Annotated in this window: 56 protein-coding genes, 3 tRNA genes and 1 pseudogene (2 of these 60 cut by a window edge); 36 read left to right on the top strand and 24 right to left on the bottom strand. The window is 72.0% G+C overall.

Annotation, left to right across the window (positions count from 1 at the left end; all coding sequences use genetic code 11):
- The 4 genes from ACY3FI_RS00525 to ACY3FI_RS00540 form a co-directional block, all read left to right on the top strand.
- Window positions 1–620, top strand: partial view of a hypothetical protein gene (locus ACY3FI_RS00525; protein ID WP_462548770.1) — the 3' portion only. 829 nt of this gene lie to the left of the window's left edge; the window shows 620 of its 1,449 coding nt (coding positions 830–1,449); its start codon lies beyond the left edge, outside the window; it ends in the stop codon at window positions 618–620.
- A gap of 4 nt (window positions 621–624) precedes the next feature.
- Window positions 625–2,589, top strand: a complete 1,965-nt coding sequence (locus ACY3FI_RS00530; RefSeq protein ID WP_462548771.1) for a M13 family metallopeptidase — start codon at window positions 625–627, stop codon at window positions 2,587–2,589.
- A complete protein-coding gene (locus ACY3FI_RS00535) occupies window positions 2,589–3,527 on the top strand; it encodes a serine hydrolase (protein ID WP_462548772.1) in 939 nt (312 codons plus the stop codon). Before ACY3FI_RS00530 ends, ACY3FI_RS00535 begins: the two co-directional genes overlap by 1 nt.
- Window positions 3,528–3,694: 167 nt before the next feature.
- Window positions 3,695–3,973, top strand: a complete 279-nt coding sequence (locus ACY3FI_RS00540; RefSeq protein ID WP_462548773.1) for a hypothetical protein — start codon at window positions 3,695–3,697, stop codon at window positions 3,971–3,973.
- 49 nt (window positions 3,974–4,022) lie between these two features.
- Here ACY3FI_RS00540 and ACY3FI_RS00545 read toward each other — a convergent pair whose 3' ends face one another.
- Both ACY3FI_RS00545 and ACY3FI_RS00550 read right to left on the bottom strand, forming a co-directional pair.
- Window positions 4,023–4,463 carry an NUDIX hydrolase gene (locus ACY3FI_RS00545; RefSeq protein ID WP_462550380.1) on the bottom strand — a complete coding sequence of 147 codons (441 nt, stop codon included), beginning with the start codon at window positions 4,461–4,463 and terminating at the stop codon, window positions 4,023–4,025.
- Window positions 4,460–5,779 (bottom strand): glutamyl-tRNA reductase, encoded by a 1,320-nt coding sequence (locus ACY3FI_RS00550; RefSeq protein WP_462548774.1) that lies wholly within the window; start codon window positions 5,777–5,779, stop codon window positions 4,460–4,462. The genes ACY3FI_RS00545 and ACY3FI_RS00550 overlap by 4 nt, the downstream gene beginning before the upstream one ends.
- Before the next feature lie 104 nt (window positions 5,780–5,883).
- Here ACY3FI_RS00550 and hemE point away from each other — a divergent pair, with 104 nt between their 5' ends.
- The 11 genes from hemE to hemL all read left to right on the top strand — a co-directional run bounded on the left by hemE (window position 5,884) and on the right by hemL (window position 15,839).
- A complete protein-coding gene (gene hemE, locus ACY3FI_RS00555; protein WP_462548775.1) occupies window positions 5,884–7,002 on the top strand; it encodes a uroporphyrinogen decarboxylase in 1,119 nt (372 codons plus the stop codon).
- Window positions 6,999–8,366, top strand: a complete 1,368-nt coding sequence (locus ACY3FI_RS00560; protein WP_462548776.1) for a protoporphyrinogen/coproporphyrinogen oxidase — start codon at window positions 6,999–7,001, stop codon at window positions 8,364–8,366. The genes hemE and ACY3FI_RS00560 overlap by 4 nt, the downstream gene beginning before the upstream one ends.
- A gap of 107 nt (window positions 8,367–8,473) precedes the next feature.
- Window positions 8,474–8,728 (top strand): hypothetical protein, encoded by a 255-nt coding sequence (locus ACY3FI_RS00565; RefSeq protein WP_462548777.1) that lies wholly within the window; start codon window positions 8,474–8,476, stop codon window positions 8,726–8,728.
- The gene (locus tag ACY3FI_RS00570) at window positions 8,725–9,183 is read left to right on the top strand and encodes a phage holin family protein (RefSeq protein ID WP_462548778.1); all 459 of its coding nucleotides are present in this window, start codon (window positions 8,725–8,727) and stop codon (window positions 9,181–9,183) included. Before ACY3FI_RS00565 ends, ACY3FI_RS00570 begins: the two co-directional genes overlap by 4 nt.
- A 33-nt stretch (window positions 9,184–9,216) precedes the next feature.
- Complete coding sequence (locus ACY3FI_RS00575; protein WP_462548779.1) at window positions 9,217–9,447, top strand: DUF3618 domain-containing protein; 231 nt, start codon at window positions 9,217–9,219, stop codon at window positions 9,445–9,447.
- Between the two features lie 70 nt (window positions 9,448–9,517).
- On the top strand, window positions 9,518–10,258 hold the full coding sequence (hemQ, locus tag ACY3FI_RS00580; RefSeq protein WP_462548780.1) for a hydrogen peroxide-dependent heme synthase: 741 nt from the start codon (window positions 9,518–9,520) through the stop codon (window positions 10,256–10,258).
- The gene (locus tag ACY3FI_RS00585) at window positions 10,255–11,493 is read left to right on the top strand and encodes a ferrochelatase (RefSeq protein ID WP_462548781.1); all 1,239 of its coding nucleotides are present in this window, start codon (window positions 10,255–10,257) and stop codon (window positions 11,491–11,493) included. Before hemQ ends, ACY3FI_RS00585 begins: the two co-directional genes overlap by 4 nt.
- Window positions 11,490–12,611, top strand: coding sequence for a hydroxymethylbilane synthase (hemC, locus tag ACY3FI_RS00590; protein ID WP_462548782.1), 1,122 nt, complete (start codon window positions 11,490–11,492; stop codon window positions 12,609–12,611). Before ACY3FI_RS00585 ends, hemC begins: the two co-directional genes overlap by 4 nt.
- 5 nt (window positions 12,612–12,616) lie before the next feature.
- The gene (locus tag ACY3FI_RS00595) at window positions 12,617–13,453 is read left to right on the top strand and encodes a uroporphyrinogen-III synthase (RefSeq protein WP_462550381.1); all 837 of its coding nucleotides are present in this window, start codon (window positions 12,617–12,619) and stop codon (window positions 13,451–13,453) included.
- Window positions 13,450–14,505: a porphobilinogen synthase gene (gene hemB / locus ACY3FI_RS00600; RefSeq protein ID WP_462548783.1), complete on the top strand. Its 1,056-nt coding sequence runs from the start codon at window positions 13,450–13,452 to the stop codon at window positions 14,503–14,505. Before ACY3FI_RS00595 ends, hemB begins: the two co-directional genes overlap by 4 nt.
- Window positions 14,502–15,839 (top strand): glutamate-1-semialdehyde 2,1-aminomutase, encoded by a 1,338-nt coding sequence (hemL, locus tag ACY3FI_RS00605; RefSeq protein ID WP_462548784.1) that lies wholly within the window; start codon window positions 14,502–14,504, stop codon window positions 15,837–15,839. Before hemB ends, hemL begins: the two co-directional genes overlap by 4 nt.
- Before the next feature lie 87 nt (window positions 15,840–15,926).
- Here hemL and ACY3FI_RS00610 read toward each other — a convergent pair whose 3' ends face one another.
- The 4 genes from ACY3FI_RS00610 to ACY3FI_RS00625 form a co-directional block, all read right to left on the bottom strand.
- On the bottom strand, window positions 15,927–16,712 hold the full coding sequence (locus ACY3FI_RS00610; protein ID WP_462548785.1) for an ABC transporter ATP-binding protein: 786 nt from the start codon (window positions 16,710–16,712) through the stop codon (window positions 15,927–15,929).
- A 35-nt stretch (window positions 16,713–16,747) separates the two neighbouring features.
- Entirely contained in the window at window positions 16,748–17,419 is a 672-nt protein-coding gene (locus tag ACY3FI_RS00615; protein WP_462548786.1) for a GntR family transcriptional regulator, read from the bottom strand.
- Window positions 17,420–17,509: 90 nt separating this feature from the next.
- Window positions 17,510–18,487: an acrylyl-CoA reductase family protein gene (locus ACY3FI_RS00620; RefSeq protein WP_462548787.1), complete on the bottom strand. Its 978-nt coding sequence runs from the start codon at window positions 18,485–18,487 to the stop codon at window positions 17,510–17,512.
- Window positions 18,488–18,553: 66 nt separating this feature from the next.
- Window positions 18,554–19,582, bottom strand: coding sequence for a 6-phosphofructokinase (locus tag ACY3FI_RS00625; RefSeq protein WP_462548788.1), 1,029 nt, complete (start codon window positions 19,580–19,582; stop codon window positions 18,554–18,556).
- A 78-nt stretch (window positions 19,583–19,660) separates the two neighbouring features.
- Here ACY3FI_RS00625 and ACY3FI_RS00630 point away from each other — a divergent pair, with 78 nt between their 5' ends.
- Complete coding sequence (locus ACY3FI_RS00630) at window positions 19,661–20,620, top strand: DNA-3-methyladenine glycosylase family protein (RefSeq protein ID WP_462550382.1); 960 nt, start codon at window positions 19,661–19,663, stop codon at window positions 20,618–20,620.
- Window positions 20,621–20,642: 22 nt separating this feature from the next.
- Window positions 20,643–21,170: pseudogene (locus ACY3FI_RS00635) on the top strand (MFS transporter); the annotation flags it as partial.
- A gap of 70 nt (window positions 21,171–21,240) precedes the next feature.
- Here the strand turns inward: ACY3FI_RS00635 and ACY3FI_RS00640 are convergent.
- Window positions 21,241–22,095 carry a Rossmann-fold NAD(P)-binding domain-containing protein gene (locus tag ACY3FI_RS00640; protein ID WP_462548789.1) on the bottom strand — a complete coding sequence of 285 codons (855 nt, stop codon included), beginning with the start codon at window positions 22,093–22,095 and terminating at the stop codon, window positions 21,241–21,243.
- A 263-nt stretch (window positions 22,096–22,358) separates the two neighbouring features.
- Here ACY3FI_RS00640 and ACY3FI_RS00645 point away from each other — a divergent pair, with 263 nt between their 5' ends.
- From ACY3FI_RS00645 to ACY3FI_RS00660, 4 genes are all read left to right on the top strand, one after another.
- Window positions 22,359–23,039: a hypothetical protein gene (locus ACY3FI_RS00645; protein WP_462548790.1), complete on the top strand. Its 681-nt coding sequence runs from the start codon at window positions 22,359–22,361 to the stop codon at window positions 23,037–23,039.
- A 134-nt stretch (window positions 23,040–23,173) separates the two neighbouring features.
- A complete protein-coding gene (locus tag ACY3FI_RS00650; protein ID WP_462548791.1) occupies window positions 23,174–23,908 on the top strand; it encodes a YceI family protein in 735 nt (244 codons plus the stop codon).
- Window positions 23,909–23,910: 2 nt separating this feature from the next.
- Window positions 23,911–24,420, top strand: coding sequence for a sigma-70 family RNA polymerase sigma factor (locus ACY3FI_RS00655; protein ID WP_462548792.1), 510 nt, complete (start codon window positions 23,911–23,913; stop codon window positions 24,418–24,420).
- Entirely contained in the window at window positions 24,417–25,127 is a 711-nt protein-coding gene (locus tag ACY3FI_RS00660; RefSeq protein ID WP_462548793.1) for an anti-sigma factor, read from the top strand. The genes ACY3FI_RS00655 and ACY3FI_RS00660 overlap by 4 nt, the downstream gene beginning before the upstream one ends.
- A gap of 19 nt (window positions 25,128–25,146) precedes the next feature.
- On the opposite strand, the gene ACY3FI_RS00665 is transcribed toward ACY3FI_RS00660, so the two are convergent.
- Complete coding sequence (locus ACY3FI_RS00665; protein WP_462548794.1) at window positions 25,147–25,632, bottom strand: MarR family winged helix-turn-helix transcriptional regulator; 486 nt, start codon at window positions 25,630–25,632, stop codon at window positions 25,147–25,149.
- Window positions 25,633–25,750: 118 nt separating this feature from the next.
- Here ACY3FI_RS00665 and ACY3FI_RS00670 point away from each other — a divergent pair, with 118 nt between their 5' ends.
- Together ACY3FI_RS00670 and ACY3FI_RS00675 are read left to right on the top strand one after the other, a co-directional pair.
- Window positions 25,751–29,326, top strand: a complete 3,576-nt coding sequence (locus ACY3FI_RS00670) for a proline dehydrogenase family protein (protein ID WP_462548795.1) — start codon at window positions 25,751–25,753, stop codon at window positions 29,324–29,326.
- Window positions 29,319–30,026, top strand: coding sequence for a tyrosine-protein phosphatase (locus tag ACY3FI_RS00675; RefSeq protein ID WP_462548796.1), 708 nt, complete (start codon window positions 29,319–29,321; stop codon window positions 30,024–30,026). The genes ACY3FI_RS00670 and ACY3FI_RS00675 overlap by 8 nt, the downstream gene beginning before the upstream one ends.
- Before the next feature lie 322 nt (window positions 30,027–30,348).
- On the opposite strand, the gene ACY3FI_RS00680 is transcribed toward ACY3FI_RS00675, so the two are convergent.
- From ACY3FI_RS00680 to ACY3FI_RS00725, 10 genes are all read right to left on the bottom strand, one after another.
- A complete protein-coding gene (locus ACY3FI_RS00680; RefSeq protein ID WP_462548797.1) occupies window positions 30,349–30,723 on the bottom strand; it encodes a hypothetical protein in 375 nt (124 codons plus the stop codon).
- Window positions 30,720–33,737 (bottom strand): cutinase family protein, encoded by a 3,018-nt coding sequence (locus tag ACY3FI_RS00685; RefSeq protein WP_462548798.1) that lies wholly within the window; start codon window positions 33,735–33,737, stop codon window positions 30,720–30,722. Before ACY3FI_RS00685 ends, ACY3FI_RS00680 begins: the two co-directional genes overlap by 4 nt.
- Before the next feature lie 739 nt (window positions 33,738–34,476).
- Window positions 34,477–34,674, bottom strand: coding sequence for a hypothetical protein (locus tag ACY3FI_RS00690; RefSeq protein WP_462548799.1), 198 nt, complete (start codon window positions 34,672–34,674; stop codon window positions 34,477–34,479).
- Between the two features lie 70 nt (window positions 34,675–34,744).
- Window positions 34,745–35,095: a hypothetical protein gene (locus ACY3FI_RS00695; RefSeq protein WP_462548800.1), complete on the bottom strand. Its 351-nt coding sequence runs from the start codon at window positions 35,093–35,095 to the stop codon at window positions 34,745–34,747.
- Window positions 35,092–36,093, bottom strand: coding sequence for an SDR family oxidoreductase (locus tag ACY3FI_RS00700; RefSeq protein ID WP_462548801.1), 1,002 nt, complete (start codon window positions 36,091–36,093; stop codon window positions 35,092–35,094). The genes ACY3FI_RS00695 and ACY3FI_RS00700 overlap by 4 nt, the downstream gene beginning before the upstream one ends.
- A gap of 77 nt (window positions 36,094–36,170) precedes the next feature.
- Window positions 36,171–37,442 (bottom strand): phosphatidylserine decarboxylase family protein, encoded by a 1,272-nt coding sequence (locus ACY3FI_RS00705; protein ID WP_462548803.1) that lies wholly within the window; start codon window positions 37,440–37,442, stop codon window positions 36,171–36,173.
- A 67-nt stretch (window positions 37,443–37,509) separates the two neighbouring features.
- The gene (locus ACY3FI_RS00710) at window positions 37,510–38,274 is read right to left on the bottom strand and encodes a YqjF family protein (RefSeq protein WP_462550383.1); all 765 of its coding nucleotides are present in this window, start codon (window positions 38,272–38,274) and stop codon (window positions 37,510–37,512) included.
- A 5-nt stretch (window positions 38,275–38,279) separates the two neighbouring features.
- The gene (locus tag ACY3FI_RS00715; RefSeq protein ID WP_462548804.1) at window positions 38,280–39,110 is read right to left on the bottom strand and encodes a nitroreductase family protein; all 831 of its coding nucleotides are present in this window, start codon (window positions 39,108–39,110) and stop codon (window positions 38,280–38,282) included.
- A gap of 17 nt (window positions 39,111–39,127) precedes the next feature.
- Window positions 39,128–39,469, bottom strand: a complete 342-nt coding sequence (locus ACY3FI_RS00720) for a hypothetical protein (RefSeq protein WP_462548805.1) — start codon at window positions 39,467–39,469, stop codon at window positions 39,128–39,130.
- Window positions 39,470–39,509: 40 nt separating this feature from the next.
- Complete coding sequence (locus ACY3FI_RS00725; RefSeq protein WP_462548806.1) at window positions 39,510–39,947, bottom strand: Lrp/AsnC family transcriptional regulator; 438 nt, start codon at window positions 39,945–39,947, stop codon at window positions 39,510–39,512.
- A 213-nt stretch (window positions 39,948–40,160) separates the two neighbouring features.
- Between ACY3FI_RS00725 and ddaH the strand changes: the two genes are divergently transcribed.
- A complete protein-coding gene (gene ddaH, locus ACY3FI_RS00730; protein ID WP_462548807.1) occupies window positions 40,161–41,045 on the top strand; it encodes a dimethylargininase in 885 nt (294 codons plus the stop codon).
- Between the two features lie 2 nt (window positions 41,046–41,047).
- A complete protein-coding gene (rocD, locus tag ACY3FI_RS00735) occupies window positions 41,048–42,319 on the top strand; it encodes an ornithine--oxo-acid transaminase (RefSeq protein ID WP_462548808.1) in 1,272 nt (423 codons plus the stop codon).
- A gap of 72 nt (window positions 42,320–42,391) precedes the next feature.
- Here rocD and ACY3FI_RS00740 read toward each other — a convergent pair whose 3' ends face one another.
- Together ACY3FI_RS00740 and ACY3FI_RS00745 are read right to left on the bottom strand one after the other, a co-directional pair.
- Window positions 42,392–43,384 carry an NAD-dependent epimerase/dehydratase family protein gene (locus ACY3FI_RS00740; protein ID WP_462548809.1) on the bottom strand — a complete coding sequence of 331 codons (993 nt, stop codon included), beginning with the start codon at window positions 43,382–43,384 and terminating at the stop codon, window positions 42,392–42,394.
- Complete coding sequence (locus ACY3FI_RS00745; protein ID WP_462548810.1) at window positions 43,381–44,088, bottom strand: hypothetical protein; 708 nt, start codon at window positions 44,086–44,088, stop codon at window positions 43,381–43,383. The genes ACY3FI_RS00740 and ACY3FI_RS00745 overlap by 4 nt, the downstream gene beginning before the upstream one ends.
- A 199-nt stretch (window positions 44,089–44,287) precedes the next feature.
- Between ACY3FI_RS00745 and ACY3FI_RS00750 the strand changes: the two genes are divergently transcribed.
- A complete protein-coding gene (locus ACY3FI_RS00750) occupies window positions 44,288–45,298 on the top strand; it encodes an aldo/keto reductase family protein (protein ID WP_462548811.1) in 1,011 nt (336 codons plus the stop codon).
- Window positions 45,299–45,352: 54 nt separating this feature from the next.
- Here ACY3FI_RS00750 and ACY3FI_RS00755 read toward each other — a convergent pair.
- The 3 genes from ACY3FI_RS00755 to ACY3FI_RS00765 form a co-directional block, all read right to left on the bottom strand.
- Window positions 45,353–45,425 (bottom strand) — tRNA-Phe (locus ACY3FI_RS00755).
- A 1-nt stretch (window position 45,426) separates the two neighbouring features.
- Window positions 45,427–45,503, bottom strand: a tRNA-Asp gene (locus ACY3FI_RS00760).
- A 64-nt stretch (window positions 45,504–45,567) separates the two neighbouring features.
- Window positions 45,568–45,640, bottom strand: a tRNA-Glu gene (locus tag ACY3FI_RS00765).
- A 256-nt stretch (window positions 45,641–45,896) separates the two neighbouring features.
- Here ACY3FI_RS00765 and ACY3FI_RS00770 point away from each other — a divergent pair.
- Both ACY3FI_RS00770 and ACY3FI_RS00775 read left to right on the top strand, forming a co-directional pair.
- Window positions 45,897–47,174, top strand: a complete 1,278-nt coding sequence (locus tag ACY3FI_RS00770) for a M23 family metallopeptidase (RefSeq protein ID WP_462548812.1) — start codon at window positions 45,897–45,899, stop codon at window positions 47,172–47,174.
- Between the two features lie 34 nt (window positions 47,175–47,208).
- A complete protein-coding gene (locus ACY3FI_RS00775) occupies window positions 47,209–48,741 on the top strand; it encodes a C40 family peptidase (RefSeq protein WP_462548813.1) in 1,533 nt (510 codons plus the stop codon).
- Between the two features lie 91 nt (window positions 48,742–48,832).
- On the opposite strand, the gene ACY3FI_RS00780 is transcribed toward ACY3FI_RS00775, so the two are convergent.
- Window positions 48,833–49,324 carry an inorganic diphosphatase gene (locus tag ACY3FI_RS00780; protein ID WP_462548815.1) on the bottom strand — a complete coding sequence of 164 codons (492 nt, stop codon included), beginning with the start codon at window positions 49,322–49,324 and terminating at the stop codon, window positions 48,833–48,835.
- A 51-nt stretch (window positions 49,325–49,375) separates the two neighbouring features.
- On the opposite strand from ACY3FI_RS00780, the gene tilS reads away from it, so the two are divergent.
- From tilS to ACY3FI_RS00820, 8 genes are all read left to right on the top strand, one after another.
- Window positions 49,376–50,398, top strand: a complete 1,023-nt coding sequence (tilS, locus tag ACY3FI_RS00785; RefSeq protein ID WP_462548816.1) for a tRNA lysidine(34) synthetase TilS — start codon at window positions 49,376–49,378, stop codon at window positions 50,396–50,398.
- 16 nt (window positions 50,399–50,414) lie between these two features.
- Entirely contained in the window at window positions 50,415–50,966 is a 552-nt protein-coding gene (gene hpt / locus ACY3FI_RS00790; RefSeq protein ID WP_031272831.1) for a hypoxanthine phosphoribosyltransferase, read from the top strand.
- 143 nt (window positions 50,967–51,109) lie between these two features.
- Entirely contained in the window at window positions 51,110–53,095 is a 1,986-nt protein-coding gene (ftsH, locus tag ACY3FI_RS00795; RefSeq protein WP_462548817.1) for an ATP-dependent zinc metalloprotease FtsH, read from the top strand.
- Between the two features lie 6 nt (window positions 53,096–53,101).
- Complete coding sequence (gene folP / locus ACY3FI_RS00800; RefSeq protein WP_462548818.1) at window positions 53,102–54,067, top strand: dihydropteroate synthase; 966 nt, start codon at window positions 53,102–53,104, stop codon at window positions 54,065–54,067.
- Window positions 54,064–54,453, top strand: a complete 390-nt coding sequence (folB, locus tag ACY3FI_RS00805; protein WP_462548819.1) for a dihydroneopterin aldolase — start codon at window positions 54,064–54,066, stop codon at window positions 54,451–54,453. Before folP ends, folB begins: the two co-directional genes overlap by 4 nt.
- Window positions 54,450–55,061, top strand: coding sequence for a 2-amino-4-hydroxy-6-hydroxymethyldihydropteridine diphosphokinase (folK, locus tag ACY3FI_RS00810; protein ID WP_462548820.1), 612 nt, complete (start codon window positions 54,450–54,452; stop codon window positions 55,059–55,061). The genes folB and folK overlap by 4 nt, the downstream gene beginning before the upstream one ends.
- Complete coding sequence (locus ACY3FI_RS00815) at window positions 55,058–55,549, top strand: DUF3180 domain-containing protein (protein WP_462548821.1); 492 nt, start codon at window positions 55,058–55,060, stop codon at window positions 55,547–55,549. Before folK ends, ACY3FI_RS00815 begins: the two co-directional genes overlap by 4 nt.
- Before the next feature lie 75 nt (window positions 55,550–55,624).
- Window positions 55,625–56,127: the 5' portion of a PH domain-containing protein gene (locus ACY3FI_RS00820; RefSeq protein ID WP_462548822.1), read on the top strand. The gene runs 19 nt beyond the window's last position; 503 of the gene's 522 nt are visible here — the first part of the coding sequence; its start codon is at window positions 55,625–55,627; its stop codon lies beyond the right edge, outside the window.

The following is a 56,127-nucleotide window of genomic DNA, read 5'->3' on the forward strand; positions in this document are numbered from 1 at the left end:
CCCGGTTCGAGCGGATCGTCGTGACGGGACACGACGGGGACGACCTCCTCGGTTCGACCACCGCCGCGGTCACGGTGCCGATCGCACTCACCGGCTCGGTGCACGAACTCCCCGACGGGTCGGTCGAGCTCGCCGGCACGGGGGAGTCCGGCGGCGTCGTCGCCCTCGAGACGGAGACCGGAGCGGCCGTCGCCGCCGCGGACGGCACCCCGATCGTCACGACCATCGCGAAGGGGTGGCGACTCGTCGTCCCGCGCGACGTGCTGCCCGCCGACGTCGTGGTCGTCCGGCAGCGCGTGGACGGCGTCGAGCAGGGCGCGCTCCGGCTCGTCCTGCCGACGCAGCCGGGACGCCCGGCACCAGGACCGCGCCCCGAGCAGTCCGGTCACGTGACCAGCGGCACGCACCACGACAGCGCTGCACCGGCTGGCGGCCGGATCACCGCGCGGTCGACGAGCAGGCTGGCGTACACCGGTGCCGAGCCCGTCGGGCCCCTCGGCGCGGCCGCGGCGCTGCTCCTCGCCGGTCTGGCCGTCCTGGGCGCGTCGCGGCTGCGCAGCCGTCGTCGTGCAGATCGCGCCCGACCCCCTTTCGGACACGGTGACGATGGCTATCGTTGAGCGCATGACCGACGTCGCAAGCACCTCAGGGATCCACACCGACGAGCTCGACGCCACGGTCCGCCCGCAGGACGACCTGTACCGCCACGTCAACGGCTCGTGGATCGCGTCCACGCCGATCCCCGACGACAAGGCCCGGTACGGTTCGTTCACGGTGCTGGCCGAGGCCGCAGAGGTCGCCGTGCGGGACATCATCGAGCGCTCCCAGCAGGCAGCACCGGGCACCGAGGAGCGGAAGGTCGGCGATCTCTTCACGTCCTTCACGGACGAGGAACGCCTGGAGCGGCTCGGCACCGGCCCGATCGAGCCGCTGCTCGCCGAGGTCGACGCGGTCGCCTCGACGGCGGACGTCCTGCGCCTCGTCGGACGCTTCGAGCGCCTCGGCCTGCCGAGCTTCCTCCAGCTCTTCGTCGACAACGACCCGGGCGACCCGGAGTCCTACGTCGTGTTCCTCGAGCAGTCCGGCCTCGGTCTGCCCGACGAGTCGTACTACCGCGAGGAACGCTTCGCCGACATCCGCACGAAGTACCGCGAGTTCGTCGCCGCGATGTTCCCGCTCGCCGGGTTCGCCGACGCCGGTGAGCAGTCCGCCGCGGTGATCGCCCTCGAGACCGCCCTCGCCGCCGTGCACTGGGACAACGTCACCACCCGCGACAGCCAGAAGACCTACAACAAGCTGCCGTGGTCCGAGGTCGCGGCGCTCGCCGAGGGCGTCGACCTCGAGCTGTGGTGGCGCGCGATCGACGCGCCGGCCGGCGCCTTCGAGACCGTGGTCGTCCGCGAGCCGTCCTACGTGACCGGGCTCGCCGCGCTCCTGCGCGACCAGCCACTCGAGGCGTGGAAGGCCTGGCTGCGCTGGCAGGTCGTCCGCGGCTCGGCGGCCTACCTGACGAGCGCGTTCTCGGCCACGAACTTCTCGTTCTACGGCACCGCCCTCACCGGCGCCCCGAAGCAGCGCGAGCGCTGGAAGCGCGGTGTCTCGCTCGTCGAGGGCGCGATGGGCGAGGCCGTCGGGCGCATCTACGTGCAGGAGCACTTCGACGAGACCTCGAAGGCACTCATGGACGACCTCGTCGCGAACCTCGTCGAGGCGTACCGGCAGAGCATCACGGCGCTCGACTGGATGACGGACGAGACCCGTGCGCGGGCCCTCGACAAGCTCGACAAGTTCACCCCGAAGATCGGGTACCCGGTCAAGTGGCGCGACTACTCCGCGCTACCCGTCGACCCGACCGACCTCCTCGCCAACGTCCGCGCGGTCGCGAGCTTCCACGTCGACCGCGAGCTCGGCAAGATCGGGAAGCCGATCGACCGCGACGAGTGGTTCATGACCCCGCAGACGATCAACGCGTACTACAACCCGGGCTTCAACGAGATCGTGTTCCCGGCCGCCATCCTGCAGTTCCCGTTCTTCGACGCCGCCCGCGACGCCGCCGCCAACTACGGCGCGATCGGTGCCGTCATAGGGCACGAGATCGGGCACGGCTTCGACGACCAGGGCTCGCAGTACGACGGCGACGGCCGCCTCGAGAACTGGTGGACCGAGGCGGACCGCGCGGCGTTCGAGGAGCGTACGAAGGCCCTCATCGCGCAGTACGACGCGCTCGTGCCGACCGAGGTGCCGGACGGGCACGTCAACGGCGCGCTGACCATCGGCGAGAACATCGGCGACCTCGGCGGGCTGTCGATCGCGTGGAAGGCGTACCTGCTGTCCCTCGACGGCGAGCAGCCGCCGGTGGTCGACGGGCTCTCCGGTGCCGAGCGGTTCTTCCTGAGCTGGGCGCAGGCCTGGCGCATGGCGATCCGGCCGGAGGAGGCCGCCCGTCTGCTCAGCATCGACCCGCACTCGCCGACGGAGTTCCGGTGCAACCAGGTGGTGCGCAACATCGACGGCTTCTACGACGCCTTCGGCGTGACCGAGCGGGACGCGATGTACCTCGACCCCGCCGAGCGCGTCGCGATCTGGTGATGGCGGAGCCGGACGCGGCTCCGGGTTCCCGGCGGCGACGACACGACGGTCATGCCGCCGGGGGCTCCCGCGCGCGTGGCCGGCACCGCGGTGGCTCCGAGGACCGCTTCTCCGCCACGGTCGAGGCGCTGGGCGGGCTCGCGGTCGAGGGTGCCGGGGTGAGCGCCTCGGTCATCGACACCTCGACGGGCAAGGCGCTGCTCGCCGTCGACGACACCCTCGTCCAGCCCGTCGCGAGCCTCGGCCGCGTGCTGCTCCTCGTCGAGGTCGCCGCACGGCTCGAGGAAGGCGGGCTGCACGGGGACCGACTGCAGCGGATGGCCCGCGACACCGCCACGGGCGCCGGGCTGTGGCAGTTCCTGCAGGAGCCGACGATGCAGGTGTCCGACCTGGCGACCCTGGTCGGGGCGAACGCGGACGCCTGGGCGATGAACGCGCTCCTCTCCACCGTCGGCATCGATGCGGTCCGTGAACGGGCCGAGTCGCTCGGGGTCGAGCGGACGGCGCTCATCGATCGCGTCCGTGACCGCCGTGGCCCGGACGACGCCCCGGACGCCTCGGTCGCGCCGACCGGTGAGCTGAGCTGGCTGATGCGTGGGCTCGCGCTCGGCGAGGTCGTCGACGAGGCGGTGTCGAACCGGGTGCTCGGCTGGCTGTCCCTCGCGAGCGACCTCAGCCTCGTCGCAGGCTCGTTCGGCCTCGACCCGCTCGCGCACCGCGCCCTCGACCACGGGCTGCAGGCGGTCGCGGTCACCGGGTCGAGCACGGGGGTCCGCGCCGAGGCGGGCATCCTCCGTGGCCCGGGCTCGTCGGTCAGCTACGCCGTGACGGTGACGTTCGACGACGCGACGCTGCACCGGCGCCTGGCGGTCGTCGAGGCGCTGCGCACGATGGGCACCGAGGTGCTCGAGGCCGTGCACACCCCCTCCTACCGCTGAGCGCGGACGCGGTGCCGCCCGCCGCGGCCGGTCGGTCCGCGAGCCAGCCCGCAGGCACGAGTGCCCGCACCGCTACACCCGGCACTCCGGCGTGTCACGGGCAGCGTCCAGCCGTCCTGGGCACACTCGGGTCCACAGCCAGGCAGACGAGCGACGGAGGTCGGAACATGGCAGGCAAGCACGAGCAGGCACGCGGCGACGAGGGCCGGGCGGACGGCGTCGAGCCCCGCGCCGGTGCCTTCACGGACAGCGAGATCCCGGGCGAGGAGCACGTCGAGTCCCACGAGCCCACGGGAGAGTTCGTCTCCAGCGACATCCCGGGCGAGACGCGCCCCGACGGTGCCGGCGGCGCGGACGAGGGCGAGTACGTCGAGTCCGACATCCCCGGCGAGGTGGAGCCCACTCCGGACGGCCAGAGCGGGCACTACGTCGACAAGGACGAATGAGCCGACCGGACGCCGATCCGGCCTGACGGCGTCCTCGGGTGCGCTGGCCTCAGTCGACGAGACCGGCGGCCACGAGCCGACGGAGCGTCTCGACGCCCGCCGGTGGGCACCGGTCGGCGTCCGCGGACGTGACCCACGCCAGCTCGTCGACCTCTGCGGAGGCGACGGGCGTGGCGGAGTCTGCCGTGCCTCCAGGTCGGGCGAGGAACAGCGCCATCGCGACCATCGTGCCCTCGCCCTGGCCGTATGCGGCCTCGAGGACGGTGCCGAACGGCTCCAGGTCGACCTCGGTCAGCAGCAGCCCAGTCTCCTCGCGGGCCTCGCGGATCGCTGCCTCGACGTCGGTCTCGTGCGGCTCCGCCTTCCCGCCTGGGAGGTAGAGCACGTCGCGTGCGCGGGCACGCACCATGAGGACGCGGCGGTCGCGCACGAGCAGCAGCGCACTGACGCGCAGCGTCCTGGGCCCGGCAGGCCCGGCCTGGAGGCTCAGCTCGCGTCCGCCTCGTCGGCGCGGTCCGCCACGGCCCGCTCGGGCGCGGTGCGCTCCGCGAGCGGCACGACGGGGGACGGCAGCTCCGCCTCGGGCTCCGGGCGTACGCCGAACAGGGCGTCGAGCGCGCCGACGAACTCCTCGCCGCGACCGGCACGACCGAGCTCGCGGGCGCGGACCGACGGACGGTGGAGCAGGACGCCGACGAGGTGCCGGAGCGCGCGCTCGGTCTGCTCGACGGACTCTGCGTCGGCGTCACGACGCTTCGCGCGGTCGATCTCGTCGTCGAGGATGTCGAAGACGTGCTTCCGGAACGCGACGAGGGCCGGCGTGGTCGACTGCTCGAGCGCCTGGGCGCGGAAGCGCGACACGGCATCGTCGACCATCTGACGGGCCTCGGACTCGGCATTCAGCTCGGCGACCGGCGCGTGGATGCTGATGGTCTCGAGGTCGAGCAGCTCGACGCCGTCGACGTCGGCCGCGTCGGGGTCCACGTTGCGGGGGAGTCCGAGGTCGATGACGATGCGACGGACGCCGTCGTCGAGGTCGGCGGGCTCCACGACCGGCACCTCGCTCGACGTGCAGGTGATGACGACGTCGCTCGTGGCGATCGCCTGGCGCAGGTCACGGGCGGCGACGAGGTCGTGCTTCGCGGCGAACCACGCGGCGCGGCCGGAGGGGGAGAAGACCTGGATGGTGGTGGCGCCGCGGTCGCGGAGGGCGGCGATCGTCGTCGCGGCGTAGCTGCCGGTGCCCACGAGGAGGACACGGGCCCGGCCCCAGTCGGTGATGCGCGAGGACGCGAGCTCGAGGCCGAGGCGCACGAGGGACCGACCGGCGGCACCGATGCGGGTGCGCGTCTTCACGCCGCGGGAGGTGTGTGCGGCCTCCTGGAAGAGGCGCTCGAGGTCCGAGGTGGTGGTGCCGTTGGCGCGGGCGTCCTCGAGCGAGCGACGGACCTGGCCGGAGATCTCGGTCTCGCCGACGACGACGGACTCGAGCCCGCTCGACACGGCGAAGAGGTGCTGCACGACGTCGCCGCCGCCGAGGACGTTCACGGAGTCGAGGACCTCGGTTGGGTCGAGGTCGCTCGCGGTGGCGACGGCGTCGACGGTGGCCGAGACGGCGGAGTCGCGGTCGTCGCCGGCGATGTCGAGGTAGGCCTCGAAGCGGTTGCACGTGGCGAGGACGACGGCCCCGTCCAGCACGTCGGAGTCCGTGACGAGACGGCTCGCGGCGGTCGGTGCGCCGATGCTCAGTCGCTCCAGGAGGTCGAAGCTGGCGTTGCGGTGCGACGCCGTGAGACAGATGAGCACGTGTTCCATCGTAACTCGCGCTCGGTCGACCGGCTGTTCGCCCTCCGCGTGCACGGGACACCCCCAGGCAGCGCGTGCTCCGGCGGCGGTGCGAGAATCGTCCGGTGACCGACGTCTCCCCCGCCGCCCTGCCCGACACGCACCCGCTCGCGACCGGCCGGACCTCGGGGTCACCGCTGGTGCGCGCGCTCCGCGGGGACCGGCCGGAGACCCTCCCGGTGTGGTTCATGCGCCAGGCGGGGCGTTCGCTGCCGGAGTACCGCGACCTGCGCGTCGGCACCGCCATGCTCGACGCGTGCCTCGACCCGGCGATGGCGTCGGAGATCACCCTCCAGCCGGTCCGTCGGCACGGGGTGGACGCCGGCATCTTCTTCAGCGACATCGTCGTGCCGATCAAGCTCGCCGGCGTGGACGTCGAGATCGTCCCCGGCCGCGGGCCGGTGCTCGGCTCGCCGATCCGCACGGCCGCCGACGTGGACGCCCTCGCGCCGCTCGACCCGGCCGCACTCGCCCCGATCACCGAGGCCGTGCAGCGCACCGTGGCGGAGCTCGGCGACACCCCGCTCATCGGCTTCGCCGGTGCACCGTTCACCCTCGCCGCGTACCTCGTCGAGGGCGGGCCGTCGAAGGACCACATCCGCGCGCGCACGCTCATGCACGCCGACCCGGAGACCTGGGCCCGGCTGCTCGACTGGGCCGCCGGCGTCTCGGGGGCGTTCCTGCGAGCGCAGGTGCTCGCCGGTGCCTCGGCCGCGCAGCTCTTCGACTCGTGGGTCGGCTCGCTGTCCCGGGCCGACTACGTCGCCTCGGTCGCACCGCACTCGGCGACCGCCTTCGCGCACGTCGCCGACCTGGGCGTCCCGCGGATCCACTTCGGGGTCGGCAGCGGCGAGGTCCTGCACGAGATGACCACCCTCGGGGACCCGTCCGACGTCGTGGCCGTCGACGCGGTCGGGGTCGACTGGCGCCTGCCGCTCGACGAAGCCGTCCGCCGCGTCGGCACCGGCGTCACCGTGCAGGGCAACATCGACCCGGCGATGCTGGCCGCGCCCTGGCCGGTCCTCGAGGCACACGTGCGCGACGTCGTCCGTCGGGGCGGCGCGGCCCGGGCGCACGTCGTGAACCTCGGGCACGGCGTCCCGCCGGAGACCGACCCGACCGTCCTGACCCGGGTGGTCGAGCTGCTGCACGGGCTCGGCGACGGCACCGGGAGTGCTGCGTGACCGACGTCGTGGTGGTCGGTGGCGGGGTCGCCGGCCTCGTCGCCGCCCGCGACCTCGCCAAGGGCGGCGCGAACGTCGTCCTCGTCGAGGCGTCCGGCGTGCTCGGCGGGATGGTCCGCCGGCACACGGTCGCGGGCATCGACCTCGACATGGCGGCCGACTCGTTCGCCACCCGCAACGACGCCGTCGGCCGGCTCGCGATCGAGCTCGGCCTCGGCAACGACGTCGTCACGCCGGACGCCCGTGGTGCCTGGCTGATGACCCGGGACGGCTGGACGGCCCCGATCCCGCAGACCGGCCTGCTCGGCATCCCGGGCAGTCCGATGGCCGCCGACGTGCTCACCGTGGTCGGGCAACGCGCGGCGCTCCGGGCGCAGATGGACTCGCTGCTGCCCGGACCGGTCGGCGCAGGGGCACCGTCGCTCGGCGCCCTGGTCCGGCGCCGGATGGGCGACCGGGTCCTCGACGACCTCGTCGTGCCGATCGTCGCCGGCGTGCACTCCACCCACCCGGACGACCTCGACCCAGACCGTGTCGCCCCCGGGCTCCGTGCGGCGCTGCTCCGCGAGGGGTCGCTCGCCCGCGCGGTGCTCGCGCTCCGAGCCCGTGCGACCGCGGGGTCGGCCGTCCAGGGCATCCGGGGCGGCATCGTCCGCCTGGTGGACGAACTCACGGCGGACATGGAGACCTACCGCGTCGACGTCCGGCTGCACACCCGAGCGACCGCGATCGAGCAGCACGCGGTCGAGGTGACCGGCCCGGACGGCACGACCGAGCGGCTGCCGGCCGAGCACGTCCTCGCGTCGACGCCCGACCCTGCGCGCGCCACCGGTGCACAGCGGACCGGGATCGAGCTCGTGACGCTCGTCGTCGACCAGCCTGCACTCGACGCGGCACCGCGGGGCACGGGCATGCTCGTGCACCCGGAGGCCGCCGGGGTGTCGGCGAAGGCGATCACCCACGCGACGGTGAAGTGGCCGTGGCTGGCCGAGGCGGCCGCCGGCCGGCACGTCCTGCGCCTCAGCTACGCGACCGGGACCGGCGCGACGAGCGGCCCCGGCGCCGTGGCGGCGACCCGTCCGGCGGACGCGACCGATGCGGACCAGGTCGCCACGAGCCTCCCGGTCGACCCCGACGGACCGACCGGCGTCCGTGCCGCCCGCGACGCGACCGCGATGCTCGGCGTCGCGGTCGAGCCGGCACATGTCGCAGGGGCGTCGAGCGTCCGGTGGTGGGGTCCGGACCGGTCCGCCGCCGGCCTGGCGGAGGGCGTCGTTGGCATCGGCGAGGCGTCGAGCGGACGCGGTCTCGCCGGGATCGTGGCCGCTGCCCGCACCGCGGCTGGGCGCATCCTGGATTCCTGAGCGGACCCCACGCCCGTCGAGGGCTACTGTGGCCGAGAGGCGCCGGACGTATGCCGTTCGACGCATGACCACCGCACACGCACACTGACCCCTCGGAGGAATCGCTCATGCGAGGAAAGCTCCTGTTCGTCGCCGGCGCCGCTCTCGGGTACGTCCTGGGCTCTCGAGCCGGGCGAGCCCGGTACGAGCAGATCAAGACCGTGTCCGGGAAGGTCTGGAACAGCGGCAGCGTCCAGAAGGGCGTGCACGTCGCCGAGGACTTCATCGCCGACAAGACGCCGGACGTCGCCGAGTTCGTCGGCGAGCAGACCAAGAAGGTCGTCCGGAAGGTCGCGCAGAAGAAGGACTCCGCGACCTCATGACCGACACCCGCGACCGCAAGTCGCGTTCGCTGTTCGGCCTGGTCGGGGACGTCCCCAAGCTCGTCAAGAACCTGGTCAAGGGCGAACTCGACCTGCTCAAGGCCGAGATGCTCGCGAAGGCGAAGATCTTCGCCCTCGCCGCCGGGCTCCTGGTGGGCGCGCTCGTCATCGTGCTCTACGCGATCGGCGTGCTCCTCACCGCGGCCGTGATGGGCCTCGCGACCGTGATGCCGGCGTGGCTCGCCGCGCTGATCATCGCCGTCGTGATGCTGATCGTCGCCGCGGTCCTCGGACTGCTCGGGTGGAAGCGCCTGAAGAAGGGCCTGCCGATCACGCCGAAGCGCACGATCGACAGCGTCAAGAACGACGTCAACGCCGTGAAGGGCCTCGGCAAGAAGCCGACCCCGCCGGCGCAGTACGGTGCTCGCAAGCCCGACGTCGACGGCCGCTTCTAGCGTCCCGCTCGTCCACACCTCCGGAGGAACCACGTGACCGACCCGCACGACGCCCTGGCCGACCGCGTCGCCGCCACCCGCGCCCAGCTCTTCGACACCCTCGACGCGATCGAGGACAAGTTCAACGTGCCGAAGCAGCTCGGCATCGCGGCCGCCAAGGTCAAGCGCGGTGTCGAGGAGAAGCCGGTGCCCTACCTGGCCGGTCTCGCAGCGGGTGTGGCGGTGGTCGGGGGTATCGTCGTAGCGGTGCTCCGACGGCGGTAGGCCGCCCATCGGTGGTCTCCGGTCGCGAGCGCGCAGCCACGACCCAGGCAACCGACAGGACAAAGGAACCATGAGCTCCGACGTGCAGCCCCCGGCACAAGCAGCGTCCACCCACGAGACCGATCCCGCGTCGGGCATCGACCCGAACCTCATGACGGCGTACGCCCTCTGGGCCGTGTTCCGCCGTCCGCTCGGACCGGTCCACCGCGGCGGGGACGACGCCGTGGCCGAACTCGACGCCGTCGTGGCGTCGGCTGCCGAGCGCGGCGTCACGATCCGCGGCTTCTACGACGTCTCCGGCTTCCGCGCCGATGCCGACGTCATGATCTGGCTGCACGGCGACGACGCACAGGCGATCCAGGCCGTGCTCCGCGACGTCCGTCGGACCGGGCTGTTCCAGGACGCCGAGCCGGTGTGGCACGTGATGGCCATGCACCGCGAGGCCGAGTTCAACAAGCGGCACACCCCCGCGTTCCTCCGCGGCAAGGAGCCCGAGGCCTGGATCACGGTCTACCCGTTCGTCCGCTCCTTCGAGTGGTACCTCCTTCCGGAGGAGGAGCGCTCGAAGATGCTCCGCGACCACGGCATCGCCGGCGCCAAGTACCGCCGGGTGCTCACGAACACGATCGCCACCTTCGCGTTGAGCGACTACGAGTGGATCCTGCCGCTCGAGAGCCCCGACCTGGTCGACCTCGTCGACCTCATGCGCGACCTGCGCTACACCGAGGCGCGCATGCACGTGCGCGAGGAGGTCCCCTTCTTCACCGGTCGTCGCGTGACGACCGCCGAGCTGCCGGAGGTGCTGTCGTGACCGACACCAGCCAGATCACGAACGGCCAGGGCACCGTCCTCGCCGCGACGCCCGCCGCGGCCAGCGGTCCCGAGCACGTCGAGGTCCCCACCGCGTACGACGCGATCCTGCTCGCCGGCTTCGGCGGCCCCGAGGGCCAGGACGACGTCATCCCCTTCCTCCGCAACGTCACCCGCGGCCGCGGGATCCCGGACGAGCGCCTCGAGGAGGTCGCGCACCACTACCGGCACTTCGGCGGCGTCAGCCCGATCAACGCGCAGAACCGAGCGCTGAAGGCGGCGCTCGAGGGCGAGCTCGCGGCGCGCGGCATCGACATGCCCGTGCTGTGGGGCAACCGCAACTGGGCGCCCTACCTCGAAGAGGCCTTCACCGAGGCCGCCGACAAGGGCTACAACAAGCTCATCGCCATCGCGACGAGCGCGTACTCGTCGTTCTCGAGCTGCCGTCAGTACCGCGAGGACTACGCCCGCGTGCTGACCGAGACCGGCCTGGTCGACACGATCCAGATCGACAAGATCCGCCAGTTCTTCGACCACCCGGGCTTCGTCCGCCCCTTCGTCGACGGCGTCCGCGACGGCATGGCCCGTGCGATCGCCGAGAACGAGGGCCTCGACGTGGCGACCGAGCTGCGCATCCTGTTCTCGACGCACTCCATCCCGTCCACCGACGCCGCGAAGTCCGGTCCCGACTACCGGGGCTTCGACGAGCACGGCGCGTACGAGGCACAGCACCTCGCGGTGGGCGAGGTCGTCCTCGAGCAGGCGTGGAACGAGCTCCTCGAGCAGCCCGAGCACGCGCACCTGCAGGGCACGTCGAAGCCGGCGTGGAAGCTCGTCTACCAGTCGCGCTCCGGCCCCCCGTCGCAGCCCTGGCTCGAGCCGGACATCAACGACTACATGAACGAGGAGCTCGCGGGCGGGCCCACCCGTGCCGTGCTCATCGTCCCGCTCGGCTTCGTGAGCGACCACATGGAGGTCATGTGGGACCTCGACGAAGAAGCCACCGAGACGGCGGGTGAGCTCGGCTTCTGGTCGCTCCGCACCCAGACGCCCGGCGTCGACCCCGCGTACGTGTCGGGCCTCGTCGACCTGGTGCTCGAGCGGGTGAACGGTCTGCCGAAGAGCGAGCGTCCGCACCTGACCGACATCGGCCCCTGGTACGACGTCTGCCGTCCGGGCTGCTGCGAGAACGTGCGCGCGGGGTTCAAACCGGCCGCTGCCGGGGTCGCCCCGTGACGGACGCGGACAGCGCGCCGACCACCGCCGACGGCACTGCACCGACCGACGGGCCGGCGCCGATCCGGCTCGGTACGCGGGCCAGCCGGCTCGCGGTGTCCCAGTCGCAGGACGTCGCAGACCGCCTGGCGAAGGCGTCCGGCCGACCGGTCGAGCTCGTCACGGTGACGAGCGAAGGCGACACGAACCGTGCCTCCCTGGCGAGCCTCGGCGGCACCGGCGTCTTCGCCAGTGCCCTGCGCGAAGCGCTCGTCGCCGGCGAGGTCGACGTGCTCGTGCACTCCCTCAAGGACCTGCCGACCGCGCCGTACGACGGCCTGACGATCGCGGCGGTGCCGAAGCGCGCCGACGCCCGCGACGTCCTGGTCGCGCGCAACGCGGCGACGGTCGAGACCCTGCCCGAGGGCGCCAAGGTCGGCACGGGGTCACCCCGCCGGGTCGCGCAACTCAAGGCGAAGCGCCCGGACCTCGACGTCGTGGACATCCGCGGCAACATCGACACCCGGCTCGGCCGGATCGACGACGACCTCGACGCCGTCGTGCTCGCCGCCGCCGGCCTCGGGCGGATCGGTCGGCTCGACGCAGCGACCGAGCTGCTCGACCTCGGCTTCTGGCCGAGTGCGCCGGGTCAGGGCGCGCTGGCCGTCGAGATCCGCACCGACGAGACCGACCGGTCGCTGCTCGCCGCGCTCCGCAAGATCGACCACGCGCCGACGCGCCTCACCGTGACCGCCGAGCGCGAGGTCCTCGCCAAGCTCGAGGCGGGCTGCTCCGCGCCGATCGGTGCGACCGCGGTCGTGGACGCCGAGCTCCTGCTCGTCTCCGCCACGGTCTACCGCCCCGACGGCGCCGAGTACCGGACCGCATCGCACGCGGCGCACCTGGACGGGTCCGCGCAGGACCGTCTCGACGAGGCACTCGAGGTGGCCGGTCGGGTCGCCGCCGAGCTGCTGGAGAACGGGGCGGCCGAGCTCGCCGACCTGGCCTCCTCGGTCTCCGGCACGCCCGCCGACGGCGACCACTCGGCCGGACCCGGTCTGGCGACGCCCGCGGCCGAGCAGCCGGCCGACGACGCCTCGACGACCACCGCGTCCATGCCGACCACCGCGACGGACTAGGCACCATCACGGCCGACACCACCCCCGCCGCGGACGAGGCACGACCCCCGGTCGTCCTCGTCCCGCGCGGCGGCGCGTGGGGTGAAGCGGTCGCCGAGGCGGCACGCGCGCGCGGTCTCGCGCCCGTCGTGGTGCCGCTCATCACCGACGTGCCGCCCGCGGACGTGGCCGCCCTCGACGCGGCCCTCGCCGGACTCGTGGTCACGGGCCCGGCCGGGAGGCGCGACGCACCACCCGCGGACCGCACCCGTCCCGACGGGGCCGGTCCCGGAGCCCCCTGGCTGGCGGTGACCAGTGCAACGGCCGTACGCGTGGTCGCCGGACGGATGCCGCGCCTCCCGGCCGGCGTGCGCGTGGCGTGCGTCGGCGGGGCGACCGCACGGGCAGCTCGTGATGCCGGGTGGTCCGTCGACCTGGTGCCCGACGAGGAGTCGGCCGCCGGGCTCGCGGCCGCGCTGCCGTCCGACGTGACGCACGTGCTCTTCCCCCGCTCCGAGATCGCGGCGCCGACGTTCGTGCAGGCGCTCCGGGCCCGCGGCATCCGGGTGTCGGAGGTGGTCGCGTACCGTACCGTGGGGACGGGCGACGAGCCGGTCGTCCTCACCCCACCCCCCGACGCCGTGCTCGTGACGAGCGGCAGCGTCGCGCAGCAGGTCGTCCGCCGGATGACCCCCCTCGACCCCCGCACGCACGTCGCGTGCATCGGACCGTCCACCGCCGACGCGGCCCGTGCAGCCGGGCTCCCCGTGCACGTCGTCGCCCGCGAGCGGTCCGCCGAAGCCCTCCTCGACGCCGTCGTCGAGACCCTCCACCCGAACCCCAGAACAGGAAGGTCATCGTGACTGGACGCTTCCCCCAGGTCCGACCCCGTCGACTCCGCGCGACCCCCGCGATGCGACGACTCGTGGCCGAGACCCGGCTCCACCCCGCCGAGCTCGTGCTGCCGATGTTCATCCGCGAGGGGGCGACCGAGGCGGTGCCGATCTCGAGCATGCCGGGTGTGGCCCAGCACTCGCTCGACTCCTTCCGCCGCGCGCTGAACGAGGCCGCTGAGCAGGGCGTCGGCGGCGTGAACCTGTTCGGTGTGCCGACGTCGAAGGACGCCGAGGGCTCCGGCGCGACCGACCCGGACGGCATCCTCAACGTCGCGATCCGCGTGGCGAAGGAGGAGGTCGGCGACGCGCTCGTCGTGCAGTCCGACCTGTGCCTCGACGAGTTCACCGACCACGGGCACTGCGGTGTCCTCGCCGCCGACGGGTCGGTCGACAACGACGCGACCCTGCTGCGCTACCGCGACATGGCCGTGGTGCAGGCCGAGGCCGGCGCCGAGCTCGTCTGCATGAGCGGGATGATGGACGGCCAGATCGCCGCCGCCCGCGACGCCCTCGACGGTGCCGGACACAGCGGCACGGCGCTCCTGGCGTACTCCGCGAAGTACGCGTCGGCGTTCTACGGCCCGTTCCGCGAGGCCGTCGCGTCGACGCTCGTCGGTGACCGCCGGACGTACCAGATCGACGCCGCGGACGGCCGTCAGGGCCTTCGCGAGGTGCAGCTCGACATCGAGGAGGGCGCCGACATCGTCATGGTGAAGCCGGCGATGAGCTACCTCGACGTCCTCGCCGAGACCGCTGCGACGTCGTCCGTGCCGGTCTGGGCGTACCAGATCTCCGGCGAGTACGCGATGATCACCGCGGCGGCGCAGAACGGCTGGATCGACCGTGACGCCGCCGCGATGGAGGCCCTCGTCGGCATCAAGCGCGCCGGTGCGGACGCCATCCTCACCTACTTCGCGGTGGACATCGCACGGAAGCTCAACCAGGAGGCCGGCCTGCGCACGACCGGCAGCACCGCGGCGGTGTCCGGCGTCGCATCGACCGGGAAGGCCCCCGAATGACCACCACCACGAACGACCAGCTCTTCGGTCGCGCGAAGAACAGCATCCCCGGCGGCGTGAACTCGCCCGTCCGGGCATACGGCTCCGTCGGTGGCACGCCCCGCTTCCTGACCGCCGCGAAGGGCGCGTACGTCACCGACGCCGAGGGCCGCGAGTACGTCGACCTCGTCGCGTCGTGGGGGCCGGCCATCCTCGGGCACGCCCACCCCGGCACGGTCGAGGCCGTGCAGCAGGCGGCGGCCCGTGGCCTGAGCTTCGGGGCGTCGACCCCGGGGGAGACCGAGCTCGCCGAACTCGTCAAGCAGCGCGTGCAGGTGGACGGCGACGGGCCGATCGAGAAGCTCCGCATGGTGTCCACCGGCACCGAGGCGACCATGACCGCGATCCGACTCGCCCGCGGGTACACCGGCCGCGACCTCCTCGTGAAGTTCGCCGGGCACTACCACGGGCACTCGGACTCCCTGCTCGCCGAGGCCGGGTCGGGGGTCGCGACGCTCGCGCTCCCGGGCAGTGCCGGCATCACCGCCGAGACCGCCGCGCAGACCCTCGTGCTGCCGTACAACGACCTCGACGCCGTCCGCGCGGCGTTCGACGAGCACTCCGAGCGCATCGCCGCGGTGATCGTCGAGGCGGCGGCCGCGAACATGGGCGTCCTCGCCCCCGAGCGCGGCTTCAACCGCTCGCTCGCGCAGATCACGAAGGCGCACGGCGCGCTGCTCATCGTCGACGAGGTGCTCACCGGATTCCGCGTCGGCCCCGCCGGCTGGTGGGGCCTCGAGGCGTCGAACACCGTGCCCGACGGCGCCGGGTGGAAGCCCGACCTCGTCACGTTCGGCAAGGTCATCGGCGGTGGGATGCCCCTCGCCGCCCTCGGTGGTCGCCGCGAGGTGATGGACTTCCTCGCGCCGCTCGGCCCCGTCTACCAGGCGGGCACGCTGTCCGGGAACCCGCTCGCGGTCGCCGCGGGCACGGCCACGCTCCGCGCCGCGACGCCCGAGGTCTACGCACACCTCGACCGCACGGCGCAGACAATCGCCCGGGCGACGAGCGCGGCGCTGTCGGCCGAGGGCGTGGCGCACACCGTGCAGCACGCCGGCAACCTGTTCTCGTTCGCCTTCACCGAGACGGCGCCGCGGAACTACGACGACGTGCGGGCGCAGGAGGCGTTCCGGTACGCGCCGTTCTTCCACAGCATGCTGGACGCCGGGGTGACCCTGCCGCCGAGCGTGTTCGAGGCGTGGTTCGTCACGGCGGCGCACGACGAGCGGGCCGTCGGGCGGATCCTGGAAGCGCTCCCCGCCGCCGCGAAGGCGGCGGCCGCAGCGACGGTCTAGCCGCGACCGCAGTCGGACGGGAGGCGCGGTGCCGGCTGGCACCGCGCCTCCCGTCCGTCGTCGGTGCCGGTCACGGGGACGGGGCGGTCAGGACGCGCGCCGCGCCGCCCAGCGCCCCTCGGCACGCACGACTGCGAGCGGGAAGTCGAAGGCGTGCGACACCGCCGACGACGTGATGACCTCGTCCGAGGTGCCCTGCGCGACCACCGCCCCGTCCCGCAGCAGCAGCGCGTGCGAGGTCGAGGCGGGCAGGTCCTCGAGGTGGTGCGTCACCATCACGCTGCCGAGGTCCGGGTGCCGGGTCCGCAGCGCGTCGACGGTCTCGAGCAGGTGCTCGCGGGCGGCGACGTCGAGCCCGGTCGCCGGCTCGTCGAGCAGCAGCAGCCGCGGCTCCGCGATGAGCGCCCGGGCGATGAGCGCGCGGCCCCGCTCGCCCTGGGAGAGCACCGGCCAGCGGGCGTCGACCCGGCGGGAGAGCCCGACGTCGTCGATGTGCTGCCGGGCGTCGGCGATCTGGTCGGCGGTCGGCTCCCACCGCAGCATGAGGTCGGTCGTCCCCGTGATGCCGGTGAGCACGGTCTCGAGCACGGTCAGCGGCGAGAGCATCCGGTGCCGCGGGTCGACGTGGCCGATGTGTTCGCGCAGCTCCCGCACGTCGACACGGCCGAGGCGCCGCCCGAGCAGGTCGACCGTGCCGGCGGTCGGGTGGCCGTTCGCGCCGAGCACGGCCAGCAGTGTCGACTTGCCGGCGCCGTTCGGCCCGAGGAGCGCCCAGTGCTCGCCGCTCCGGACGGTCAGGTCGACGTCGTGCAGCAGGTCGCGGCCGGAGCGCGTGACCCTGAGGCCCGCGGTGCGGAGGAGGACGTCGTTCACCCGTCCATCCTGCCGCTCCCGCGGACGCCCGGTGGTCAGCTCGCGGCTGCCGCCCGGGCCGTCGCCATGTGCTCGGCCATCGCACGGGACAGGCCGCGGACGATGGCGCCGGCGGCCTCGCCGTCACGCCCCTTCGCCGCGGCGCGGAAGCCGTCGAGGCTGTCCTTGATGTCCCAGAAGACGAACTCGGGCTGCCCGATGCGGACGAACTTCGCGCGGTTCAGGACACCCTCGGAGGTCTTGACGAGGAGCTCGTTGCCGGAGCGGGCGACGAGGAACGCGATGAGGGCGTCGATGTCGTCGTTGATCGCACGGTCCTCGGCCTCGGCGTGTGCGCGCACGTCGTCGAGGATCTTCCCGAGCTGCTTCTCGGCGGCGGCGTCGAGCTGCGGGACGGACCAGCGGGCGGCCAGCTCGGCGAAGCCGAACAGGAGCTGGAAGGCGTCGTCGTACTGCTCGGCGGTCGGCGAGGCGACGCGGGTGTACCGGTTCGCCTCCATCTCGACGAGGCCGTAGTCGACGAGCTTGGCGATCGCCTCGCGGATGGGCGTGCGACTGACGCCGAGCCATGCGACGAGCTCGTCGTCGTTCAGGCGTTCGCCGGCCTGCAGCGTGCCGTCCTGGATCGCGGCGAGCATCTTCTCGAGCACGACGTCGCGCAGCAGCTTCCGCGGCGAGTTCTCGACGGTCGACTTGGGCACCGGCATGCGCTGCTCCTCACGGGTTCGGGTGTTGGTGTTCCAAACCTAGCGTGTCACCGTGCAAGCGCTTGTGAAATCACATGTGAGGCAAACGTGTCAGGCGCGGACGTCCACCACGGTCCGTCCGTGCACCCGGCCGGCCACCACCTCGGCGCCGACCGCGACCGCGTCGGCGAGCGACACCGTCCGCGTGACGTCGGCGAGCAGCCCCGCGTCGAGGTCCGTCGCCAGGCGCTCCCACGCCCGCTGCCGGAGCGGGAGCGGTGCGTCGACCGAGTTGATGCCGAGCAACGACACCGCGCGGAGGATGAACGGCATCACGGTCGTCGGCAGCGCGGCGTCCTGCGCCAGACCGCACGCGGTCACCGCACCACCCCAGCGCGTCGACGCCAGCACGTTCGCCAGGGTCGCGCCGCCCACACTGTCCACGGCACCCGCCCACGTCGCGCGCTGCATCGGCCTTCCCGGCTCGGACAGGGCGGCCCGGTCCACGACCTCGGCGGCACCGAGCTTCCGGAGCGAAGCGGCGTTCCCGGTCCGCCCGGTCGATGCCGTCACCGCGTACCCGCGGGCGGCGAGCAGGGCGATCGCGACGGTGCCGACCCCGCCGGACGCGCCGGTCACGAGCACGGGGCCGTCCGACGGGGCGACGAAGCGTTCCAGGGCGAGGACGCTCAGCATCGCCGTGAAGCCCGCGGTGCCGATCGCCGCGGCGAAGGCGTCGGGGACGGTGTCCGGCAGGACCACGACCGAACCGGCGGGCACGATCGCCCGGGCCGCCCAGCCGCCGTACCGCGTCTCGCCGAGCCCCGCCCCGTTGCACACCACCCGGTCACCGATCGCGACGTCGTGCACCCCCGGACCGAGCGCCGAGACGGTGCCGACCGCGTCGATCCCGGGGACGAGCGGATCGATCCGCGCGACGCCGGGGTTGCCCGCGAGGGCGAGCCCGTCCTTGTAGTTGACGCTCGAGTACGTCACGTCGATGCAGACCTCGCCGTCGGCGGGGTCCGGCAGGTCGACGTCGGTGACGGTCGGGGCGGTGGAGCGGGAGGCGAGGACGGCGCGGGTCACGTGTCGGACGCTACCCCGTGCCTCCAGAGCGGTGGTGCGGCGCCCCTGCGGGCCCGACCGACCCGCTCAACCGAACATGATGGCGGCCTCGTCGAAGCGCTCCTGCGGGACGGTCTTCAGCTCGCCGAGCGCGTCGGCGAAGGACACGTGCACGATGTCCGTGCCCTGCAGCGCCACCATGCGTCCCCAACGCTCCTCGACCACGGCGTCGATCGCCGCGAGCCCGAGCCGCGTCGACAGCACCCGGTCGTACGCCGTCGGCGTGCCGCCGCGCTGGATGTGCCCGAGCGTCGTCGCCCGCGTCTCGATGCCCGTCATCTCCTCGATGAGCGGCGCCAGGCGCTCGCCGATGCCGCCGAGCCGGGGCCGCCCGAAGGCGTCGAGGCCGCGCTCCGAGTGGGCGTTGTCCTCGTGGTCGGGGACGAAGCCCTCCGCCACCACGACGAGCGGGGCGCGTCCCCGGTCGTAGGCGGCCTGCACCCACTGCGCGATCTGCTCGAGCGAGGTCTTCTGCTCCGGGATGAGGATCGCGTGCGCGCCCGCGGCCATGCCGGAGTGCAGGGCGATCCAGCCGACGTGTCGGCCCATCACCTCGGCGACCATGCAGCGCGAGTGCGACTCGCCCGTGGTGCGCAGACGGTCCATCGCCTCGGTGGCGATCGCGACGGCGGTGTCGAAGCCGAACGTGTAGTCGGTCGCGCCGAGGTCGTTGTCGACGGTCTTCGGGACGCCGACGATCTTCAGGCCGGCGTCGGTGAGGCGCTTCGCGGCCGCGAGGGTGCCCTCGCCGCCGATCGCCACGATGGCGTCGATGCCGTGGCGCTCGAGCGTCGCGGTGATGTTCTCGACGCCGCCGTGCGGGCCCTCGAACGGGTTCGTGCGGCTCGTCCCGAGGATCGTGCCGCCCTGCTTCGCGATGCCCTGGATGTCCTTGCGTCCGAGCGGGACGATGTCGCCCTCGACCACACCCCGCCAGCCGTCGCGGAAGCCGACGAACTCGTGGCCGTAGATCGCGATCCCCTTGAGCACGATGCCGCGGATGACCGCGTTGAGGCCGGGGCAGTCGCCGCCGGAGGTGAGGATGCCGATACGCATGGACACTCCATCGTCTGGTGCAGGGGACGCCACCCATCATGTCTGACGGTGGTGGGGCATTACCATCCCCGTGTGTCCCTGCCAGCTCCCGTCGTCCCCGGCGCCGCCGACGCGTCGGCTGCGGTCGGTCGCGTGGAGACCCTGTACCGGCCGGGAGGCGCGGTGGACGTCCGCGCGACGCTCCGGCCCCTGCAGCGCGGCTCCGGCGACCCCGCCTTCCGGGTCGACGGCGCCGACACCTGGCTCGGCCTCCGCACGCCCCGGGGGCCCGCGTCCGTGCTCGTCCGCCGGGTGCCCGACGGCATCGCCGTGTCCGCGTGGGGCGCCGGGGCGTCGTGGGCGATCGAACACGCCCCCGACCTGCTCGGCCGCGGCGACGACTGGTCCGACCTCGACGTCTCGGGCCACGAGTTCCTCCGCGAGGCCCGGCACCGCCAGCCCGGCCTCCGGCTGCTCCGCACGAACACCGTCGTCGCGATGCTCGTGCCCGCGATCATGGAGCAGAAGGTCACCTCGCGGCAGGCCTGGCGGGCGTGGCGGTACCTCGTGTGCCGCTTCGGCACCGCCGCCCCCGGGCCTGCGCCCGCAGACCTGGTCGTGCCGCCGGCACCCGAGGACTGGGCGCGCATCCCGAGCTGGGAGTGGCACAAGGCGGGGATCGAGCCCGGCCGCTCGGCCACGGTGATGCGGGCGATGCGCGTCGCGCCGGCGCTGGAGCGGACGCTCGAGCTCGGACGCGGCGGCGCGGTCGTGTCCCAGCGGCTGCAGTCCGTGCCGGGGATCGGGAAGTGGACCGCTGCCGAGACCGCGCAGCGCGCCCACGGCGACCCGGACTCGCCGAGCGTCGGGGACTACCACGTGCCGGCGCTCGTCGGGTGGGCGCTGACCGGCGGGCCCGTCGACGACGACGGGATGCTCGAGCTGCTCGAACCGTGGCGGGGGCACCGGGAGCGGATCGTGCGGCTGATCGGGGGGTCGGGGTTCCGGAAGCCGGCGTTCGGGCCGCGCATGACGATCCAGGACCACCGGCACCACTGACCCATCGCACGAGTACTCGCTCTGGGCCAACGTCGGGGTGGGCGTCGTCTACCTCGTGATGACGTTCGTCGGCTCGCGACTGGTCGACCGCATCGGTCGTCGCCGTCTGACGCTCGTGATGCTGCCGGGTGCCGCGGTGTCCATCGGCCTGTTCGGTGTGCTGTTCTTCGTGCAGGGTGGCAAGCCGTCGCCGGTGCTGACGATCGTCCTCATCCTGGCGTTCATGTTCTTCCAGGCCGGCGGCATCCAGGTCGTCGGTTGGCTGGTCGGCTCGGAGATGTACCCGCTGCGGATCCGGGCGGCCGCGACGAGCCTGCACGCGATGGTCCTGTGGAGCGCCAACCTGCTCGTCACCTCGACGGCACTGACGCTCACCGGGTGGCTCGGCCTGGGCGGCGCGATGCTCGTCTACGCCGCGCTGAACGTGCTCGCATGGGTGCTGGTCTTCCGGCGGGTGCCGGAGACGAAGGGGAAGTCGCTCGAGCAGATCGAGCAGTCGCTGCGCGACGAGACCTTCCTGCCGCACCGGGGTCGCGGGGCGACCAGCTGACGGACGGGAGGCGCGGTGCTGGCCGACACCGCGCCTCCCGTCCGGGACGCGGTCAGGTCCACGACCGCACCTACGGGTGTCGGGTCCCCTCGCCCGCCAGCACGGCACGGTAGCCCTCCCGGAACGTCGGGTAGCGGGGGACCCAGCCGGTCGACCGCAGGAGTGCGTTCGACAACCGCTTGTCCCCGCCGGCCTGCCGCCCGGTGGACGCCGCCCGCTCCGGGGTCGGCACGCCCATTTCGTCGGCGAGGAACGTCAGCACGTCGTCGAGCCGCGCGGGCTCGTCGTCGGTGCCGAGGTACGTCGGTGCCGGGTCGGCGACGCCCGCGAGGTGCACGAGCGCCGCGGCCGCGTCGTCGCGGTGGATGCGGTTCGTGTGTGGCGAGGTCTCCGCGGCGAGTGTGGCCCGCCCGCCGCGGACCTGCTCGATGAGCCGCTCGCGGCCGGGCCCGTAGATGCCGGAGAGGCGGACGAGCACGGCGCCGGGGGCCCGCTCGCGCAGGAGCGCCTCGGCCTCGACGAGCACGTCGGCCGTCGGGGTCCCGCCGTGTGCGGGGGTCTCCTCGGTCACGGTGCTGCCGTCGGCGACGTCGTACACCGCTGTGGAGGACACGACGAGGATCCGCGGGGTGGCACCGGACGCGTCGATGCCGTCGAGCACGTGCCGGAGCCCGTCGACGTAGGTCGCGCGGTACTCGGCCGGGTCGCGGGAGCCCGCGGCGGAGGCGACCACGACGACCCCGGTGTCGGGGGCGATCGTCGGGACCTCGTTGCGGAGGTCGACGCTGCGGCCGGTGAGCGGCGCGGGGACGAGCTCGGCGCGACGACGGAGCCCGACGACCGGGTGGCCCAGTGCGGCGAAGCGGAGACCGGTCTCGATGCCGAGGTCGCCGCAGCCCGCGATGACGACAGGGGAGTGTTGCACCCCTCGACCATGCCATGTGCCGCCGTGGCTGCGCTGTCTGCCGGGCCGACCGCGGGGCGTCCGTCCCCCGGTTCGGTAACAGAACGGTAACGACGACAAACTGCTCCAAACCGTTCCCCGAGGGGTGCCGAATCAGTTGCATCAGCCGGGAAACACCCGGAGCGCTCACCAGCCGCACGTCGCTGGTTCTCCACCCCCTTTCGGGGTGTGTTCGGCGCGCACACAGGGATCGCGCCGAGCGCGACAAGGAAAGGAACGCAACCATGCGCAAGAGCCTCAAGACCTCCATCACCCTCGCCACCACCGGTGCACTCGTCCTCGGCGGTGCCGCGTTCGGCGTCAGCGCCGCGCAGGCCTCGACCCCGGCGATCCACACGGTCTCCTCGTCCTCCTCGAAGATCCCGGCTCCGGTCGCTTCGGTCCCCGAGGTCAAGGGCGGCAACACCGCCGTCGCGCTCGACAAGGGCTTCACCGACGCGCTCACCTCGCTGAAGCTGACCCCGGGTGTCTCCGGCAACGCGAAGCTCGAGAACGGCTCCGTCTCCTTCCCGATCACCGCGGGCTCGGTCACCTACTGGTCGCCGGACGGCGACTACCGCCCCTACGTCCAGGGCCTGCTCAACCACGACGACTCCGGCCTGACCCTCACCGCCGGTGACACCACGGTCACGCTCGAGAACTTCGTCGTGAACCCGGGCTCGTCGAAGCTCTACGGCGACGTCCTCGTCAACGGCAAGGTCGCGGTCGACAACGCCTACCTGTTCTCGCTGCACGGTGGCACGCTCAAGCCGCTGCAGCTCGAGGGTGACAACGCGATCCTCACCGGCACCACCGTGCACATCTCGGGCGACGCCGCGAAGCTGCTCAACAGCACCTTCAAGACCGACGCCGTGAAGGCGGGCCTGCTCGTCGGCACCGCGACGATCACCGCGCAGATCAAGTAACACCCGCACCACACACGGACGGCGCCGCCCCGGCAACGGGACGGCGCCGTCCGTGCGTCCGGGTCACGCACCGCCCGCGACACGCCCGGCCGTCGTCCGGTGAACCATCCGCCCCGCCGTCTCGTCGTCAGGGCATGGGACTCCGCACACGCACCAAGGTCATCCTCGGCATCACGACGGGCGTCGTGGTCGTCGGTGCCGCCGCCGCGATCGTCGGCCCCGGCCTCTACGCCGACGCGGTCAACGGGCAGGCCGCCCCCGCGCCGTCGCTCAGCCCCGCCGCGGGGTCGGGCGGAGCGGGCTCGAGCAGCTCGGCGAGCCCCGGCACCGGCGGCGCGCTCGACACCGCCGAGGCCGACGGCACCTGGACCAGCCGCGGCAGCTCGTTCGCCGGGTACCGCGTGCACGAGGTCCTGCAGGGCAATGATGTGACCGTGGTCGGTCGGACGAAGGACGTACAGGGCACTGCGACGGTCGCGAGCGGATCGCTCACGAAGGCGACCGTCACGGTGCAGGTGGCCGACATCAGCACGCCCGAAGCCGCACGCGACGCGTACTTCCGCGACACCGCCCTGCAGACCGACCGCTTCCCGACCGCCACGTTCTCGCTGACGAAGTCGGTCGACGTGTCGGGGGCGCTCGACGGCAGCACGCAGGACGTCACCCTCACCGGCACGATGGACCTGCACGGCGTCGAGCGGCCCGTCACCGCGGACGCCCAGGTCGCCGTCGGGAAGGGCGGCACCGTGCAGGTCGTCGGCTCCGTGCCGGTCACCTTCGCCGACTACGGGGTGCAGGCGCCCTCGCTCGGCTTCGTGACCGTGGACGGGAAGGGCTCCGTCGAGTTCTCCCTCGACCTCGCGAAGTGACCGTGACGAGCCGGTCCGCCGACGAACTGCTCGCGGTCCTCTACCGCGAGCACGGCGACGCGCTCACCCGGTACGTCCGGCACCTCACCCGTGACGGCGCCGTGGTCGAGGACGTCGTCCAGGAGACGATGGTGCGCGCCTGGCAGCGACCGGCCGTCCTCGAACGCGCACCCGACAGCGCGCGGGCCTGGCTCTTCACGGTCGCGCGGAACCTGGTCGTCGACGACGCCCGCTCGGCGCGGAACCGTCGCGAACACGGCTCGGAGCACCCGGTCGACCGTGCCGAGGCGGACCGCACCGACGCCGTGCTCGACCGCATCGTGGTTGCCGACGCGCTCGCGTCCCTCAGCCCGGAGCACCGCCGGGTGGTGGTCGACGCGTACTGGCTCGGCCACACCGTGCCCGAGATCGCACGACGACACGACATCCCCGAGGGCACCGCGAAGTCGCGGCTGCACTACGGGTTGCGGGCCCTCCGGCTCGCACTGCAGGAACGAGGAGTGACCCGATGAGCGAGGACCGGTACGCGGAGTGGGACGCGGCGTACGTCCTCGGCTCGCTCACACCAGACGAGCGCCTCGAGTACGAGCGGCACCTCGAGACGTGCGCCCGGTGTACGGCCGCGGTCGCCGAGCTGGTCGGCCTGCCCGGCCTGCTCGCGAAGCTGCCCGCCGACCAGGCGGTCGAGATCGCGGAGTCGGACGGGAGGCGCGACACACGTTCCGAGAGCACCCTCGCCTCCGTCGCGCACCGCGTCCGACACCGTCGGCGCCGTCGCCGGGTCTGGGTCGCCGCCACCGCCGGGCTGGCGGTCGTCGCCGCCGTGCTCGGCGGGCTGGCGGTGGGCACCGCGGGCGACCGCTCGGCGACGGTGCAGGCCAGCGCGACCGCAGGCGCGTCCGCGTCCGTCGACCGCTACGCGATGACCGGCGTCCAGGGCCTCGACGTCGACCTCGCGGTGCAGTCCGAGCAGTGGGGGACCCGCTTCGACTGGGGCTGCTCGTACGGCGGCCGGGACTGGGCGGCGGACGGCTCCGTCATGTACGACCTCGTGGTGGTCCGCACCGACGGCTCCGTGCAGACCGTCGCGTCGTGGACGGCGGCCGGCGCGGACGCCAGGGGGTTGTCGGCGTCCACCGACGTCCCACGTGCGGACATCGCGAGCGTGCAGGTGCGGCTCCGCGGCCAGGACGGGGCGCTGGCGACCGCCGACCTCTGACCGGTCCGGTGCCGTGCCGTCAGGCGCCGGCGGCCTCGCGTTCGGCGAGGTCCTCGTCGGGACCGATCGCGTCCTGGACGCGCGCGCTGACGGCCCGCAGCGTGTCCGCGTCGGTCCCCACGGGCCTCCAGAACAGCTCCTCGAGCGCACCGGTGTGAGCACGGATCCCGGCGAGCACGGCCCGGCGCCCGGCGGTGGTCATCACGACCCAGCTGCCGCGTCCGTCGGTGGGGCAGTCCTCGCGGTCGACGAGGCCGCGCGCGACCATGCGCGTCACCTGATGACTGACCCGCGACTTCTCCCAGCCGATGCCGGCGGCGATGTCGCGGACCCGGAGCCGGTGCTCAGGGTCGCGGTGCAGGCCGATGAGGATCTCGAACTCCGGCACCGAGATGCCCGCGCCCCGCTGGACGGCGTGGTCGAGCGCACGGTCCATCCGTCGCCAGGCGTCGTGGTAGGCATCCCAGGTGGCCCAGTCGTGGCCAGCGGCGCCCGTGTTCGACATGGGCTCAGGATATCCGTCAGCGGGGTCCCACCGACCGGACTCCGCGCTCCCGGACGACTCCCCGCGCGCTCTCGGTCCCTTCCGAGGTGCCGTCGGACGCTCGGCATAGCATCGGACCATGCCGAGCGCGCGACTGCAGGACTGCACCGACGACGCCGTCGCCCTCGCGCGACGGTGGATCGCGGCGTCCGCGGGCGTGAAGCCCGACCCGCGAGCGGTCCGGCTGACCGAGGCGCTGCGTGACGAGCACGGCCTCGACTTCACGCGCGGGTTCCTCGACCGCGTGATCCGCCCGGAGGATCCACGGGTCGCCGCGCGCACCCTCGAGCAGACGAGCAAGGACGTCCCCGACGCGCTCGCCTGGTACCTCCGCGGCGCGGTGACGCTCGGCGGCGGCTTCGCCTCGATGGCGCCGTGGGCGGCGATCCCGACCGTGCGCCGGATTCTCCGCCGGATGACCGGTCACCTGGTCGTCGACGCGACCCCGGCGAAGCTCGGCGCGGCCCTCGCGAAGACCGCCGGACCGGGCACCACCCCCGACCTGTACCTGCTCGGCGAGGCCGTGCTCGGCAGTGCCGAGAGCGACCGGCGACTGCAGGCGACGCTCGACCTGCTGGACCGCGACGACGTCGACCACGTCACGCTGTCGATCGCCGACGTCGTGCCGCAGCGCTCTCCGTGGGCGTTCGACCGGACCGTCGAGCGCGCGGTGGACCGACTCGTGCCGCTCGCCCGGGCCGCGGTCGGGCGCATGCGCGACGGTGCTCCGTCGAAGGGCATCACGCTCGCCGTCGACGGACACCGTGACCTCGACGTCACCGTGGCGGTGTTCCGGACCCTGCTCGACCGCGACGAGTTCGCCGCGCTCGACGGCGGGGTGACCCTGCCGACCTCGCTGCCCGACGCCGCGGGCGCCCTCGCGTCGCTGACGGAGTGGGCCCAGCGCCGGCGAGCCCGTGGCGGTGCGCCCGTCCGGGTCCGCCTCACGAAGGGCGCGGACCTGCCCTCCGAGCGGGTCGAGGCGATCCTGCACGAGTGGCCGCTCGCGACGTGGGACACCAAGCGCGAGACCGACACCGCCCACCTGCGGCTGCTCGACGCCGCGCTGACGCCCGAACGCACCGACGCCGTCCGGGTCGGGGTGGCCGGACACAACCTCCTCGACCTCGCCACCGCGTGGACCCTCGCGCAGCGCCGCGGGATCACCGACGCCGTCGACGTCGAGGTGCTCCTGGGCATGGCCACGACCCACCTCGACGCCGTGCGCGCCGAGGTCGGTCGCGTCCGCGTGCTGACCCCGGTGGTCCACCCGGACCACTTCGACGCCGCGATCCCCTACCTCGCCCGACGGCTGCAGGAGACCGCCGGCACCGAGCACTTCCTCGCCGCCGCGGCCGACCTCGCCCGTGACGCCAGCGTCGCCGCCCAGGTCGAGGGATTGTGGCGCGCCGCGGTCGACGCCGTCGACGAGCCCGTGCCCGCGACCCTCCGCGTGCAGGACCGCAGCGCCCCGGTCAGTGAGCCGGTGCACCGCGAGACGTTCCGCGGCACCCCGGACACGGACCCGTCGACGGCCGCGAACCGTGCCTGGGCGACCGACGTCCTGCGTCGCGTCCCGAAGTCGCGCCTCGGCCTGCAGACCGCCCGCGGTGCCAAGGTGACCGACCGGTCCCAGCTCGAACGCATCGTCGCCCGGACCGCCCAGGCCGGCGTGAACTGGGGGCGGCAGGACCCGACCGACCGCGCCGAGCTGCTCGACCTCATCGGCCACGAGCTCGAGACCCGACGTGCCGACCTGGTCGAGGCGACGGCGGCCGAGACCGGCGCGACCCTCGGCGAGGTCGACCACGAGGTCAGCGAGGCCGTCGACCTGGCTCACCACCATGCCCGGAGCGCACGTCGGCTCGCCGAACTCGACGGTGACGGCGCACGCTTCGTGCCGCCGCGGCTCACGGTGGTCGTCCCGTCGTGGACGTCCCCCGTCGCGACGAGCGTCGGCGGGGTCGTCGCGGCGCTCGCCGCGGGCAGCGGTGTCGTCCTGCGGCCGGTGCCGGAGGCGAAGCGCACCGCGGCGCTCGTGGCCGACGTCCTGTGGGACGCCGGGGTGCCGCACTCCCTGCTGCAGCTCGTCGACACCGCGGACGAGCACCTCGTCCGCGAGCTCGTCGCACACCCGGCCGTCGACCGGATCCTGCTCACCGGCTCCGCGGAGACCGCCCGGGCCTTCCGCTGGTGGCGTGCCGGGTTGCCCCTGACGGCGGACACCGACGGGCAGAACACGATCGTCGTGACGCCGAGCGCCGATCTCGACCTCGCCGTGCAGGACGTCGTCGCGTCGGCGTTCGGTCACGCCGGGCAGCACCGGTCGACCGCGGCGCTCGTCGTGCTCGTCGGCTCCGTCGGCGAGAGCGAGCGGTTCCGGCGCCAGCTCGTGGACGCCACCCGCACCCTCCGCGTCGCGTGGCCGGACGACCCCACGGCGCAGGCCGGTCCGCTCGTCGCCGAGCCGACGGGGGCCGCCCGGGCAGCCCTCACCGAGCTCGCGCCGGGGGAGTCGTGGCTCGTCCAGCCCCTGCCCCTCGACGACTCCGGGCGCCTCTGGTCGCCGGGGATCCGCGACGGCGTCCGGCCCGGCAGCGACCACCACCGGACCGCACAGCCCGTGCCGGTGCTCGGCATCGTCCGGGTGGAGACGCTCGACCAGGCGATCGCGGTGCAGAACGACACCGAGGCCGGCCTCGCCGCGGGGCTGCACTCGCTCGACGCCGACGAGGTCGCCGACTGGATCGACGGGGTCCGGGCCGGCAGCCTGTTCGTGAACCGGCGCACCACGGGGACGGTCGTGGGCCGGCAGCCGTCCGGGGGCTGGGGGCGGTCCGTGGTCGGCACGGGCACCAAGCCCGGTGGTCCGCTGTTCGTCGCCACGCTCGGCCGGTGGGAGCCGGTCTCGCGCGCCGTGCACAAGAGCATCCAGCTGCACGGGCTCCCGCCGCGCGTGACCGCGGTCGTCGAGGCGGCCCGCAGCGGGCTCTCCTTCGAGGAGTTCGACCAGGTCCGGGCCGGGGCGCGCAGCGACGTCCGGGCGCGCGAGGCCGAGTTCGGCCGGTCCACCGACCCGGCCGGTCTGCTCGTCGAACGCAACGTGCTCCGCTGGCGGCCGCAGTCGGTCGTCGTGCGGCAGGCCGAGGGCACGTCGAACGGCGACCTCGTCCGGGTCCTCGTCGCAGCGACGGCTGCCCGCGCGCACGTCCTGCTGAGCACCGCAAGACCGCTGCCGGGTCCGCTCACGCAACTCTTCGCGTCGAGCCGCTCGCCGCTCGACGTCGTCGACCACCTGGTCGAGTCGGACGACGAGTTCCTGCGGCGGACCGCGTCGGGTGCGCTGTTCCGCGAGCGCTGGTCGACCGGCGACGACGAGCCCGACGATGCCCTCGACGCCGTGCTCGCGCAGCCGACCGATCGACCCGCCCCCACGGCGTTCGGTGCACCCGGTGGGCGGATCCGGCTCATCGGCGGCGACCCCCTGGCGCTCGAGGAGGCACTCGGCGCGAGCATCGACGTCGCGGTGCACGACGCTCCCGTGGTCGAGTCCGGCATCGTCGAGATGCTGCCGTTCCTCCGTGAACAGTCGGTGACGATCACCGCGCACCGCTTCGGCGACCTCGACCCGGACCTGTCCGAGCTGCATGTCTGACGGCCGGACGCTGCTCGCCGCAGGCCTGGCGAACGCCCGCGACCTGGGCGGCCTGCCGTTGCGCGACGGCGGCACGACGCCCCGCGGGCGGATCTGGCGATCGGCCACGGTCGACGGACTCACCGCGGACGGGTGGCAGACGCTGCGCGAGGCGGGGATCCGGACGGTGGTCGACCTGCGCTCCGATGCTGATGCGGCCGCCGACACCGGCGCACGGCCCGACTGGCTGACGACCGTGCGGGTCGACCACGACGGGCTCGACGACGAGCCGGAGTTCTGGTCTCCGTACTGGTCCACCGGGCTCGTCGGCACGCCCCTGTACTACGGCCCGCACCTGGACACGCTGCCCGAGCGGACCGGTGCCGCACTGCGCGCCGTCGCTGACGCTGGGCCGGGCGGCGTCCTGTTCCACTGCGCCGCCGGCCGTGACCGCACCGGCGTCGTCGCGCTCGCACTGCTGATGATCGCCGGGGTGGATCGCGGAGCCGTCGTGGCGGACTACCTGGAGACGTTCGGCACCGCTGCCGGAGCAGCCGAGGAACGCCGCATCCACGCGCTCTGTGCCGAGCACGGCACGACCGTCGAGGGCGCGTTCCGCGCCGCGCTCGCCGGCTTCGACGTGGACCGCTTCGTGGAGCGGTCAGGTCTCGACGGGGCCGGACTGGAGGCGCTGCGCAGGTTCCGCGCGCCCGCGGGCTGAGCCGCGCCTCCCGTCCGACCGTCGTGGTCGCGACCCGGCGTCGGGTCAGTCCTCGTGGTCGCCCGCGTCCTCGTCCTCGACGCCGGTCTCGTCCATCCGGTCGCGGAGGTGGTCGGCCTTCCGAGTCTTCTATTTACTCGCGCCGATCAATCCGCTGAACTTGGGGCTCACATGCGGATACTGACCGCTCACCACGAAGTCCTAGCAGTGCTTCTCTGCGGAGGAGCGCTGCTGCTCCTCGCTGCGTGCGCTAGTCCTGCAGACGCCTTCCGCACATCCCAATGGAAGAGGGACACGCAGTTCAAACACTTGCACCTGCAACTCACACGGGCACCAGAAGCTTCAGGCTGAGTATCGCAACAAGCGTCACCACACCAACTGCAGCGATTGACGCAACCGGAAACCACACGCCACGCCGGCCCCTGCCCCATCGCCGAACACCCAAATAGGCTCCAAGTACAACGACACCTACGCCGCCGATGAGAACGAGAGCCATGCTGCTGAACATTCCCGCATCCGAACACCCTGCTTGGTCACGCTCCGCACATAGCGCGTATGCGCGGAGGTTCGCGTTGAACACATAATCCGCACAGATCAATGAGAAAACTAAAGCAACAACAACACAAAGCCAAGTCAGGATCAGGCCAATGTTCGAAGAGGGGCGAGCCTCGCGCGGCCCATTGGTCGAACTACTCATGAAAACTGCCTCAACCACTTCTCTTCTAGGGACGGGGTCGGCTCCTGGTTGTACGAGTTGTGAACTTTTGTCGAGACCCCAGTATATTGACAGAAAAAGTCGTTTGGGAAGCAATATGATCGCCCTAGCGTCACCTTCTTCCCCTTGTTGTTCTTTGCCGTCAAAGAATCGATAGAATGATGCCAGCTAGCAAGGACGCCGCCCTCGAATCCGTTTCCGGGCGCATCGACTTTCTCCCCGGGTGCGTAGGTTGGATTGCCTGCTAGAACGGCCCCTCGGAAGTTTGCCTTTGCAGCCTTGGACAACTTCCCGCTAGCGAGAGCATCTTCAACGACTTGCGCACCTTGCGAATGCCCACCCACCCACATCTTGGTGGACGAGCAGCTCTTCGCTACGGAATTCATCTCCGCGATGAGATTCGACTGTCCTGTGGACACGCTGTTCCAATACGCCGGTGCCCCGATCCCAGAAGCTGAAGCCGGGTAATTCAACGACTCGACCGTCGCGCGGACGTCGTTCTTGAGCTTCTGCGCAACTGGCTGCATCTCACCGTAACCCCCGGAAGTCCAACCGCGTCCCCATCTCGACTTTCCGGATCCTGCAGTTTCAGTGGTACCGCGCACTCCGATGAAGAGCCATGACGGGCAGCTTGAGGCAGCGGATGCTTGGACCGAGTCCGTCTGCGTGGAGCTTGTCGAGTCCGGTGTCGACGTCACGGCAGTCAGATTTGGATCTGCGGTCGCCGTGAACGACCACGTGGGGGTAGTCATATCAGCGGTGGTGGATCCGTCGTTCACCGAGCCCCTCGCCTCTGCGTGCCAGAAGTAAGTCTGACCACTGACGAGGACTCCCGACGCGATTGCCAACGGACGCGCCGACCAGTCGGATTGAGCAACCACGCCACTTCCATCACGGTTGGCGCTTATGGTGTATTGGAGCTCGACGTCACTGCTGAATGGTGCGCCATCCGTGTTGGCAAAGAGAGTTGGAGCAATATCCGCGGAATTGCCGCCGTCTGCGATTGAAGGGATGTACGCGGCGTCAGTCCACAAACCAGTGCCGAAGGTGTAGTCGGCACCAGACGTGGCGCCAGTGGACGCGATTGAGGTCGTCGCAGTGATGGTGTGCTGAGCAGCACCGGCCGGGATCGTGAACGTCGCAATTGTGGAAGTGCCACCGGTGAGCGGTTGAGTTCCTGCATCCACGCCATCAACTCCTACAGCCAAACTTGCGCCAGCAGTGTAGGCGGACGGTGCGGTCACGGTGCACGTCACCGGCGCGCTGAGAGCGTCTTTCTGCCAGCTCCCGTCCTGATACGGGGCGGGGCAGGAGATAGCAGGGGTGGGTGCCGCGCTCGCAATGAATGACCATGTTGGCGATGTCGCCGTTCTGACTGTCGTGGAGCCTCCGCTGGTGCCGCTCACCGTCACGTGCCAGTAGTAGGTGTTGCCTGCGGTCAGTGCCGTCGCTGGAATCGGGAACGCACCTGTGGTCCACCCGCTGTCAGCCACCGGGTCGCTGGCGTCGGCGTTGTTCGTGATGATGTAGCGGAACTGTGCGTCCGAGCCAAAGCTGTCGTCGGCGGGTGTGACTGAAAGCGACCCGGCCGTGTCGGTCTCCGTCCCGTCAGCGGGGGTTGGAGTCAGTGACTTCGACGACCAATCACCAAGACCGAAGGAGTATGTATTCGCTGCAATGGCGGTGCCACTGGCAGCATCGATTTCCACTTTGATCGTATGCACTCCTCCCTTCGCCGGAACGACGACTGAAGTCGTGGTGGTGCCGGTTTCAGACAGGTCATCGAGGCTGTAGAGATCTCCGTCCAGGGTGGTTGTGAGCTGTTGATCGCTGCTCGATTCGGCGGGCGTCACAACAGTGCACGTGATGTCAGCAGCTGGGACCGCGGTCGCCCAGCTGCCAGCATCGTATGGAGTTGGGCAAGAGATTGTGGATGCTTGCGGGTTCGTGTACCAGCCTTGGAGGTCGAGGACGTAGTTGGTGGGGTCGCCGAGGTTGTAGAGGTCGATCTTGCCGTTCGCACCGAGGGGCACGATGACGGTATTGGACCGGATGGACGAGCCCTGATAGCTGATCGCGGTGGTGCCGGGTCGCGGGGTGCCGTCGGCCCACATGATCGCTCGGCCAGCGGATGCTTGAGTGTGGACCGAGGTCACGGTCAGTGCGACCGCGGTGATGCCGGAGCCCATCACCGGGACGCCTGTCTGGCCGGCGACGCCGATGACGCGGGTGTCGTTCTGCCCGACGATGCTCTGCCCGGTGGCGCGGGTGTCGAGCAGGCGGCCGGCGGCGGGCGTGAACACGGCGCCGCCCTTGCCCGTGGCGGTGAAGTACCCCTGGATGTCGATCACGAGGTTCGTCGCGGTCTTGCTGTTCGCGATCGTGATCTTCCCGTTCGCGGACAATCCGATCTGTGCGGAGACAGCGGTGCTCGTGGACGCGGCGTAGTTCAGCCCGCGTGCCGGTTTCGCTTCGTCGGCCGCGTATGGGGTGAGGTACCCGGCAGTAGCCGTGCCGTTGATGGCGAGGAAGGTCGCCACCACACCGGACGCGTCGGAAGGGATTCCTGTCTGCCCGGCGACCTGCACGGTGAGTGACCCGCCGTTCGCGATCGGAGCCTGCGGGGCTCCCGTCCCTGCACGGGTATCGACCAAGTTCTTACCCGGCACGGAGACGAACCCGCCGGGCGCGGTGCCGTCGGTGTTCGCGCTGTAGTAGCCCTGCAGCTCGATCACCAGCCCGGCCGCGGTGGTCGCGTCGACCTGGATTGTGCCGTCAGTGTCGACCGCGACGGTGACGGTGTTCGTCGTGCTGCCGGTTGCGGCATAGACCATGCCGAGCGTTGTCGAGGTGGCGTCGTTCGGACGCAGGAACACCTGCCCCTGTGCAGGCGGCGACACACTCGTCACATCCAGCGTGACCGCACCCACGGACCCGTCATCCGGTAGCCCGCCGACACCGGCGACCTTCACCGTGCGGTACGACCCAGCGGTCATCGGCGTCGAGTACCCGCCCGTCCCATCGCGGGTGTCAAGGACCTTCCCGGACGCTGGCGTGAACACACCACCCGTTCCCGTGTCCGACAACGCCTGCGCGGGCGTCGCCACGAGAACCGACCCGAGCAGTGCTACCGCGCCGAGGGTGGCAGCAGCGATGCTGCGCCTCCTCGCGCGAGAAGTGTGCAGCAATGCGCGCACGGAACCCCCTACGTCATGAAGGCAGCACGGGTTGCTGTCAGCTCGCGCAGCCTAGGAGAAAGCTGCACGACGCTGCGTGGCACCCAGTTGGGGGTGAAAAGAAAAACCCCCGTTCAAAACTGGTAGTACCGGCGTGGGCTTAATGAGTCCTCAGGACCAGGACTCGGTGGGCTGGCGTTTGGTTACCAGCCAACAGAATGCGAGCGGCAAAGCGGATAGACCCCTCATCGGACCGGGTATGTCGCCGACGCCAGTCCGGTAGTCGGTCGGCTACCGGACGTCCGGGCGCTCGACGACCGGGTAAGACCTCACCGCGCAGACTGACGCGCTCGGGGCCCTCGGGGTGCCCGCGGATCGCATCTTCACCGACAAGGGCATGGCGGGCACTCAGCGCGACCGTCCCGGGCTCAGGGTGGACCGCTTCGTGGAGCGGTTCGGTCTCGACGGGGCCGGACTGGAGGCGCTGCGCAGGTTCCGCACGCCCGCGGGCTGAGTCGCGCCTCCCGTCCGACCGTCGTGGTCGGGACCCGTCGTCGGGTCAGTCCTCGTGGTCGCCCGCGTCCTCGTCCTCGACGCCGGTCTCGTCCATCCGGTCGCGGAGGTGGTCGGCCATCGCGCCGGCGCCCTCGCCGTGGTGGTCGTGGTCGACCTGCTCGATGAGGCCACGGAGCTTCTCGTGGTTCGTCGCCTCGTTCGCGCCGTCCATGACGGGCTCGGTCTGTTCTGCTTCGCTCATGGCCTGGACGCTACGCCGTGGTCATGTGCCACCCGCAGGCACTGGTCGATCAGCGCGCTGCGCCAGCGCGTCAGCGTCGGCCGGACCCCACCGCGCGGACCTCGGCGACCGCCAGGGCCAGCGCCGTCCACACCTGCACGGCTGCGAAGCGTCGTCGGCGGCGACCGAGCAGCGCCGTGGGCACCATCGAGGCGCCGTGCGCGACGTCGACCACGGCGCTCGCGGTGTGCGCCTCCGGGGCACCCGAACGCAGCACGACCGCGGCCTGGGTGAGCTGACGGACGGCGAGGACGCCGTCGAGCACGCGCTCGTGGCTGCCGCGGAGGGCGCGGACGCCGTGCCAGATCCCGACGACGGCGCGGGCACCCTCGACGGCGCGGGAGCGGTCGCGCGCGGTGCGGCGGGGCGGACGGCGGCTCATCGTCGACGTCCGGCGATCGCCGCGGCACCGACCGCGCCGGCGAGTCCGAGGGCCGCGCCGATCAGGCCGTTGCCGACGCGGCGGTGCTCGACCCACCAGGTCTGCGGGGACCAGGCGTGCGCCGACTCCTCGAACACCCCGTGCGCGCCGTGGTCGCCCGGGACCGGTTCGTAGAGGTTGTCGGACATCTGCAGACCGTCCTTCTGCGGCGCCTGCTGCCCCGAGACGAGCGTCTTCGCGGCGTACCAGTCGGCGAAGCGGCCGCTGATCCGGTTGCCGAGGATCGTGTAGACGGTGGACTCGCCCACCCAGGTCCGGCGGCGGGGGTGTTCGGCGGTCGCGGCGATCGCGCGGGCACCGACCTCGGGCTGGTAGATCGGCGCGACGGGCTGCGGGTGGTGGGGGAGCTTCGACTTCACCCACTGGAACTGGATCGTGTTGAGGGCGGGCATGTCGACGCGTGAGACCTGCACCTTGCTGCCCTGTTCGAGCAGCTCGGAGACGACGGACTCGGTGAACCCGACGATCGCGTGCTTCGCGCCGCAGTAGGCCGCCTGCAGCGGGATGCCGCGGAAGCCGAGCGCCGAGCCGACCTGGATCACCTGGCCGCGGTCACGGGGGACCATCCGCGTCAGGGCGGCTCGGGTGCCGTTCACGAAGCCGAGGTAGGTGACGTGCAGTGCGCGCTCGAAGTCCTCCGGAGCGGTCTCCAGGAACTTCCCGAACACGCCCACCATGACGCCGTTCACCCAGAGGTCGATCGGTCCGAGCTCACGCTCCACCCGGTCGGCCGCGGCCTCGACGGCGTCACGGTCTGAGACGTCCGCGACGAGGGCGAGCCCGCGGCGTCCCGCTGCCTCGACCTCGGCGACCGCGGCGTCCACCCCGTCCTGCCCGCGAGCGAGCACGGCGACGTCCCACCCCCGGGCGGCGAGCTCGCGGACGGTCGCCCGTCCCAGTCCTGCGGATCCACCGGTCACCACTGCAACGCGCGTCATGACTCCCGTTCTACGCACGGCCGCCCGGGCGGACCCGGGATCGTGTCCCCCGGACGCACCGCGCGCTGCGACCCTGCTCAGCCGGGCTGTCCCGAGCGCCGTCGCGCCGTCGCCAGGTGGGAGCGCACCGCGATCGGGTGCGTCGACTCGTCGGGAGCCTGCGGGACCGCCTCGAGCGCGAACGACTCGACGACGCCGGGGCCGAACAGCACGCACACCGTCGACCCGCCGAACTGGAAGTACCCGAGCTCGTCGCCCTTGCCCACCCGGGAGCCCGGCTCGATGCCGTCGCCGATCACGCACGAGGACACGTCGGACATGCCGATGAACACGCAGGCGACCAGCCCGACCGCGGGGTCGTCGGCTTCGAGGAGCACGATCGCCCGCGTCGCGACGTGCGCCAGGTACCCCTGCGACAGGGTCGGCTCGGCGGCAGCGGCGCCCTGGGAGTCGGCCTCGGAGTAGTACGTGCCCGGCTGCACCCAGGCGCGGACGAGGGTCCCCGCGACGGGGCTGTGCCAGCGGTGGTACTCCAGGGCGCTCAGGAACGCCTGCCACACGGTCCCGTCGACGAACGCGTCCACCGACTCGTCACCGGCGAGGAGCTCGTCCACGGAGTACGGCTCGGCCTTGGCCCAGAACTCGTCACGCCGGTGCACACCGCTCGCGATGCGGTACGGCGTCGCCTCGCACGGCGCCACCACGACGGCGTCGTCCTCGGGGGCGGCGACCGGACGCTCACCCTCCCGGAAGCGCCGCGTGAAGAAGTCGTTCCAGGACGTGAAGCCCCAGCGCTCGTCCTCCGGGTCGTGCTCGAAGCGGTCCATGCCGACCGCGCGCCGGGCCGACTCGCTCCGCCACCCGCCGGGGGCGTCGACGAGGACGTCGGTCGAGTCCTCGGACGACAGGAAGGTGCACCATGCCTGCAGGATCCCCCGCAGGGCCTCGTTGACGCGGGGATCGCGGTAGAAGGCGAAGCCGGCCGGGGTGGACTTGGTCCAGTCGAGCACGCCGTCGAGCGGGGTCATCACCATCTGCTCGCCGTACTCGGGCGCACTCCGGACGACCTCGTCGACGAGCAGGAGCAGCTCGTCGAAGCTCTCGAGGTGCCGCTCGGCGTACTCCCGCGTGGTCGGCACCTGCTCGATCATCTCGTGCGCCTGCATGCGGAGCACGGGGTCGCCCTCCACGAGGTCTCGGAACGCCGCGACCGCGGGGTGCAGCACCTGGTCCGGGTCCCGGTCGGCGAGGTCTTCGCGGCGTCCGCGGAGCCACGCCTCCAACCCTTCCTGGTCGGCGGGGAGCCACCCGGCTCGGCTACGGACGTCCTGCTGCGATGCACTTGTCACGCTCCGGACGCTACTCATCCGGCGGCGTCGAGGTCCTGAACACCGCCACAGGCCGCGGGCGGCGTGCTCAGCGCCCGCGGCCGAACCGCGTGGTGACACCGGGCGACCACAGCACCGAGTCCGGCTCCAGCTCCGCGAGCGCGAAGGGCAACCCGGCCGCCCGGAGCAGGTCGTCACGGAGCGACACCACCGACGCCCGGTGCAGCGGCCACGGTTCGTGCTCGTTCGGCCAGAACCGCGTCCGACCGCCGCGCCGGACGTGCATGCCCCACCGCGCCGTCAGGAACGTCTCGAGGGCGGTCGGTTCCGCGATCGCACCGCCGGTCCGCACGTCGACCATCGAGCGCAGGTGTGTGCCGTGCCGACGGACGCCGTACGCGAGGCGGTCCGGCGCCGGACGGCGTTGCTCGGCGATCGCCCACCAGTACGGCAGACCGGTCGCCACCCGTGCGCCGACCGTCGGGGCGAGCTTGCCCGCGTCGAGGGACAGGAACACGACGCCGCGGTGCCCCTGCTCGTCGACCGTGTAGACGCGGACGTTCACCTCGACGAAGTCGCCGACCCGGCCGACCGAGACCGGGGGGAAGCGGGTGTCGGTGAAGCGGAAGCAGATCAGACCGACCCACGTGGTCTCACCGTCGTCGGTGCCGTCGGGCGCGAGGGTGTCCGGGCGGGTCCCGGCGGGCAGGAGCGGTGCCACCGCGGACCGGTCGACGCGCCAGTGCACGAAGAGGACGTCCCGCCACGCCTGCTCGATCCACGGCCGTCCCGCGAGCGCGGGTGCGGTCGGCGTCACCGCCTGGAGGCGCGGTGCCGCCCCGTCGGACCCCATGGCGGTCACGACGCGCTCCCGTCGACGGCCGTGGCCGCGTCCGGCACGTCGTCCCACCCCTGCTGCGGCGTGGCGCAGGTCCCGCGGAACACGTACTGCGAGGGACGCTTCCGCTCGTTCGACACCCAGTCGATCGCAGGCCGGCGTCGCTCCGGGGGCAGGTACCCGATCCGGTACACCGCCATCAGCTCGAGCTCCGGCGGGACGGCGAGCAGGCGTTCGACCTCGGCCCAGGCCTCCTCGACCTCCATCGGGAAGGACACGAACTGGATCCCGAGTCCGAGCTCGGTCGTCGCGAGCCAGACGTTCTCCATCGCCGCCCCCATGCTGAACACCGAGTAGAAGGCGTTGCGCGCCTCCTTCCGGTACTCGTCGCGGTCGAGCATCACGCCGAGCAGCAGCGGCGACCCGGCGACGAGCTTCCGGTTCTCCTCGCCGAGGGTCTGCGGCACCCGGAGCGTGTTCATGAGCAACTGCCCGCGTCTCGTGAACACCTGCTTGGTGAAGGGGCGCAGGGGACGCGGCAGCTTGTCGAACAGCATCCCGTCGCGGCGCTCGTCCATCTCGGCCTGCGAGAACCGGAAGTACGGCTTGTACCGCTCGAAGAACGAGCCCTCGGCCATCGTCTGCGTCATCGAACGCCCGCTGATGTCGGCGATGCGGTCGATCGTGTCCCGCTCCTCGACGATCACGAAGCGCCAGGGCTGGCTGTTCAGCTGCGACGGGGCTCGCCCCGCGAGCTCCATGAGCAGCCGCTGGTGCTCCTCGGACACGGGGTCGGGCAGGAACGCGCCGTTCGTCGTGCGTCGGCGCCGGATGGCATCGAAGAGCTCCACTGGTGTCCTCCCCGCGGTCAGCGCCGCGCGAGCAGCGCCCCCAGGTAGGACGGCGCTGCGGCGACCGCGACTCTCCAGTGTGCTCCGGCGCGCGGGTCCGTGCGCGGGGCGACCGCGAGCGGCACGAGCGCCGGCAGCAGGAACAGTGCCGACCGGTCACGGGTCCACGCCGGGGTGGTCGCAGCGAGGCCGGTCAGGGTGGCGGTCACGACGAACAGGCCGTGGTGCACGACCCGGAGGCGCTTCGTGCGGACCAGGCGCACGGCCACGGCCGTGCCCCAGAGGCAGTTGGCGACGTAGGCGACGGCGGCTGCGGTGACCAGGTGGCGGGCCGCAGGCGGTCGGACGCCAGGCCCCACGCGCCTCCCGGCTGTCGTCCTGCGTCCCACGGACGCGACCCTACGCGGACTCGCGGCTGACGAGCTTGGACAGGACGATCGCGCTGCGGGTGTGGTCGACCTGCGGGGCGAGCCGCACCCGGTCGAGCGCGAGCTCGAGAGCCGGCAGGTCCCGCGAGCGCATGTGCACGACGGCGTCCGCGCTGCCGGTCACGGTGCCGGCGTCGACGACCTCGGGCACGGTGTCGAGCAGTGACCGGAGCTCGTCGGGGGAGACGGTCCCGCGGCAGTACAGCTCGACCCAGGCCTCGGTGCCACGGTCCTCGACCGCGGGGTCGACCTTGATCGTGAACCCCTGGATGACGCCGTCGGCGACCAGGCGGTCGACGCGACGCTTCACGGCGGAGGCGGAGAGACCGACCACCGAACCGATGTCGCCGTAGCCGGCGCGGGCGTTCTCCCGGAGTTGGTCCAGGATGCGGTGGTCGAGCGTGTCCATTGCAGCAATCGTACGCGCGATCCGTTGCGAGCAAGGTGGGCGCGGCGCACGAATCGTGCGTCACCCGAACGGGTGCCAGGCCGTTCGGAGGGTTCGTGCAAGACTCGCTGCAGGCGTCGACCTGGTCCGCCTCCGGCGAGTGAGCCTGCATCTCGTCGGAGTACTCACCGTGGTGGTTCCTGGCAGGCTCGGACCCCGGTCCAGGAGGACCCCGTGTCGAACACCGCACCCCAGACCACGCTCCCGCAGCGGACGGCCACGAAGCGCACGATCCTGATGTGCAAGCCGACGCACTACACGGTCAGCTACCGGATCAACCCGTGGATGCACCCGGAAGAGCCGACCGACACCTCGAAGGCCGTCGAGCAGTGGCAGTCGCTCGTCGACGTCTACGAGCAGCTCGGCTTCGACATCTCGTACATCGAGCCGATCGAGGGTCTGCCCGACATGGTCTACGCGGCCAACGGCGGCTTCGTGCTCGACGGTGTCGCCTACGGCGCGAAGTTCCAGTACCCCGAGCGCCAGCCCGAGGGCCCCGCGTACATGGACTGGTTCCGCAGCGCCGGCCTGCAGGTGGCGGAGCCCGAGGAGACCAACGAGGGCGAGGGCGACTTCCTCCTCATCGGCGACACGATCTACGCCGGCACCGGCTTCCGCTCGGACAGCACCTCGCACGAGGAGCTCGCACGCATCTACGGCCGCGAGGTCGTCACCCTCAAGCTCATCAACCCGAGCTTCTACCACCTCGACACCGCGATCGCCGTGCTCGACCCGGTCCCCGCCGCCGACGGCACGAGCAACATCGCGTACCTCGAGAGCGCGTTCGACGAGCCCTCGCTGGCGATCCTGCGCGAGCGCTTCCCGGACGCGGTCATCGCCACCGAGGAGGATGCCGCGATCCTCGGCCTCAACTCGTACTCCGACGGCTACAACGTCGTGATCGCCTCGCGCGCCACCACGTTCGCGGAGCAGCTGCGCGAGAAGGGCTACAACCCGATCGGCGTCGACCTGTCCGAGCTCCTGCTCGGCGGCGGCGGCGTGAAGTGCTGCACGCTCGACCTGCACCCCGTCGGCACCGACACCTCGGTCGCGCGGTAGCCATGAGCACCGCGACCGGAGCCGACGCCCACCGGGGCGCCGGCGCGCTCGGCGACGCCACCGCCGCCGGTGGGGCCACCGCCGCCGCGCTCGCCGTCGAGGACCGCTCCCTCGCCCACAACTACAGCCCGCTGCCGGTCGTCATCGCGTCGGGCGAGGGCGCGTGGGTCACGGACGTGGACGGCAAGCGCTACCTGGACGGACTCGCCGCGTACTCCGCGGTGAACTTCGGGCACGGCAATCCCCGCCTGCTCGACGCCGCTCGGGCCCAGCTCGACCGGGTCACGCTGACGAGCCGCGCCTTCGTGAACGACCGGCTCGGCCCGTTCGCGGAGTCGCTCGCCGCGCTGACCGACACCGACCTCGTCCTGCCGATGAACACCGGCGCCGAGGCGGTCGAGTCCGCGATCAAGGTGTCCCGCGCCTGGGGCTACCGCGTGAAGGGCGTCCCGGCCGGCCAGGCCACGATCATCGTCGCGTCCGGGAACTTCCACGGCCGTACCACGACGATCGTGTCGTTCTCGGACGACCCGACCGCACGCGACGACTTCGGGCCGTACACGCCGGGGTTCCGCACGGTGCCGTACGGCGACGCCGAGGCACTGCGGGCGGCGATGGACGAGACCGTCGTCGCCGTGCTGCTCGAGCCGATCCAGGGCGAGGGCGGGGTCGTCATCCCGCCGGAGACGTACCTGCCGGACGTCCGTGCGATCTGCGACGAGTTCGGCGCGCTGTTCGTCGCCGACGAGATCCAGTCCGGGCTCGGCCGCACGGGTCACACCCTCGCCGTCGAGCGCGTCGGCGTCCGGCCCGACCTGATCACGCTCGGCAAGGCACTCGGCGGCGGCATCGTCCCGGTGTCCGCGGTCGTCGGCTCCCGCGACGTGCTGGGCGTCCTGCGCCCGGGCGAACACGGGTCCACGTTCGGCGGCAACCCGCTCGCCGCGGCCGTCGGGTTCGAGGTCGTCGCGATGCTCGACGAGGGCACCTTCCAGCAGCGGGCACTCGACGGCGAACCGCTGCTCCGCGGCCTGCTCGACGACCTCGTCGGCAGGGGCGTCGTGTCGCACCGGGTCGCCGGTCTCTGGGCGGGGATCGACATCGACCCCGCGCTCGGTACCGGCAAGGCGATCGCGCACGACCTCGCCGACCGCGGCGTGCTCGTGAAGGACACCCACGGGTCGACGATCCGCTTCGCCCCGCCGCTCGTCGTCACCGACGACGAGGTGCGGCTCGCGATCGGGACCCTCGGCGAGGTGCTGGCCGCGCGGTAGACGCGACCACATGCGCCAGGCGCGGTGCGGGGACGCCCCGCACCGCGCCTCCAGTCGGTCCGTCTCCGTGGGTCAGACCTGCCAGCGCGCCACGAGCTCGTCCATCAGTCCGTCGAGCCGCTCGTCGACCACCTGCTCCTCCGGGTGCGCCTCGAACCACGCGATCACCTCGCGCACCCCGTGCCGGTACGGGGTCCGCGGTCGGTACCACGGCACCAGCGAGCGCACCTTGCTGTTGTCGAACACCGAGCTGTTCGCCTTGTCGCCGAGCAGCGCCGCACCCCACTCCGGGTCCACCGCGTTGATCGCATCCGCCGGCACGTGCACGATCCGCAGGTCGTCCACCCCCGCGGCCGCCGCGATCTCCGCCGCGATCTGGTTCCACGTCGGCGCCTCGTCGCTCGTGATCGTGAACGCCTCGCCGATCGCCTCCGCCCGGTCGAGCAGGCCCGTGAACCCGACCGCGAAGTCACGGCTGTGCGTGAGCGTCCACAGGCTCGTGCCGTCGCCCGTGATCACGATCGGCTTGCCCGCCCGCATCCGCGCGACCGCCGTCCACCCGCCCGTCAGGGGCAGCTTCGTCTCGTCGTAGGTGTGCGACGGTCGGATGATCGTCACCGGGAAGTCCTGCTCCCGGTACGCCTGCATCAGCAGCTCCTCGCACGCGATCTTGTCGCGCGAGTACTGCCAGTACGGGTTCTTCAGCGGCGTCGACTCCGTGATCGGCAGGTGTGTCGCCGGGGTCTGGTACGCCGAGGCCGAGCTGATGAAGACGTACTGCCGCGTCCGCCCCGCGAAGAACTCCACGTCCGCCTGCACCTGGTCCGGGGTGAAGGCGATCCAGTTGACGACGGCGTCGAACCGGCGGTCGCCCAGCACCTCCGCCAGTGCGCTGCGGTCCGACACGTCAGCCTGGAGGCGCGTCACGCTGTCCGGGATCGGCCTGCCTCCGGTGGTCCCCCGGTTGAGCACGGTGACGTCGAAGCCCTGCTCGACGGCTTCGCGGACGCAGGAGGCGCTGATGACGCCGCTCCCGCCGATGAACAGCACGCTCGGTCCGGTCATGGATGCTCCTTCGCTCCCGGCGGTGCCGCTGTGCACCGCAGTGGTTCCGATCCTGCCCCGTGCGTGCTGGGTCGGGCATCGAGCACGGCGCGGAGCATCGTCACGTCCGTGGCCCAGGACGCGGCACCCGGGTGGATCCAGCCGAGGAGTTCGACGGCGTAGTCGAGGTCGCGGCGGAGGTCGCGTTGGTGGATCGGTTCGTGGTGGGCGGCGCGGTTCCGGACGAAGTGGAGCTGCTGCAGCCGTCGTTTCACCTCAGCACGGCGCTCCCGCAGGTTGACGGGGCCGTGTGGAAAGGCCCGGTGGAGGTCCGGCACCCAGAGTGCCGTGTGGTACCGCGACTCCACCAGGTACCGCCAGAACCCGAAGGTCAGTTCGGCAATCACACGACCGTGGTCCGCTGCACGGCCACGACCTCTGCTCGCCCGCTGTCGCGCCTTCGTGAGGTCGGCACGACCCTGTTGGTCCAGTGGCACGACGTCGAACCACGTCGTGCCGCCACGACGTAGCGCCCAGGTCCGGAGTTCCCGGTCCATGGCGTTGCGGGCGACGATCTCGACGGTGCCCGTCACTTCGAGGACGGCTGCGGCGGCGCGCATGTTCCACTCGTAGAGCCGAAGCGCACTCGCCTCGTCCGGGCACTGTTGCGTGTAGGACCGCAGCCGTTCCGGCGTCAGGAGCGCCGGAAGGTCTTGATGATGCATCGGCCCCCTTGTACGCTGGATGTCGAAGACCCCGGAACGATCCCTGGCCACGGCCACATCGCCGGGGTTTCGTCTTGGACGCTGGTGATACTGGTACATCACCCTACCGACGCGCCGGGTGGGTCGTCGCTCGCGGCTGCAGGACTACCGTCACGGGTCGGGGCGCACCGACGCGCTCCACGACAGGAGTGACACGCACATGGAGTACCGCTACCTCGGCAACTCGGGCCTCAAGGTGTCCGAGATCACCTACGGCAACTGGCTCACCCACGCCTCACAGGTCGAGAACGACGCGGCGATCGCCTGCGTCCGGGCGGCGCTCGACGTCGGCATCTCGACGTTCGACACCGCCGACGTCTACGCGAACACCGGTGCCGAGACCGTCCTCGGCGAAGCGCTGAAGGGGGAGCGGCGGCAGTCGCTCGAGATCGCCACGAAGGTGTTCGGTCCGACCGGGCCGAAGGGGCACAACGACACCGGCCTGAGCCGGAAGCACATCCTCGAGTCGATCGACGGCTCGCTCCAACGTCTGCAGACCGACTACGTCGACCTGTACCAGGCGCACCGGTTCGACCACGAGACGCCGCTCGAGGAGACGATGCAGGCGTTCGCCGACGTCGTGCGCCAGGGCAAGGTCCTCTACGTCGGCGTCTCGGAGTGGACCGCCGACCAGCTCCGCGCCGGTGCCGCGCTGGCGAAGGACCTCGGGTTCCAGCTCATCTCGAACCAGCCGCAGTACTCCGCGCTCTGGCGGGTCATCGAGGGCGAGGTGGTCCCGACGTCGAAGGAGCTCGGCATCTCACAGATCGTCTGGTCGCCGATCGCGCAGGGCGTGCTCACCGGCAAGTACCAGCCCGGGCAGCCGCTGCCCGAGGGGTCGCGCGCTACGGACGACAAGGGCGGCGCGAAGATGATCTCGCGCTTCATGAACGACGAGACGCTCTCCGCCGTACAGGACCTCAAGCCGATCGCGGACGAGCTGAGCCTGTCGATGGCGCAGCTCGCGGTGGCGTGGGTGCTGCAGAACGAGAACGTGGCGTCGGCGATCATCGGTGCCTCGCGACCGGAGCAGGTGCACGACAACGCCGGCGCTGCCGGGGTGCAGATCCCCGCGGAGCTGATGTCGAAGATCGACGACGCCCTCGGGTCGGTCGTCGAGCGCGACCCGGCGAAGACGAACGACAGCTCGCCGAAGACCCGCGAGGCCTGAGCACCACCCGGGAACGCAAAAGAGCCCCTCACTCGCGTGAGGGGCTCTTCACCGTGGCTGGACACGGCATCGATCCGTGGACCTTTCGATTTTCAGTCGAACGCTCTACCAACTGAGCTATCCAGCCGTGGCGACCCTGACGGGACTTGAACCCGCGACCTCCGCCGTGACAGGGCGGCACGCTAACCAACTGCGCTACAGGGCCATGTTGAATTACTTGTTCTTGCTTCGGTTTCGCTCTGCTTGCTTGCTTGCTCACTCACGTGGAGTGACCCCAACGGGATTCGAACCCGTGCTGCCGCCGTGAAAGGGCGGTGTCCTAGGCCACTAAACGATAGGGCCGCAAGCGGTGCTTCGCGCTACCGATGGACAAGCATACGGATGCCCTGCGGGTTTCACAAATCGAGCGCCTCGACGGGTGCATCCTCGGCGTGTCGCGCCTGCCGAGGAGGCTCGGGTGGGCGACCGGTGCGACCATCGGGGGCGGCGTCGGCCCCTCGCACGGGGGTGCCCGCGTCGTCCCCTGTGTTGTTACTGTTGCGTCTGTTAACAGTGTTACGTGCGTGAGCCTTGCCGCGCTGTTACGAAATCGAGATACATGTCGACCCCCACTGCGCCCTCCCCCCGCCCGCGCCGCCGCCTCGTCGCCGCCGCGGTCGCCGTCGTGCTCACCGCCGGCACCCTCGCGGCCCTCGCCCCGGTGACGTCGGCCAGTGCGACCACGTACCCGAGCTGGTCCGACGTCCAGCAGGCCAAGGCCTCGAAGTCGGCGCAGCAGGACAAGGTCACCGAGATCAAGGCCCTCATCGCGGGCCTCTCCTCGAAGGCCGACGCGGCGAAGCGCTCCGCCGAGGCCGCGGGCACGGCGTACCAGGACGCGCAGACCAAGTACGACGAGGCCACGCTCACCCAGCAGACCCTGCAGCACCAGGCCGACGACGCGGAGCACACGGCGGCGGAGTCCGAGGCGCAGGCAGGGCAGCTCGCAGCGCAGCTCGGTCGCGCCAGCGGGGACAACGTGACGACGGACATCCTCACGCACCCCTCGGCGTCGAGCGACCTCCTGTACGAGCTCGGTGCGATGTCGAAGCTCACCGAGCAGGCCGACGGCATCTACTCGCAGGCCTCGCAGGACCGCGGCATCGCCCAGGGCCTCGCGGACAAGGCCGAGTCCGCCAAGGAGGCGCTCGGCAAGCTCGCCGACGCCGCGCAGGCGAAGATGCAGGCCGCCCAGACCGCGGCCGACTTGGCGCAGTCCGCCGTCGACGCTCAGGCCGACAACCAGGCGCGCCTCGAGGCCCAGCTCACGCTGCTCACCTCGAACGAGGCCGACGTCGAGGCGAAGTACAACAAGGGCGTCCAGGTCGAGAAGGCACGACAGGCCGCGATCGCCGCTGCCGCTGCGCGTGCCGCTGCCCAGGCGCCCGCGACGAGCTCCGGCGGCACCGGCGGTGGCTCCCCGAACTCGTCGGGCTGGGTCCGTCCCGCCGGCGGCTACCAGACGAGCGGCTACGGCTACCGCGTCGACCCCTACACGCACTACCGCGCCCTGCACGCCGGCGTCGACCTCGCGCCCGCCTGCTACGCCCCGATCTACGCGGCGCATTCCGGCACGGTGACCTTCGCGGCGAACGGTGGCGGCTACGGCAACGAGGTCGTGCTCGACAACGGCGGCGGCATCTCCACCGCGTACGGACACGTCGTCGACGGCGGGATCCTCGTGTCCGTCGGGCAGCACGTCGAGGCCGGGCAGCAGATCGCGAAGATCGGCTCCACCGGCTGGTCGACCGGCTGCCACCTCCACTTCGAGACCCGGGTGAACGGTTCCGCCGTCGACCCGGTCCCCTTCATGGCAGCGCGGGGGATCTCGGTATGAGCACGAGCGCAGCCGGAAGGCGTCCGGCCACTCGATGAAGCACTCCGCTCGCACCCTCTCCTGCGGGATCGCGGTGATCGCCGTCCTGGGGTTCGGCGCCGCCGCGGTGATCGCGGGTCCCTCCCAGGCAGCGCCGTCCGCGCCGAGCTGGGACGACGTGCGAGCGGCCAAGGCGGACACCGCCCGGGCGCAGGCCACCGTGGACGAACTGAGCGACCGGCTGCAGTCCCTGCAGGACGCCGCGGACGCCGCGCAGGTCACCGAGATGCAGGCCGGGCAGACGTACGCGCTCGCGGCCTCCGAGCAGCAGGACGCGCAGTCCTCGCTCGACGACCTCACCGCGCAGGCGAAGCGGGCGGAGCGCACCGCGGACGCCTCCGCCGGCCAGGTCGCGGGGCTCGTCGTCGAACTGTCCCGGACGGGCGGCGGTGACCTCTCCACCACGATGCTCATCGACGCGTCGGACTCGAAGGACCTGCTCTACCGCGTCGGCACGATGACGCACCTGTCCGAGCGGTCGGCGACCGTGCTCGCCCAGGCCCAGGCGGACCAGAACACCGTCGACGCGATCGCGGCGCAGCAGTCCGCGGCGACGACGGCCCTCACGAAGGCGACCGACGCGACGCGGCGTGCCCTCGACGACGCGAACGACGCGGCTGCGACCGCGCAGGCCCGCGTCGACCGTGAGCAGGCGCAGCAGGACGAGGTCCTCCAGCAACTGGCGTTCCTCAAGGGCACGAGCGTCGCCACGGAGTCGGCGTACTGGAGCGCACAGCAGGCACAGCGTGCCGAGGCCCAGCTCGCCTCGCAGACCACGACCACCGGGACCGGCAGCACCGGCAGTACCGGTAGCACCGGCGGCAGCACGAACAGCACCCCCGGCAACCCCGGCAGCAGCGGCAGCAACTCCGGCTCCGGTGGCAGCAACTCCGGCTCCGGTGGCAGCAGCAACTCCGGCTCCGGCAGCGGCTCGGGGACGGGCAACACCGCCGGCTCCGGCGCCGGCCGACCGTCCTCGAGCACGCCGTCCACGCCCGCGCAGCCCGCACCGAGCCGCCCGTCCACCCCGGCGCAGCCGGCTCCTGCCCAGCCCGCTCCCGCGAAGCCCGCGCCGACCAAGCCGAGCCCTGCTCCGGCTCCTGCCCCGGCGCCCGCTCCCGCCCCGAGCACCCCCTCGCGCGCGGCCGGGGCCATCGCCTTCGCCCGCGCCCAGATCGGTGACGCGTACGTCTTCGGCGGTGCCGGCCCGAACCAGTGGGACTGCTCCGGCCTCGTGATGATGGCCTACAGCTCGCAGGGCATCGCGACCGGCGGCCACAACGTCGTCTGGCAGTACAACCACTTCAAGTCGATCGGCCGCCTGGTCCCGCTGTCCCAGCGGCAGCCCGGCGACATCCTCTTCTACTCGTACAACGGCACGGTCAGCCAGGCGTACCACGACTCGATCTACACCGGGAACGGGATGATGGTCGAGGCCGCCAACCCGCAGCGCGGCGTGCTCGAGCGGGCGATCTGGACGCCGAGCCAGCTCCTGCCGTACGTCGCACGGCCGAGCGGCTCGATGTAGCGGTCACGATCGCACCCCCGAACGAACAACGCGCCCCGTCGAGACGGGGCGCGTTGTTCGTACCGGGGTGCGGACCAGAGCCCGCCGTGCGTCAGTGCGAGCCGGGCACGTACGCGGCCTGGCCGGCCTGCACGATCGCCTCGGCCTCGGCGGCGTCGCCCCAGCCCTCGGCCTTGACCCACTTGTTCGGCTCGAGGTCCTTGTAACGCTCGAAGAAGTGCGCGATCTCGGCCTTCGTCTGCTCGTCGACGTCCGAGATGTCCTGGATGTGCGCCCAGCGCGGGTCCTTCGCGGGGACCACGAGGACCTTCGCGTCGTTGCCGGCCTCGTCGCTCATCTTGAAGACGCCGACGGGACGGACCTTCACGCCGACGCCGGGGAACGTCGGGTACTCGAGGAGCAGGAGCGCGTCCACGGGGTCACCGTCGTCGGCCAGGGTCTGCTCGAAGAACCCGTAGTCGGTCGGGTACACGAAGGACGTGAAGAGCACGCGGTCGAGGTAGACACGACCGGTCTCGTGGTCCACCTCGTACTTGTTGCGGCTGCCCTTGGGGATCTCGACGACGACGTCGTACGCGGCCATGTTGCGCTCCTGGTCTGCTGTGCGGGAAGAAAGCGCGGCTAACGTTACCGGGTGAACTCTCCGCGTCCCCGGTTGGACCCCGCCGTCGCTGCCACCCGGCTCGCCGTGCGGACGCTGCTCGCGCAGGCGCTCGACGACGGGGTGGTCGTCGCCGGCGACCTCGTGACGGTCGCGCTGAGCGGCGGCGCCGACTCGCTCGCGCTCGCCGCGGCGACCGCGTTCGAGGCCCCGAAGCAGGACCTACGGGCCGGCGCGGTGGTGGTGGACCACGCGCTGCAGGCGGGCTCCGAGGCGGTGGCGATCCGCGCCTCCAGGCAGGCGGCGGAGCTGGGACTCGCACCGGTGACGGTCCGTCGGGTCGCGGTGGGCGACGAGGGCGGGCCCGAAGGGGCCGCACGGGAGGCGCGCCACGCGTCGATCGCCCAGGTCGCGTCCGACACCGGGTCACCGCTCGTGCTGTTCGGACACACCCTGGACGACCAGGCCGAGACGGTGCTGCTGGGCCTGCTGCGCGGCAGCGGGCCGGACGCGCTGTCCGGCATGCCGCCGCTGGCGCGGCGCACGACCGGTCCGGCGTACGGCCGGCCGCTGCTCGGGCTCCGACGGCACGTCGCCCGACAGGCCTGCGCCGCCGTCGGGACCGCCCCGTGGGAGGACCCGCAGAACGAGGACCCGGCGTACGCCCGCGTCCGGGTGCGGCACGCCGTGCTGCCGGTGCTCGAACGGGAGCTCGGCGCCGGAGTCCCCGAGGCCCTGGCCCGCACGGCCGACCAGCTCCGCGAGGACTCCGCCGCGCTCGACCACTTCGCCGAGGAGATGGCGGAGGACGTCGCCGAGCACTCCGAGGCCGGCATCTCGCTCTCGGTACGGGCGCTCGCGGCGAACCCGCCGGCGCTCCGGCAGCGGCTCGTCCGCCTCGCGGTGGAGAGCGAGTTCGGCGTGACGCTGTCCCGCGTGCAGACGCTCGAGGTCTGCCGGCTCGTGACCGACTGGAGCGGGCAGGGGCCGATCGACCTGCCCGGCGTGCGGGCGACGCGGGAGGGCGACCGGGTGGCGTTCAGCGCCGCGTCGTGACGGTTACCCTGGACCGGTGGAACTCTCCGACGTCCAGGCAGACCTGTCCGAAGTGCTCTTCACCCCCGAGCAGATCGACGAGAAGCTCGCCGAACTCGCCGCGGTGGTCGACCGTGACTACGCGGGGAAGGACCCGCTGCTCGTCGGCGTGCTGAAGGGTGCCGTCATGGTCATGGCGGACTTCTCCCGGCACCTGAAGATGCAGGCGCGGATGGACTGGATGGCGGTGTCGTCGTACGGCTCCGGCACGAAGTCGTCCGGTGTGGTGCGGATCCTCAAGGACCTCGACACCGACCTGCACGGCCGCGACGTCATCATCGTCGAGGACATCATCGACTCCGGCCTGACGCTGTCCTGGCTGAAGCAGAACCTCGAGTCCCGCGGGGCCGCGAGCGTCGAGATCGTGGCGCTCCTCCGCAAGCCCGAGGCCGCCAAGGTCGAGGTCGACGTGAAGTACGCCGGCTTCGAGATCCCGGACGCCTTCGTGGTGGGGTACGGCCTCGACTTCGACGAGCGCTACCGCAACCTCCGCGGCATCGGCGTCCTGGCGCCGCACGTCTACTCCTGACGCGCCGGTCCGGTCGGTGAGCTCCCCCAGAACGGGGAGTTCGCCCGCAGAGGACACCCATTCTCGCCACAGAATCGCAGCCGTATGCTGACCTTCACGCAACTCCGGTAGAGAAAGGTGTCGGGCATCTGTGCCCGGATCACATGAACTTCAAGCGCATCTTCCGCGGCCCGTACCTCTACGTGCTGATCGCGCTGGCGGGGATCTTCATCGGCTGGAGCGTCATCGCTCAGTCCGGCACCCAGCAGATCGAGACCCAGAAGGGTCTCGAACAGCTCGCCGACGGCAAGGTCTCCTCCGCGGTGGTCAACTCCACCGAGCAGCGTGTCGACCTCACCCTCAAGGAGGGCAACGCCCGCGAGCAGTTCTACTACTCGACGCCGCGCGGTGAAGAGGTCATCCAGGCGGTCAACAACGCCGACCTCCCCAATGGCTACAACGACACCGTCCAGCAGTCGAACTGGTTCCTCTCGCTGCTCGGCATCATCCTGCCGTTCCTGATCATCGGGGCCCTGTTCTGGTTCCTCCTCTCGAGCGCGCAGGGTGGCGGCTCGAAGGTCATGCAGTTCGGCAAGTCCCGCGCGAAGATGAACAACAAGGAGAACCCGCAGGTCTCCTTCGCGGACGTCGCCGGTTCGGACGAGGCGATCGAGGAGCTCCAGGAGATCAAGGAGTTCCTCAAGGAGCCCGCCAAGTTCCAGGCCGTCGGCGCCAAGATCCCGAAGGGCGTGCTGCTCTACGGCCCTCCCGGCACCGGCAAGACGCTGCTCGCACGCGCCGTCGCGGGCGAGGCCGGCGTGCCGTTCTACTCGATCTCCGGTTCGGACTTCGTCGAGATGTTCGTCGGCGTCGGCGCGAGCCGTGTCCGTGACCTGTTCGACCAGGCGAAGCAGAACTCGCCCGCCATCGTCTTCATCGACGAGATCGACGCCGTCGGCCGTCACCGCGGCGCCGGCATCGGCGGCGGCAACGACGAGCGCGAGCAGACGCTGAACCAGCTCCTCGTCGAGATGGACGGCTTCGACGGCAAGACGAACGTCATCCTCATCGCCGCGACGAACCGTCCGGACGTGCTCGACCCCGCGCTCCTGCGCCCGGGCCGCTTCGACCGCCAGATCGGCGTCGACGCCCCGGGCCTCGCCGGCCGCAAGCAGATCCTCGAGGTGCACGCGAAGGGCAAGCCGCTCGCCGCGAGCGTCGACCTCGAGCTCCTCGCCCGCAAGACGCCGGGCTTCACCGGTGCCGACCTGGCGAACGTGCTCAACGAGGCCGCACTGCTGACGGCGCGCTCGAACGCGCAGCTCATCGACAACCGTGCCCTCGACGAGGCCGTCGACCGCGTGATGGCCGGCCCGCAGCGCCGCACCCGGATCATGTCCGACCAGGAGCGTCTCATCACGGCGTACCACGAGGGCGGGCACGCCCTCGCGGCGGCGGCGATGCGGCACACCGACCCGGTCACGAAGATCACGATCCTGCCCCGCGGTCGCGCCCTCGGGTACACGATGGTGCTCCCGCTCGAGGACAAGTACTCCGTCACCCGCAACGAGCTGCTCGACCAGCTCACCTACGCGATGGGCGGTCGCGTGGCCGAGGAGATCGTCTTCCACGACCCGACCACGGGTGCGTCGAACGACATCGAGAAGGCCACCGGCACCGCGCGGAAGATGGTCACCGAGTACGGCATGAGCCGTGCCGTCGGGTCCGTCAAGCTCGGCAGCGGGTCGAGTGAGCCGTTCGTCGGCCGTGACATGGGCGGCAACAGCGGTCGCGACTACTCGGAGAACATCGCCGAGACCGTCGACGCCGAGACCCGCGCCCTGCTCGAGGCCGCGCACGACGAGGCGTACCAGGTCCTCAACGCGAACCGGGACATCCTCGACCGCCTGGCCGGCGAGCTCCTCGAGAAGGAGACGCTCGACGCCCCGGAGCTCGTGGAGATCTTCAAGGACGTCCGGAAGCTCCCGGAGCGCCCGCAGTGGCTCTCCAGCGACAAGCGCCCGGTCAGCGACCTGCCGGCGATCTCCGTGTCGGGCAAGGCGGCGAACACCGCTGCCGAGCCGTCCGACACCGAGTCGTCCAAGCCCCGTCGCCGCCCGTTCGGCAACCCCGGTATCGCCCCCGCGTAGGCCGGCATGACCGACCTGCCGACGAGACGGTCGCGCCGGCTCGCCGAGGTGAGCCGGGCGCGCGAAGCAGCCGCCGGACCGCCGACGGTCGCGATCGACCTCCGAGCACCCGCACCGGTGCCGGAGATCGTGACCGGTCGTCGGCGGGACCGCGACGACGCTGCGCCGGGCACCCGCGTGATGGGCATCCTCAACGTCACGCCGGACTCCTTCAGTGACGGCGGACTGCACCAGGCGTACGACGCCGCGGTGCAGCACGCCCGCGACCTGGTGGCCGCCGGTGCCGACCTCGTCGACGTCGGCGGGGAGTCCACCCGCCCCGGTGCCGAACGGGTGCCGGTCGAGGTCGAGCAGCAGCGGGTGCTCCCCGTCGTGCGGCAGCTGGTCGCCGAGGGCATCGCGGTCAGCGTCGACACCATGAACGCCGCCACCGCCGAGCGTGCGGTCGAGGCCGGCGCCGCGATCGTGAACGACGTCTCCGGGGGCCTCGCCGACGAGGACATGGTGCGCGTCGTGCGCGACTCCGGTGCGGGCTTCGTGGTCATGCACTGGCGCGGGCACAGCGACCGGATGTACCGGAACGCCGAGTACGCGCACGCGGTCGAGGAGGTCCGCCGCGAGGTCGAGCTCCGCGTCGCCGAGCTCATCGTCCTCGGTGTCCGGCAGGAGCAGGTCGTCATCGACCCGGGCCTCGGCTTCGCCAAGCAGGGCGCCCAGAACTGGGAGATCCTCGCCGGGTACGAGCGCTTCGCCTCGATCGGCCTGCCGGTGCTCGTCGCCGCCTCCCGCAAGCGGTTCCTCGACGGGGTCGGCAGCGCCGCCGGTGCCCCGCCCGCGGATCGCGACCTCGCCACCGCCGCCATCAGCCTGCTCGCCGCCGAACGCGGTGCGTGGGGGGTGCGCGTGCACGACCCGGCACCGACCCGTGCCGTGCTCGACGTCTGGGACGCCTGGAGGGCCGCTCGATCGTGAAGGACACCATCAGACTGACCGGCGTGCGGGCCAGGGGACACCACGGCGTCTTCGACCACGAGCGCGCCGACGGCCAGGACTTCGTCGTCGACGTCGCCGTCGAGGTCGACGCCCGAGCCGCCTCCGGCAGCGACGACCTCGACCGCACCGTGCACTACGGTGTGCTCGCCGAGCAGGTCGTGGCCGAGATCGAGCGCGACCCGGTGGACCTCATCGAGACGCTCGCGGAGCGCATCGCCGCCGCGGTCCTCACGCACCGTGCTGCCCTCGCCACCGAGGTCACCGTGCACAAGCCGCAGGCGCCCATCACGGTGCCGTTCACCGACGTGTCGATCACGATCCGCCGGAGCCGGGGCGCGAGCCTGCCGCACGAGGAAGAAGAGTGAGCCGGGCGGTCGTCGCGCTCGGCGCCAACCTGGGCGACCGCGGGAGCACCCTGCGTGCCGCGGCCTCGGCGATCGCGGCGCTCCCGGGTGTGCGACCGGTGGCGTCCAGCCGCGAGGTCGAGTCCGTCGCCGTGACCCTCGACGGCCCGGACGAGGCGAAGCCCCGCTACCGGAACGCCGTCGTCGTCGTCGACACCGACCTGTCCCCGCAGGAGCTGCTCGACGCCCTGCACGGCATCGAGGACGCGCACGGCCGCACGCGCGAGGTGCGCTGGGGCGACCGGACGCTCGACCTCGACGTGGTGACCTACGACGACCTCGTGCTCGACACGGCGACCCTCACGGTGCCGCACCCGCGCGCGGGGGAGCGGGCCTTCGTGCTGGCGCCGTGGCTCGACGCCGACCCGGACGCGGTGCTGCCGGGTGCCGGACCGGTGGCCGACCTGCTCGCCGCAGTGGGGGACGACACCGAGCGCGTCGAGGAGCCGCGGCTCTTCGAGGAGCCGCCCCGCGGGTCCCGTCCGGCCGACGCGACGGACGGTGCCGACGCGACGGACGGTGCCGACGCGTCGGACGGTGCCGACGCGACCGAGGGGGTCGCCCCGTGAAGCCCACCCGCGCCTCCACCCTGATCAGCGTCGCCCTCGTCGCCGCCGTCGGCGGGTTCGCCGTCGACGCCGTCCTCGCCTCGCGGCAGGCCCCCACGCTCCTGCTCTCGGTGCCGCTCGGCGCGACCCTCGCACTCATCGGCGTCACCGTCGTGCTCATGGCGCGGCCCGTCCGGCAGCACGCCCGCGGGGGCGCCGCACGACAGCGCACGGTCGACCCGCTCTACGCGATCCGGGTCGTGGTGCTCGCGAAGGCGTCCAGCCTGGCCGGCGTGCTCTTCGGCGGGTTCGCCCTCGGGCTCGTGGTGTACCTCCTGACCCGCTCCGCGACCCCTTCGCTAGGCTCGACCCTGCCGAACGCCGTGGCGGTCGGGGGAGGGCTCGTCCTGACGGTCTGCGCGCTCGTCGCGGAGCACATGTGCATCGCACCGCCCGGTGACGACGAGGACGACGACCTGCCCAGGGGCGGCACGACGTCGGCGCACTGACGCACACCGACACGCACGGCCACGCGTGCGAACGCACGACCCCGTCCGTCCCCGCACGACCCCCAGGAGGCCGCGATGCCGCGTGAACGACTCGACGAGCCCGGCCTCGGCCTGACCGGCACCACCTGGACCCGGGTGTCGCCGAAGCTCGTCTGGACCGAGCTGATCACGACCGTGGTCATCGGCGCCGTCGTCACCGCGGGCTGCGTCATCATCGGAGTCGTGAGCGGTGGCTTCGTCCGGCCCGCTGGCACCGTCTGGACCCTGGTCGCGATCGCCGTCGGCGTCGTCGCGATCGTCACCGCGGTCCTCACGCCCCGCCGGGTGCGTGCCATCGGCTACGCACTCCGCGACGACGACCTCGTGCTCCGTCGCGGCCTGATGTGGCAGCGCTTCACCGCGGTGCCGTACGGCCGGATGCAGCTCGTCGACGTGAACCGCGGTCCGCTCGACCGCGTGCTCGGCCTCAGCGAGCTCAAGTTCGTCACCGCTGCCGCGGCGACGAACGTCCGGATCCCCGGCATCCCGGCGACCGACGCCGACGCGCTGCGCGACCGCCTCGTCGAGCTCGCCGAGTC

The organism is Curtobacterium sp. RM9, from assembly GCF_054956955.1.

Bases quoted from the DNA above. Each gene is read 5' to 3' on its own strand.
- ACY3FI_RS00530 (WP_462548771.1), top strand. From the start codon at position 625: ATGACCGACGTCGCAAGCACCTCAGGGATCCACACCGACGAGCTCGAC.
- ACY3FI_RS00535 (WP_462548772.1), top strand. From the start codon at position 2,589: ATGGCGGAGCCGGACGCGGCTCCGGGTTCCCGGCGGCGACGACACGAC.
- ACY3FI_RS00540 (WP_462548773.1), top strand. From the start codon at position 3,695: ATGGCAGGCAAGCACGAGCAGGCACGCGGCGACGAGGGCCGGGCGGAC.
- ACY3FI_RS00565 (WP_462548777.1), top strand. From the start codon at position 8,474: ATGCGAGGAAAGCTCCTGTTCGTCGCCGGCGCCGCTCTCGGGTACGTC.
- ACY3FI_RS00570 (WP_462548778.1), top strand. From the start codon at position 8,725: ATGACCGACACCCGCGACCGCAAGTCGCGTTCGCTGTTCGGCCTGGTC.
- hemQ (WP_462548780.1), top strand. From the start codon at position 9,518: ATGAGCTCCGACGTGCAGCCCCCGGCACAAGCAGCGTCCACCCACGAG.
- hemL (WP_462548784.1), top strand. From the start codon at position 14,502: ATGACCACCACCACGAACGACCAGCTCTTCGGTCGCGCGAAGAACAGC.
- ACY3FI_RS00615 (WP_462548786.1), bottom strand. From the start codon at position 17,419: ATGCCGGTGCCCAAGTCGACCGTCGAGAACTCGCCGCGGAAGCTGCTG.
- ACY3FI_RS00625 (WP_462548788.1), bottom strand. From the start codon at position 19,582: ATGCGTATCGGCATCCTCACCTCCGGCGGCGACTGCCCCGGCCTCAAC.
- ACY3FI_RS00645 (WP_462548790.1), top strand. From the start codon at position 22,359: ATGCGCAAGAGCCTCAAGACCTCCATCACCCTCGCCACCACCGGTGCA.
- ACY3FI_RS00650 (WP_462548791.1), top strand. From the start codon at position 23,174: ATGGGACTCCGCACACGCACCAAGGTCATCCTCGGCATCACGACGGGC.
- ACY3FI_RS00660 (WP_462548793.1), top strand. From the start codon at position 24,417: ATGAGCGAGGACCGGTACGCGGAGTGGGACGCGGCGTACGTCCTCGGC.
- ACY3FI_RS00665 (WP_462548794.1), bottom strand. From the start codon at position 25,632: ATGTCGAACACGGGCGCCGCTGGCCACGACTGGGCCACCTGGGATGCC.
- ACY3FI_RS00670 (WP_462548795.1), top strand. From the start codon at position 25,751: ATGCCGAGCGCGCGACTGCAGGACTGCACCGACGACGCCGTCGCCCTC.
- ACY3FI_RS00675 (WP_462548796.1), top strand. From the start codon at position 29,319: ATGTCTGACGGCCGGACGCTGCTCGCCGCAGGCCTGGCGAACGCCCGC.
- ACY3FI_RS00680 (WP_462548797.1), bottom strand. From the start codon at position 30,723: ATGAGTAGTTCGACCAATGGGCCGCGCGAGGCTCGCCCCTCTTCGAAC.
- ACY3FI_RS00685 (WP_462548798.1), bottom strand. From the start codon at position 33,737: ATGACCGCTGGGTCGTACCGCACGGTGAAGGTCGCCGGTGTCGGCGGG.
- ACY3FI_RS00690 (WP_462548799.1), bottom strand. From the start codon at position 34,674: ATGAGCGAAGCAGAACAGACCGAGCCCGTCATGGACGGCGCGAACGAG.
- ACY3FI_RS00695 (WP_462548800.1), bottom strand. From the start codon at position 35,095: ATGAGCCGCCGTCCGCCCCGCCGCACCGCGCGCGACCGCTCCCGCGCC.
- ACY3FI_RS00700 (WP_462548801.1), bottom strand. From the start codon at position 36,093: ATGACGCGCGTTGCAGTGGTGACCGGTGGATCCGCAGGACTGGGACGG.
- ACY3FI_RS00710 (WP_462550383.1), bottom strand. From the start codon at position 38,274: ATGGGGTCCGACGGGGCGGCACCGCGCCTCCAGGCGGTGACGCCGACC.
- ACY3FI_RS00725 (WP_462548806.1), bottom strand. From the start codon at position 39,947: ATGGACACGCTCGACCACCGCATCCTGGACCAACTCCGGGAGAACGCC.
- rocD (WP_462548808.1), top strand. From the start codon at position 41,048: ATGAGCACCGCGACCGGAGCCGACGCCCACCGGGGCGCCGGCGCGCTC.
- ACY3FI_RS00740 (WP_462548809.1), bottom strand. From the start codon at position 43,384: ATGACCGGACCGAGCGTGCTGTTCATCGGCGGGAGCGGCGTCATCAGC.
- ACY3FI_RS00745 (WP_462548810.1), bottom strand. From the start codon at position 44,088: ATGCATCATCAAGACCTTCCGGCGCTCCTGACGCCGGAACGGCTGCGG.
- ACY3FI_RS00750 (WP_462548811.1), top strand. From the start codon at position 44,288: ATGGAGTACCGCTACCTCGGCAACTCGGGCCTCAAGGTGTCCGAGATC.
- ACY3FI_RS00770 (WP_462548812.1), top strand. From the start codon at position 45,897: ATGTCGACCCCCACTGCGCCCTCCCCCCGCCCGCGCCGCCGCCTCGTC.
- ACY3FI_RS00775 (WP_462548813.1), top strand. From the start codon at position 47,209: ATGAAGCACTCCGCTCGCACCCTCTCCTGCGGGATCGCGGTGATCGCC.
- ACY3FI_RS00780 (WP_462548815.1), bottom strand. From the start codon at position 49,324: ATGGCCGCGTACGACGTCGTCGTCGAGATCCCCAAGGGCAGCCGCAAC.
- ftsH (WP_462548817.1), top strand. From the start codon at position 51,110: ATGAACTTCAAGCGCATCTTCCGCGGCCCGTACCTCTACGTGCTGATC.
- folP (WP_462548818.1), top strand. From the start codon at position 53,102: ATGACCGACCTGCCGACGAGACGGTCGCGCCGGCTCGCCGAGGTGAGC.